The organism is Methylobrevis pamukkalensis (assembly GCF_001720135.1).
In the GTDB taxonomy this organism is placed as follows: Bacteria; Pseudomonadota; Alphaproteobacteria; order Rhizobiales; family Pleomorphomonadaceae; genus Methylobrevis; species Methylobrevis pamukkalensis.
On sequence record NZ_MCRJ01000021.1, the window covers coordinates 1 to 43,056 of the forward strand.

The 43,056-nt window shown below is 68.5% G+C and carries 31 protein-coding genes, 11 pseudogenes, 1 riboswitch and 1 other annotated feature; of the genes and pseudogenes, 36 read left to right on the forward strand and 6 right to left on the reverse strand.

Annotation, left to right across the window (positions count from 1 at the left end):
• Window positions 1–541 precede the first annotated feature (541 nt).
• The 12 genes and pseudogenes from zwf to A6302_RS05395 form a co-directional block, all read left to right on the forward strand.
• Complete coding sequence (gene zwf, locus A6302_RS05350; RefSeq protein ID WP_069306184.1) at window positions 542–2,032, forward strand: glucose-6-phosphate dehydrogenase; 1,491 nt, start codon at window positions 542–544, stop codon at window positions 2,030–2,032.
• Between the two features lie 13 nt (window positions 2,033–2,045).
• Window positions 2,046–2,746, forward strand: a pseudogene (gene pgl, locus A6302_RS21065) (6-phosphogluconolactonase).
• 82 nt (window positions 2,747–2,828) lie between these two features.
• Window positions 2,829–4,644, forward strand: a pseudogene (gene edd / locus A6302_RS05355) (phosphogluconate dehydratase).
• 264 nt (window positions 4,645–4,908) lie between these two features.
• Window positions 4,909–5,793, forward strand: coding sequence for a BUD32 family EKC/KEOPS complex subunit (locus A6302_RS05360; RefSeq protein ID WP_069306185.1), 885 nt, complete (start codon window positions 4,909–4,911; stop codon window positions 5,791–5,793).
• Between the two features lie 180 nt (window positions 5,794–5,973).
• On the forward strand, window positions 5,974–8,277 hold the full coding sequence (locus A6302_RS05365) for a xanthine dehydrogenase family protein molybdopterin-binding subunit (protein ID WP_069306186.1): 2,304 nt from the start codon (window positions 5,974–5,976) through the stop codon (window positions 8,275–8,277).
• A gap of 113 nt (window positions 8,278–8,390) precedes the next feature.
• Entirely contained in the window at window positions 8,391–9,155 is a 765-nt protein-coding gene (locus A6302_RS05370; RefSeq protein ID WP_342586220.1) for a DMT family transporter, read from the forward strand.
• Entirely contained in the window at window positions 9,143–9,310 is a 168-nt protein-coding gene (locus A6302_RS25650) for a hypothetical protein (protein WP_342586221.1), read from the forward strand. The genes A6302_RS05370 and A6302_RS25650 overlap by 13 nt, the downstream gene beginning before the upstream one ends.
• A gap of 235 nt (window positions 9,311–9,545) precedes the next feature.
• Window positions 9,546–11,225 carry a methyl-accepting chemotaxis protein gene (locus tag A6302_RS05375; RefSeq protein WP_069306187.1) on the forward strand — a complete coding sequence of 560 codons (1,680 nt, stop codon included), beginning with the start codon at window positions 9,546–9,548 and terminating at the stop codon, window positions 11,223–11,225.
• 83 nt (window positions 11,226–11,308) lie between these two features.
• Window positions 11,309–11,401: riboswitch (TPP riboswitch) on the forward strand.
• Window positions 11,402–11,438: 37 nt separating this feature from the next.
• On the forward strand, window positions 11,439–12,461 hold the full coding sequence (locus tag A6302_RS05380) for an FAD-dependent oxidoreductase (RefSeq protein ID WP_083255543.1): 1,023 nt from the start codon (window positions 11,439–11,441) through the stop codon (window positions 12,459–12,461).
• Complete coding sequence (gene thiS / locus A6302_RS05385; protein ID WP_069306188.1) at window positions 12,452–12,649, forward strand: sulfur carrier protein ThiS; 198 nt, start codon at window positions 12,452–12,454, stop codon at window positions 12,647–12,649. The genes A6302_RS05380 and thiS overlap by 10 nt, the downstream gene beginning before the upstream one ends.
• Window positions 12,650–12,651: 2 nt before the next feature.
• A pseudogene (locus A6302_RS05390) lies at window positions 12,652–13,451 on the forward strand (thiazole synthase).
• A gap of 124 nt (window positions 13,452–13,575) precedes the next feature.
• Window positions 13,576–14,184 (forward strand): annotated as a pseudogene (locus tag A6302_RS05395) (thiamine phosphate synthase); the annotation flags it as partial.
• Window position 14,185: 1 nt separating this feature from the next.
• On the opposite strand, the gene A6302_RS05400 reads toward A6302_RS05395, so the two are convergent.
• Window positions 14,186–14,422 carry an Lrp/AsnC ligand binding domain-containing protein gene (locus A6302_RS05400; protein ID WP_069306190.1) on the reverse strand — a complete coding sequence of 79 codons (237 nt, stop codon included), beginning with the start codon at window positions 14,420–14,422 and terminating at the stop codon, window positions 14,186–14,188.
• 132 nt (window positions 14,423–14,554) lie between these two features.
• Here A6302_RS05400 and thiD point away from each other — a divergent pair.
• The 14 genes and pseudogenes from thiD to A6302_RS25655 form a co-directional block, all read left to right on the forward strand.
• Window positions 14,555–15,366 (forward strand): annotated as a pseudogene (thiD, locus tag A6302_RS05405) (bifunctional hydroxymethylpyrimidine kinase/phosphomethylpyrimidine kinase).
• A 315-nt stretch (window positions 15,367–15,681) separates the two neighbouring features.
• Entirely contained in the window at window positions 15,682–16,944 is a 1,263-nt protein-coding gene (locus tag A6302_RS05410) for an OmpP1/FadL family transporter (RefSeq protein WP_069306211.1), read from the forward strand.
• A 101-nt stretch (window positions 16,945–17,045) separates the two neighbouring features.
• Window positions 17,046–17,101 (forward strand) — a sequence feature (sul1 is cis-regulatory element that is thought to sense ions involved in sulfur or methionine metabolism; They are found in Alphaproteobacteria).
• Between the two features lie 64 nt (window positions 17,102–17,165).
• Window positions 17,166–18,646 (forward strand): annotated as a pseudogene (locus A6302_RS05415) (SulP family inorganic anion transporter).
• A gap of 72 nt (window positions 18,647–18,718) precedes the next feature.
• The gene (locus tag A6302_RS05420) at window positions 18,719–19,579 is read left to right on the forward strand and encodes an AraC family transcriptional regulator (protein WP_069306191.1); all 861 of its coding nucleotides are present in this window, start codon (window positions 18,719–18,721) and stop codon (window positions 19,577–19,579) included.
• A 98-nt stretch (window positions 19,580–19,677) separates the two neighbouring features.
• Window positions 19,678–20,397 carry an AzlC family ABC transporter permease gene (locus A6302_RS05425; protein WP_069306192.1) on the forward strand — a complete coding sequence of 240 codons (720 nt, stop codon included), beginning with the start codon at window positions 19,678–19,680 and terminating at the stop codon, window positions 20,395–20,397.
• Window positions 20,394–20,693 (forward strand): AzlD family protein, encoded by a 300-nt coding sequence (locus tag A6302_RS05430; protein WP_069306193.1) that lies wholly within the window; start codon window positions 20,394–20,396, stop codon window positions 20,691–20,693. Before A6302_RS05425 ends, A6302_RS05430 begins: the two co-directional genes overlap by 4 nt.
• 230 nt (window positions 20,694–20,923) lie before the next feature.
• The gene (locus tag A6302_RS05435) at window positions 20,924–21,727 is read left to right on the forward strand and encodes a UDP-2,3-diacylglucosamine diphosphatase (RefSeq protein WP_069306212.1); all 804 of its coding nucleotides are present in this window, start codon (window positions 20,924–20,926) and stop codon (window positions 21,725–21,727) included.
• Complete coding sequence (locus A6302_RS05440; RefSeq protein ID WP_069306194.1) at window positions 21,724–22,758, forward strand: glycosyltransferase family 4 protein; 1,035 nt, start codon at window positions 21,724–21,726, stop codon at window positions 22,756–22,758. Before A6302_RS05435 ends, A6302_RS05440 begins: the two co-directional genes overlap by 4 nt.
• A 45-nt stretch (window positions 22,759–22,803) precedes the next feature.
• Window positions 22,804–23,769: a threonine ammonia-lyase gene (locus A6302_RS05445; RefSeq protein WP_069306195.1), complete on the forward strand. Its 966-nt coding sequence runs from the start codon at window positions 22,804–22,806 to the stop codon at window positions 23,767–23,769.
• A gap of 154 nt (window positions 23,770–23,923) precedes the next feature.
• Window positions 23,924–25,939, forward strand: coding sequence for a methyl-accepting chemotaxis protein (locus A6302_RS05450; protein ID WP_141703425.1), 2,016 nt, complete (start codon window positions 23,924–23,926; stop codon window positions 25,937–25,939).
• Between the two features lie 89 nt (window positions 25,940–26,028).
• A complete protein-coding gene (locus A6302_RS05455) occupies window positions 26,029–26,565 on the forward strand; it encodes a sigma-70 family RNA polymerase sigma factor (protein WP_069306197.1) in 537 nt (178 codons plus the stop codon).
• Complete coding sequence (locus tag A6302_RS05460) at window positions 26,555–27,316, forward strand: anti-sigma factor family protein (RefSeq protein WP_069306198.1); 762 nt, start codon at window positions 26,555–26,557, stop codon at window positions 27,314–27,316. The genes A6302_RS05455 and A6302_RS05460 overlap by 11 nt, the downstream gene beginning before the upstream one ends.
• 19 nt (window positions 27,317–27,335) lie before the next feature.
• Window positions 27,336–28,060, forward strand: a pseudogene (locus A6302_RS05465) (Bax inhibitor-1/YccA family protein).
• A 60-nt stretch (window positions 28,061–28,120) separates the two neighbouring features.
• A pseudogene (locus A6302_RS25655) lies at window positions 28,121–28,534 on the forward strand (DUF2076 domain-containing protein); the annotation flags it as partial.
• Window positions 28,535–28,779: 245 nt separating this feature from the next.
• Here the strand turns inward: A6302_RS25655 and A6302_RS05475 are convergent.
• From A6302_RS05475 to dgcN, 4 genes and pseudogenes are all read right to left on the reverse strand, one after another.
• The gene (locus A6302_RS05475; protein WP_069306200.1) at window positions 28,780–29,187 is read right to left on the reverse strand and encodes a hypothetical protein; all 408 of its coding nucleotides are present in this window, start codon (window positions 29,185–29,187) and stop codon (window positions 28,780–28,782) included.
• The gene (locus A6302_RS05480; protein WP_069306201.1) at window positions 29,130–30,095 is read right to left on the reverse strand and encodes a hypothetical protein; all 966 of its coding nucleotides are present in this window, start codon (window positions 30,093–30,095) and stop codon (window positions 29,130–29,132) included. The genes A6302_RS05475 and A6302_RS05480 overlap by 58 nt, the downstream gene beginning before the upstream one ends.
• 341 nt (window positions 30,096–30,436) lie before the next feature.
• A pseudogene (gene dgcA, locus A6302_RS05485) lies at window positions 30,437–31,416 on the reverse strand (N-acetyl-D-Glu racemase DgcA).
• Window positions 31,416–32,429 carry an N-acetyltransferase DgcN gene (gene dgcN / locus A6302_RS05490; RefSeq protein WP_069306202.1) on the reverse strand — a complete coding sequence of 338 codons (1,014 nt, stop codon included), beginning with the start codon at window positions 32,427–32,429 and terminating at the stop codon, window positions 31,416–31,418. Before dgcN ends, dgcA begins: the two are co-directional and overlap by 1 nt.
• Window positions 32,430–32,854: 425 nt before the next feature.
• Between dgcN and A6302_RS21980 the strand changes: the two genes are divergently transcribed.
• From A6302_RS21980 to A6302_RS05535, 10 genes and pseudogenes are all read left to right on the forward strand, one after another.
• On the forward strand, window positions 32,855–33,226 hold the full coding sequence (locus A6302_RS21980; protein WP_141703426.1) for a hypothetical protein: 372 nt from the start codon (window positions 32,855–32,857) through the stop codon (window positions 33,224–33,226).
• A gap of 136 nt (window positions 33,227–33,362) precedes the next feature.
• A complete protein-coding gene (locus A6302_RS05495) occupies window positions 33,363–33,578 on the forward strand; it encodes a hypothetical protein (protein WP_069306203.1) in 216 nt (71 codons plus the stop codon).
• Window positions 33,575–35,020, forward strand: coding sequence for a TolC family protein (locus tag A6302_RS05500; protein WP_069306204.1), 1,446 nt, complete (start codon window positions 33,575–33,577; stop codon window positions 35,018–35,020). The genes A6302_RS05495 and A6302_RS05500 overlap by 4 nt, the downstream gene beginning before the upstream one ends.
• 14 nt (window positions 35,021–35,034) lie before the next feature.
• A pseudogene (locus tag A6302_RS25185) lies at window positions 35,035–36,427 on the forward strand (multicopper oxidase family protein).
• Between the two features lie 63 nt (window positions 36,428–36,490).
• On the forward strand, window positions 36,491–36,961 hold the full coding sequence (locus A6302_RS05510; RefSeq protein ID WP_069306205.1) for a cupredoxin domain-containing protein: 471 nt from the start codon (window positions 36,491–36,493) through the stop codon (window positions 36,959–36,961).
• A gap of 35 nt (window positions 36,962–36,996) precedes the next feature.
• A complete protein-coding gene (locus A6302_RS05515) occupies window positions 36,997–37,272 on the forward strand; it encodes a copper-binding protein (protein ID WP_069306206.1) in 276 nt (91 codons plus the stop codon).
• A gap of 310 nt (window positions 37,273–37,582) precedes the next feature.
• Complete coding sequence (locus A6302_RS05520) at window positions 37,583–38,737, forward strand: ABC transporter permease (protein WP_069306207.1); 1,155 nt, start codon at window positions 37,583–37,585, stop codon at window positions 38,735–38,737.
• A gap of 5 nt (window positions 38,738–38,742) precedes the next feature.
• Complete coding sequence (locus tag A6302_RS05525) at window positions 38,743–39,603, forward strand: ABC transporter ATP-binding protein (protein WP_083255547.1); 861 nt, start codon at window positions 38,743–38,745, stop codon at window positions 39,601–39,603.
• Window positions 39,603–41,264, forward strand: a complete 1,662-nt coding sequence (locus A6302_RS05530; RefSeq protein WP_069306208.1) for an MlaD family protein — start codon at window positions 39,603–39,605, stop codon at window positions 41,262–41,264. Before A6302_RS05525 ends, A6302_RS05530 begins: the two co-directional genes overlap by 1 nt.
• 113 nt (window positions 41,265–41,377) lie before the next feature.
• Window positions 41,378–42,085 (forward strand): ABC-type transport auxiliary lipoprotein family protein, encoded by a 708-nt coding sequence (locus tag A6302_RS05535; protein ID WP_083255548.1) that lies wholly within the window; start codon window positions 41,378–41,380, stop codon window positions 42,083–42,085.
• A 522-nt stretch (window positions 42,086–42,607) separates the two neighbouring features.
• Here the strand turns inward: A6302_RS05535 and A6302_RS24165 are convergent.
• Window positions 42,608–43,056: pseudogene (locus A6302_RS24165) on the reverse strand (hypothetical protein); the annotation flags it as partial.

Below are 43,056 nucleotides of genomic sequence, written 5' to 3' on the forward strand. Positions count from 1 at the left end.
GGCTCGGGTTGTTGATTGCATGGTTCGGCGAGAGGGCGACCGACGGTGGGACCGGCTTTTTTCTAATAGCGGCAACCCTGTCCGGCGGAATTCCGTTTGGACTTTATGGGCTGCTTCTGCGCGCGTATCTCGGGAATTATCCAGGCCGTTCAGCATGAAGACATTCCTGTCGTCGCATCCCCGGGGCGGTGCAGCGTTCGTCTGACGCCGCTTCAGGCGGTCGTATCGAACTTCGCGTGTTCTTGACTGAGACACGGACTGTCGGTTGGGGGCCGTGGAGCGTGAGAGGCCGTCTGCCGGGACACGCGGGCGTCCTGCACATTTGATCGCGTCGCGAAAATATGTTCACCCGGTGCAGAGGATGGTGTATGTCCTCGATCGGAGGACAGGCTTCGTGCCGCCGAGGGGATCTCCGGACGGATATCCGCTGTGGGCGGTGTGTGGCATTGTCGTTGCTTGAAGGATGTTGCAACCGGCGCGCTCGTTGCCGGTTCGCGGCGCCGGATGCACAGAACAACATCGCCCGATCTCAAGGAGCGTCATGACCAGCCGCATCATCGTCGTCGATCCCTTCGACTATGTCGTGTTCGGTGCCACCGGCGATCTTGCCCGCCGCAAGTTGCTCCCCGCCCTCTATCACCGCGATCTCGACGGCCAGATTCCCGAGGAAGCGCGGATCATCGGCGTTTCGCGGCGGCCGCAGTCCGACAAGGCCTATCGCGAGATGGTCAAGGAGGCGCTGGAGGCGTATCTGAAGCCCGAGGAACTCGACCGCAAGGTGGTGGCGAAGTTCCTCGCGCGCATCCGCTATGTGGGCGCCGACGCGACCACGGATGCCGGCTGGGCCGATCTGGCGACCACGCTGGAGGAGGGCAAGGAGCGCATCCGTGCCTTCTATCTCGCCACCAGCCCGGACCTGTTCGGCCCGATCTGCGAGCAGATCGGCAAGCACAACCTCATCACCGAGAAGACGCGGGTCGTCGTCGAGAAGCCGCTCGGCAAGAACCTGAAGTCGGCGCGCGCCACCAACGACGCGGTCGGCCGGATCTTTGCCGAGGAGCAGATCTACCGCATCGACCATTATCTCGGGAAGGAGACGGTGCAGAACCTGATGGCGCTGCGCTTTGCCAACGCCCTGTTCGAGCCGCTGTGGAACAGCGCGCATATCGAGCATGTGCAGATCACCGTGGCGGAATCGCTCGGCGTCGAGGGGCGCGGCGACTACTACGACACCTCCGGCGCGCTGCGCGACATGGTGCAGAACCACATCCTGCAGCTGCTCTGCCTCGTCGCCATGGAGCCGCCGTCGTCGATGGACGCCGACGCGGTGCGCGACGAGAAGCTGAAGGTCCTCAAATCGCTCAAACCCATCGACACGCGGGAGGTCAACAACTGCACCGTCCGCGGCCAGTACAAGTCCGGCGTCGACCGGGCCGGCGTCGTTCCGGCCTATCTCGACGAGGTGTCGAACAAGCAGAGCCGCACCGAGACCTTCGTCGCCATCAAGGCCGAGGTGAACAACTGGCGCTGGGCCGGCGTGCCCTTCTACCTGCGCACCGGCAAGCGCCTCGCCACCCGCGTTTCGGAGATCATCGTCTCGTTCAAGGCGATCCCGCATTCGATCTTCGACGGCGAGGAGGGCGTGCCGGCCAACGAACTCGTCATCCGCCTGCAGCCCGACGAGGGCGTGAAGCTGTGGCTGATGATCAAGGACCCGGGCCCGGGCGGCATGCGCCTCAAGCGCGTCGCGCTCGACATGAGCTTTGCCGCCGCCTTCAAGGTGCGCAACCCGGACGCCTACGAGCGGCTGCTGCTGGACGTGATCCGCGGCAATGCCACCCTGTTCATGCGCCGCGACGAGGTGGAGCAGGCCTGGACGTGGATCGACCCGATCCTCGACGCCTGGGCGGCCAGCGACAAGCCGCCGAAGCCCTACATGGCCGGCTCCTGGGGGCCGGACGAGGCGCGCGACCTGATCCGCATCGGCAATCCGGCGCGCGAGTGGCACGAGAAGTCGCTGACGATGGAATGAGGCGGGCGAGGGGATGAACGCCGACATGGAACTCCTGACCTACGCCTCTCCCGACCTGCTCGCCGACGCCCTTGCCGACTTCGTCGCCGAGGGCGCGGCGGCGGACATCGCCGCGCGCGGCGCCGCTTCGCTGGCGCTGTCGGGCGGGCGCACGCCGAAGCGCTTCTTCGCCGCGCTGGCGGGCAAGAGCCTCGACTGGTCGAAGGTGACGGTCACCCTCGTCGACGAACGCTGGGTGCCCGAGACCTCCGACCGCTCCAACGCGGCCACCCTGCGGGCCGGCCTGCTCACCGGCCCGGCCGCGGCGGCCACCTTCGTGCCGCTCTTCACCGGCGCGCCGACGCCCGAGGCGGGGCTTGCCGCCGTCACGGCGGCGGCCGGTGCGCTGGCGATTCCGTTTTCGGCGGTGGTGCTGGGCATGGGCGACGACGGCCACACGGCCTCCTTCTTTCCCGGCGGCGACCGGCTGGAGGCCTGCCTCGACCCGAAGGGCCAAGCGCTGCTGTCACCGATGAACGCGCCGGGCGCCGGCGAGCCGCGCATCACCTTTACCCTGCCGCCGCTGGCTGGTGCGCGCCGATCGCGCTCCATATCGAGGGGGAGGGCAAGCGGCGCGTGCTCGACAGCGCGATCGCCGCGACCGATGCCCACGAGATGCCGGTGCGGGCCGTGTTCGCCGCCGTTCCGGACCTGCCGGTGTTCTGGTGCCGGTAACCGACTGTTTCGCGGCCGCCGGCCGCATGTGACGCAAGGCGCGCGACCTCGCCGCAAGGCGCCCAACTCAAGGATGACCGCCATGACCCTCAACGCCCGGATCGGGGAAGTCACCGAACGCATCGCGAAACGCTCGCATGACGGCCGGATGCGCTATCTGGAGCGCACGCAGGCGCAGGCGCTGAAGGGGCCGCGGCGCTCGCGCCTTGCCTGCGGAAACCTCGCCCACGGCTTTGCCGCCTGCGGCACGTCGGACAAGGCCGCGCTGCAGGGCGACGTGGTGCCGAACCTTGCCATCATCACCTCCTACAACGACATGCTGTCGGCGCATCAGCTTCGAGGGCTACCCGGAGCTGATCCGCGCGGCGGCGCGCGAGATGGGCGCGGTGGCGCAGGTGGCCGGCGGCGTGCCGGCGATGTGCGACGGCGTCACCCAGGGCCAGACCGGCATGGAACTGTCGCTGTTCTCGCGCGACATCATCGCCATGTCGGCGGCGGTCGGGCTCAGCCACGACATGTTCGACGCGGCCGTGTTCCTCGGGGTCTGCGACAAGATCGTGCCGGGCCTGCTGATCGCGGCGCTGTCCTTCGGCCATCTGCCGACGGTGTTCATCCCGGCCGGGCCGATGACCAGCGGCATCACCAACGACGAGAAGGCCAAGACCCGCCAGCTCTACGCCGAAGGCAAGGTCGGCCGCGCCGAACTGCTCGCCTCCGAGAGCGCCTCCTATCACGGGCCGGGCACCTGCACCTTCTACGGCACGGCCAACTCCAACCAGATGCTGATGGAGATCATGGGCCTGCATCTGCCGGGCTCGTCCTTCGTCAACCCGAACACGCCGCTGCGCGACGCGCTGACCCGCGAGGCCGCCCGGCGCGCCCTGTCGCTGACCGCGACCGGCAACCAGTATACCCCGATCGCCGAGGTGATCGACGAGAAGGCGGTGGTCAACGGCGTCGTCGGCCTCAATGCCACCGGCGGGTCGACCAACCACACCATGCATCTGATCGCCATGGCCAAGGCGGCGGGCATCACGCTGACCTGGGACGATTTTTCCGATCTCTCGGACATCACCCCGCTGGTCGCCCGCGTCTATCCGAACGGCATGGCCGACGTGAACCACTTCCACGCCGCCGGCGGCATGGGCTTCCTGATCTCGACGCTGCTGGACGAGGGCCTCGTCCACAAGGACGTCAAGACCGTGTGGGGCACCGGCCTCGACGGCTACAAGGTCGAGCCGAAGCTCGATCCCGACGGCTCGGTGAAGTGGCAGCCGATCGACGGCGTCAGCGGCGACGAGTCCGTGCTGCGGCCGGCCTCCGCGCCGTTCCAGGCCTCCGGCGGGCTCAAGCTGCTCGACGGCAACATCGGCCGCTCGGTGATCAAGATCTCGGCGGTGAAGCCCGATCGCCACGTGATCGAGGCCCCGGCGGTCGTCTTCCACAGCCAGGAGGAGATGCAGGACGCGTTCAAGGCCGGCAAGCTCGACCGCGACTTCGTCGCCGTGATCCGCTTCCAGGGCCCGAAGGCCAACGGCATGCCGGAACTGCACAAGCTCACCCCGGCGCTCGGCGTGCTGCAGGACCGCGGCCGCCGCGTGGCGCTCGTCACCGACGGGCGCATGTCGGGCGCCTCCGGCAAGGTGCCGGCGGCGATCCACGTCACGCCCGAGGCGGCCCACGGCGGGCCGATCGCCAAGGTCATGGACGGCGACATGATCCGTCTCGACGCCACCGCCGGCACGCTGGAAGTGCTGGTGGATGCCGCCGAGTGGGACGCGCGCGTGCCGGCGGTCGCCGACCTGTCGGACAACGAATGGGGCATCGGCCGCGACCTGTTCGCCTCCTTCCGCCGCGTCGTCGGCCGGGCGGAGGATGGCGCCAGCGTGTTCGGGTGATCCTTGCCGCAAGGCCGGAGGTCCAGGCGTATGCCCGGCTGCGCCTCCGGCCTGCAATGGGCACCCATCACGTCCGCATCCCGTCCGGCACGGTCATTTGACTCGAGGTGGGGACACATCGCAGCGCAAGGAAACGGCCCGGCAGTGGCCGGTGTTGAATATTGAAACCTTTGAGTTTTATTGAGATTTTCGCTTAGGCAACTTTTACGGGATCATCTGCCGGCAAAGGATCGATATCTTCCGCATCGGCGTTATGATCGCACGATGGAAGATCGCTCTTTTTCATTTCACGCGACCGGACCCGTTCCTGCAAACACCGATCTTCTGATCGGTACCCAAGACAGCGCCGATCCGGAGATCGTCCGGCGCGCGGACGCGGCCGGCCCTCGGGTCGAGCGGATCGATCATGCCGGTCAAACGCTGTGGATCAAGCGCGCCAACAAGGCGGGCCGTCCGGTCTGGCTTGCCCTGCAGCGGCTGCTGGCCCTGCTGGTGCCGCTCGATTTCCTGCGTCCGGTGCCGCCGACGCGCGGGGCAGCGGCGGTTGCCCGCGAGATCGGCATGATCGTCGTGCTGCGCGAGGCCGGCTTCCGCGTGCCGGAGATCGTCTATGCGTCCTCGCGCGCGCTGGTGCTCTCCGATCTCGGCCCGACGCTGGCTCGTCAGGTGGTGCGCGATCCCGGCCCCGCGCGCGACGAGTTCCACCGCGGGCTTTGCGCGGCCGCCGCGACGCTGGCCCGGCTGCATGCGGTCGGCCTCGTCCATGGCCGCCCGAGCCTGCGCGACTTCACCTGGAACGGCGAAGAGATCGGCTTCCTCGATTTCGAGGAGGCGCCGACGACCGTGATGGCCTTTTCGCCCGCGGCGGCGCGCGATGTCTGGCTGCTGGCCCTGCAGGTTCACGACGGCACGCGCGACGAAGCGGCCACGGGCGCAGTGATGGACCACTACGCTGCCGCCATCCGGCCCGACGTGCGCGAGGCGCTGCGGAAGGTTCTGCGGATCCTGCTGCCGCTCGCCCGGCTGCTGCGCCGGCCGTGCGAACGCTGGGGCAAGCGCGAGGTGCGCCGCGCCGTCGGCGGCACGCTGGCTCTTGCCGACTGCCTTGACCGCGTCCCCGCGACCGACACCTCCGCACCATCCCTCTGAACCGTCCCTCGCGAGACGGCGGTGTGACGGCACGGCCGCCGCTGCGGAATGGCCGCCATCTCCTGACGCTCTTGCCCGGCGGCGCCAGCGGCGATAGGTCTGGTCACCTGTCCAGTTGTTCCCCGGCGCCCCGCCCGGACAGTTCCGGCCGCACCGGCCCCTTCCCGGAAAGGATCGATCATGAGCGCGAAGAAGCCCGCCAAATACGGTATCGGCGCGCCCGTGCGGCGGCGCGAGGATCCGGCGCTGATCACCGGCACCGGCCGCTACACCGACGACATCACCCCGGACGGCACGCTGCACGGCTTCGTGCTGCGCTCGCAGATGGCCCATGCGGACATCACGGTCGAGGGGATCGACGAGGTCCGGGCGATGCCCGGAGTGAAGCTGGTGTGGACGGCGGCCGACATCGCCGACCTCGGCGGCCTGCCGTGCCAGGCGAACATGGAGCTTGCCGACGGCAGCCGGCTGACGGCGCCGCCCCATCCGGTGCTGGCCGATGGCCGCGTACGGCATGTGGGCGATCCGATCGCCTTCGTCGTCGCCGAGACGGCCAGCGCGGCGCGGGATGCGGCCGAAGCCCTGATGATCGACTACGATCCGCTGGACGTGGTGGTGGATACCGCCGCGGCGCTCGATCCGGATGCGCCGGTGATCTGGCCGGAGAAGGGCTCCAACCTTGCCTTCGAGTATCACGGGGGCGACGCGGCCGAGACGGAGCGGGTGTTCGCGGGGGCGGCCCGGGTGGTGGAACTGTCGCTGGTCAACCAGCGGGTCGTTGCCAACTACATGGAAACGCGCGGGGCCATCGGCGAATATGACGCCGCCACCGGCCGCTACACGCTGACGACCGGCACCCAGGGCGGTCACAGCATGCGCAAGATCCTCGCCGACGACATCCTCAAGGTCGACGAGAGTCTCATTCGCGTGGTGACGCCGGATGTGGGCGGCGGCTTCGGCACCAAGAATTTCGTCTACAGCGAGCATCCGCTGGTGCTGCATGCGGCCAAGACCCTCGGCGCGCCGGTGAAATGGACCGGCGACCGCGGCGATCATTTCGTCATCGATTCGCACGGCCGCGACAATGTCACCACCGGCCGGATCGCGCTCGACGCCGAGGGCCGCATCCTCGCGCTGCAGGTGGATCTCGTCGCGGCGATGGGCGCCTATCTCCATCAGTTCGGCCCGTTCATTCCCGAGGGCGCGCTGATGATGGCGACGGGGCTCTACGACATTCCCGTCTGGTTCATGAAGGTGCGCGGCGTCTTCACCAACACCACGCCGACCGACGCCTACCGCGGCGCCGGCCGCCCGGAGGCCGCCTATCTGATCGAGCGGCTGATCGATCTTGCCGGCCGCGAGACCGGCCTCGGCCAGGTCGAGATCCGCCGGCGCAACTTCATCCCGCCGCAGAAGATGCCCTACACCACCGTCACCGGTCAGTATTACGACAGCGGCGAGTTCGACGCCCATCTGGCGCTCGCGCTCGAGCAGGCCGACTTCGACGGCTTTGCGGCGCGGCGGGCGAAAAGCCGGGCCAAGGGTCGGCTGCGCGGCATCGGCCTTGCCACCTATGTGGAAATCTGCGCCTTCCCGGGCTCCGAAGAAGCCAATGTCGTGCTCAACGACGACGGCAGCGCCACGCTCTACATCGGCACCCAGTCGAACGGCCAGGGCCACGCCACCGCCTATGGACAGCTGATCGCCAAATATCTCGGCCTCGACCTCGACAAGGTGGAGACGGTGCAGGGCGACACCGACCGGGTGCGCACCGGCGAGGGCACCGGTGGCTCTCGCTCGATCCCGCTCGGCCTTGCCTCCGTCGACATCGCCTCGAAGGTGCTCGTCGAGCAGATCCGCCAGCTCGCGGCCGAGCGGCTGGAAACCTCGGCCGCCGACCTGGAACTCGTCGACGGCACGGTGCGGATCGTCGGCACCGACCGTTCGGTGAGCCTTGCCGAGCTTGCCGCCTCCACGCCCGGCAAGGCGAAGCTGAAGGCCCACGGCAATTTCCAGCAGGACGGCGCGACCTATCCGAACGGCACCCATGTCTGCGAGGTGGAGATCGACCCGGAGACGGGCGCGACCACCATCGTCGGCTACACGGTCGTCGACGACTTCGGCGTCACCGTGAATCCGCTGCTGCTCGAAGGGCAGGTGCACGGCGGCATCGCCCAGTCGATCGGCCAGGCGCTGCACGAGGCGGCGATCTACGACGAGAGCGGCCAGCTCGTCACCGCCTCCTTCCTCGACTATGCGATGCCGCGCGCCGACGACATGCCGTCGATCCGCTTCGAGACCCGCAACGTGCCATCGATCACCAACATGCTGGGGATCAAGGGCGCGGGCGAGGCCGGCACCATCGGCGCCACGCCGGCGGTGATGAATGCCGTGGTCGATGCGCTGGATGCCGCCAGGGGCATCCGCCACATCGACATGCCGGCAACGCCGTCGCGGGTCTGGCATGCGCTCAACGCCGCTTGATGCCAGTGGAGGGGAGGGGTCATAAGGTCCCCTTGCCGCGTTGCGCATCGCCGTCGGCCTGACGATCCGGTCGGACCGGCAGGCGCATGCTCCTCCGCAGACGGATGCTTCCCGTGCCCAATCCCCTGATCGGTATCCTGATGAAGGTCGCCTCCACGGCCTTCTTCGCCGTGACGATGGCGCTGGTGAAGCTCGTCTCGGAGCGGCTGCCGCTCGGCGAGGTGGTGTTCGCGCGCTCGCTGCTCGGCATCGTGCCGCTGCTGGTCTGGCTGGCGTTGCGGCGCGAACTGCCGGTCGCCCTGAAGACGAAGGCGCCGTTCAGCCATGTCCTGCGCGCCTTTGCCGGCACCGTCAGCATGTTCTTCTGGTTCGGCTCGCTCGCCCGGCTGCCCTTGCCGGACGTGACCGCGATCAACTATGCCGCGCCGCTGATGACCACCGCGCTTGCCGCGCTGCTGCTCGGCGAGCAGGTGCGCGCCTACCGCTGGACGGCGGTGATCGTCGGTTTTCTCGGCGTGCTTCTGGTGCTCGGGCAGCACATGTCCGATCTCAGCCACCTCTCCGGCGACGGCGAATCGATCGGCGCGCTGATGGCCTTCTTCTCGGCGGTGTTCGCGGCGCTGGCGATGATCTCCATCCGCCGCATGTCCGGCACCGAGCACACCGGGGCGATCGTGTTCTACTTCATGATCTCGGCCTCGGGCATCGCGCTGCTGACGGCGCCCTTCGGCTGGGTGATGCCGACACCGCACGAATGGGGTCTGCTTGCCGCGATCGGCCTGTTCGGCGGCCTGGGACAGGTACTGCTCACCCAGAGCTACCGCTACGCGGAAGCCTCGGTGATCGCGCCCTTCACTACGTCAACATGCTGTGGGTGATCCTGCTCGGCTTCTTCGTCTTCGGCGACGTGCCGACGCTGGCGGTGCTGGCCGGATCGGCGATCGTGATCGGCGCCGGCGTCTTCGTCATCTGGCGCGAGCACCAGCTCGGCATCCGGCGCGAGAAGGCCCGCAAGGCCAACACGCCGCTGTGAGTCCGGCCGGGCTCAGCCCGCTGCTGTTGCAGTCCTGGCCTCCACGTGTCGTTGTGGATGCGGCTTACTTTGCAACGTGCCTCAGTCATCAAGACGTCGGATGAACGCTCTGATCGTATTATGAATATGCGGTATCCGGAAAACTACGTTTTCAGCGACATTGTTCTTGGAATTATACGAAGTTTAACATTGAGGGCCATACTTGTGCCCGAAACCAGCAACCTGGAGCGCGCGCATGCGGGCCTCTGTCAGAACCACACTCATTTTCCTCACACTGTCCCTGATCGTCGCGACGCTTGGCCTGTCGTGGATCGCCTTCCGCGGCGCCGCGACGCTCAATCACGACACGCAGTTGATTGCCGACAACTTGCTGCCGAGCGTGGACACGCTCAATCGGCTCAACACGGCGGTGTCCGACTACCGGATCGCCGAGGGCGCCCATGTACTGTCGCCGGATGCCGAGGCGATGGCGAGGGCCGAGGCCGACATCGATGCGATGGGCAAGGCGATCGCCGCCCTGCGCCAGCGCTACGAGCCGTTGATCTCGTCCGCGGAGGAGCGCAGCGGCTATGCCCGCTTCAGCGAGGCCTGGACGGCCTATGCCGGCCGGCACCGCGAGCTGCTCGCCCTGTCGTCGGCCGGCAAGAAGACCGAAGCCGCCGCCTTCTACATGAACGGCATGCGCGACCGGTTCAACGAGGCGTCGGCCGATCTCGTGGCGCTCATCGATCTCAACGACGCCGGGGCCAAGGCGGCCAATGCCGAGAGCGAGGCCACCTACGAGACGGTGACGACCGAAACGATCATCGCCGCCGGCCTTTCGACGGTCACCGGTGCGCTCTGCCTGGCCTATGTCGTCTTCGGCGTCACGGGGCCGCTGGTGCGGATCACGGCCGCGATGCGCAGCATCGCCGGGGGCGCGCTCACCACGTCGATCCCGTTCATCGGACGGCGCGACGAACTCGGCGCGCTTGCGGCCGCATTGGGCACCTTCCGCGACAGCCTCGTCGAGACCGAGCGGCTGCGGGCCGAGCAGATCGAGGCCGACAAGCGCAGCGCCGCCAAGATCGTCGCCGAGCGCCATGCGATCGCCGCGCAGTTCGAGGCGAAGATGGGCGCGCTGGCGCGATCCTTCGGCGCCTCGTCCGCGGAAGTGGCGGATGCTGCCCGCAATCTCTCGGCGACTGCCGAGGAGACGGCCCGCCAGTCGCAGGCCGTGGCCGGGGCCGCCGAGGAAGCCTCGGTCAACGTCCAGACCGTCGCGGCCGGGGCGGAGGAACTGACTGCCTCGATCCATGAGATCGGCGAGCAGGTGGTCAACTCGTCACGCATCGCCCGGGAGGCCGCGAGCGAGGCGGAGACGAGCAGCCGCAACGTGCAGCAGCTCTCGTCGGCGGCCCAGCAGATCGGCGAGGTCGTCGAACTCATCAGCAACATTGCAGCCCAGACCAATCTCCTCGCGCTCAACGCGACGATCGAGGCGGCCCGCGCCGGCGAGGCCGGCCGGGGCTTTGCCGTGGTGGCGGCCGAGGTGAAGGATCTGGCGACACAGACGGCCAAGGCCACCGGCGACATCTCCGCCAAGATCGCGGAAATCCAGTCGGCGACCAACACGTCGGTCGTCTCCATCGGCCGTATCGTCGAGACGATCGGCACGATCCAGTCTGCGACGCAGTCGATTTCGGCGGCCGTGGAAGAGCAGGGCGCTGCCACCAACGAGATCGCCGTCAACACCCACCGTGCGGCAAGCGGCGCCGCAGAGGTGACCCGCAACATCGCCGGCGTCGGCACGGCGGCCGAGATGACGGGCGCCGCCTCCACCCAGCTGATGGGCCTGTCGGGCGCGCTCAACCAGCAGTCCGACGTGCTCCAGCGCGAGGTCGTCGACTTCGTGGCCATGCTCCGCGCCGGCTGACGACCCCGATCGTGCACATGGCAGCGAGCCGGGACAAACCCGGCCCGCCGCCTTGACATTGTGCCAGTGCCAACTCACATTCCGATCGTGACGAGGGGCGCCCGGATACGGGCTGAGATGCACCCTTAGAACCTGATCTGGGTCATTCCAGCGTAGGGACGTCGATCGGAAAACCTTCGCGTTTCCGCAGTCGTCCCTCGCGAGCGAGGCGACGTGAGCACTTCCCCTTCCGCCACAGGCACAGCTGCCGACCTTGCCGTCGTCGGCGCGGGTGCGGCCGGTCTCGTGACCGCGCTGATGGCGATGCGCGCGGGCCTTACCGTCGCGCTCTACGAGCAGGGCGGCCGCGATCTCTCCAGTTCCGCCGCCTGGCGCGCCGGCGGCATGCTGGCCCCCTATTGCGAGGCCGAGGGTGCCGAGGACGATGTCGTCCGCCTCGGCCTGCGCTCGATGCGGATCTGGCCGTCGTTGCACCGCAACGTGGGCACCGAGGGCACGCTGGTGGTCGCTCCGCCGCGCGATCTGGCCGGCCTGCAGCGGTTTGCCCGGCTGACCGAAGGTCACGAGGCGGTGGATGCGGCCGAGATCAAGCTGCTGGAACCGGACCTTGCCGGCCGCTACCGCACCGGCCTGTTCTATCCGGGCGAGGGCCATCTCAACCCGCGCGAGGTGATGCCGGCGATGCTCGGCGAACTGGAGCGCGGCGGGACGCGGACCCATTTCGGCTGGACCGGCGACATCGGGATGCTGCGCGAAGGCCGCATCGCCGACTGCCGTGGCCTTGGCGCCCGCGACCGCTTCGCCGACCTGCGCGGCGTCAAGGGCGAGATGGCGGTGATCCGGGCGCCGGATGTGGCGCTCAACCGCCCGGTGCGGCTGCTTCACCATCGCCATCCGCTCTATGTCGTGCCGCGCGGTGACGGCATCCACATGATCGGCGCGACAACGGTCGAATCGGACGCCGGCGAGGCGGTGACCGTGCGCTCGGCGGGCGAGTTGCTGACTCAGGCCTATGCGGTGCATCCGGCCTTCGGCGACGCCGAGATCATCGAATTCAACGTCGGCCTCCGGCCGGCCTTTCCCGGCAACGAGCCGCGGATCGTCGACACTGGCCGCGTGATCGCGGTCAACGGTCTCTACCGCCACGGCTGGCTGATCGCGCCGGCGATGGCCGAGATCGTCGTCGGCCGGATCACCGGGACCGTTCAGGAACATGAGGTGCTGACATGCGCATAGAGCTCAACGGCGAGGCGACTGAGACGGAGGCGACGACGCTCGCCGCCTTCGTCGTGGCCGCCGAGTTCGATCCGGAGATCGTCGCGACCGCGCTCAACGGCGAGTTCGTGCCCCGCGGCGAACGCGTCGACACGCCGATCGCCGAGGGCGACCGGATCGAGGTGTTCAGCCCGCGACAGGGAGGATGATGATGACGACCGAAGACACCCTCGACCTCTACGGCACGAAGGTCAGAAGCCGCTTCCTGCTCGGCACCGCGCGCTATCCTTCGCCCGACCATCTGCGCCGCGCGGTGGAGCGCTCCGGCGCCGAGATCGTCACCGTGTCGCTGCGCCGGGAATCGACCGGCGGCGACAAGGCCGGCCATGCCTTCTGGCAGCTGGTGCGCGACCTCGGCGTGAAGGTGCTGCCCAACACCGCCGGCTGCCATGGCGCGCGCGAGGCGATCAAGACCGCGCTGATGGCCCGCGAGGTGTTCGGCACCCCGTGGATCAAGCTCGAGGTGATCGGCGACGACGCCACGCTGCAGCCCGATCCCTTCGGCCTCGTCGAGGCGGCGCGCGAGCTCTGCGCCCAGGGCTTCGAGGTGTTTCCCTACATGACCGACGACCTCGTGCTCGCCGACCGGCTGCTGGAGGCCGGCTGCAAGGTGCTGATGCCGTGGGGCTCGCCGATCGGCTCGGGCCGTGGCCTCAACAACCCCTATGCCCTCGGCCTGCTGCGCGCCCACGTGCCGGGCGTGCCGCTGATCGTCGCGCCGGCCTCGGCGCGCCGAGCCACGCGACGGCGGCGATGGAACTCGGCTACGACGGCATCCTGCTCAACACCGCGGTGGCGACGGCGGGCGATCCCCCGGCGATGGCCGATGCCTTCGGGCGGGCGATCGAGGCCGGCCGCCTCGGCTTCCTCGCCGGCATCATGGAGCAGCACGACCTCGCCCATGCCTCGACGCCGGTGTTCGGCGCGCCGTTCTCGCCCTTCGCAGGGTGAGGCCGGCGGGCCGCGCGTGGTGACGTCCTCCTCTCCCGCGAGGGGAGGGGCAAGGAAACAGGGCGGACCCGAATCCGCCCGATCAGAGGATCAGGAAACCCGACCCGTGACAGATCTCGACCGCTTCTATCTCATCGTCGACCGTACCGACTGGCTGCCCCGCTTCCTGCCGCTCGGGCTGAAGTTCGTGCAGATGCGCCTCAAGGACCGGCCCGAGGAGGCCGTGCGCGCCGAGATCGCCGAGGCGGTGGCGCTGTGCCGGGCGGCCGGCTGCACGCTGGTGGTGAACGATCACTGGCAGGCGGCGATCGACCTCGGCGCGCCGTGGGTGCATCTCGGCCAGGAGGATCTGGTCGAGGCCGACGTCGCGGCGATCCGGAAGTATGGCCTCAAGCTCGGCATCTCCACCCATTCCGACGAGGAACTGGAGACCGCGCTGTCGGTGCAGCCCGACTATGTCGCCCTCGGCCCGGTCTACGAGACGACGCTCAAGGTGATGCCGTGGAAGCCGCAGGGGCTGGACCGCGTGGCGCGCTGGAAGGCGAAGATCGACATTCCGCTGGTCGGCATCGGCGGCATCACGCTGGAACGGGCGCCGGGCGTGTTCGCCGCGGGCGCCGACAGCGTGGCGGTCGTCTCCGACGTGCTCGCCGCCGCCTCGCCGGAGGCAAGGCTCACCCAGTGGCTCGGCGCCCGCGGCACCTGGACGCGCGATCAGGCACGAGCGTCCTGAATCAGAACGCCTTGAAGGTCGGAATGGTGCGCGTGTCGGCGATGCCGGGAATCACGTGGAGCTTCTCGTTGACGAAATGGCCGATGTCGGCGTCGTCCTCGACATAGAACTTCGCGAGAAGATCGTAGTCGCCGGCCGTCGAATAGACCTCCGAGGCGATCTCGGCGTCGGCGATCGCCGCGGCCACCTGGTAGGACTTGCCGAGCTGGCATTTGACGAGAACGAAGAACGGCTTCATCGGCCGGAGCCTCCCGTGGGAACGAGACGTGGGCATGGTTCGGATCGGCGGCAGTCGATCACGACCGCCCGCCCCGTGCAAGGGAGCGCCGTCCGGCCGAGGGACGCCCGCAGAATAAAGAGGACGACGAGGATGACCGCCATCGCCGTGACCATCGCCGGCTCCGATTCGGGGGGAGGGGCCGGCATCCAGGCCGATCTCAAGACCTTCTCCGCGCTCGGCGTCTATGGCGCCAGCGTGCTGACCGCGCTCACCGCCCAGAACACCCGCGGCGTGACCGGCATCCACGCCGTGCCGCCGGCCTTCGTGCGCGCGCAGATCGACGCGGTGTTCTCCGATCTGGCAGTCGATGCCGTGAAGATCGGCATGCTCGCCGATCCGGACGTGATCCGCGCGGTCGCGCCGGCCTCGATGCCTTCGGCGAGCGGCGGGTAGTGCTCGACCCGGTGATGATCGCCGCGAGCGGGGATCCGCTGCTGCGCGACGACGCGGTCGCGACCCTGCGCGAGCTGCTGCTGCCGCGCGCAATGCTGCTGACGCCGAACCTTCCCGAAGCCGCGCGGCTGCTGGACGAACCGCAGGCCGTGACCCGCGCCGACATGGAGCGTCAGGCCCATGCGTTGCGGGCGCTCGGCGCCGGCGCAGTTCTGGTCAAGGGCGGGCACGGAACGGAGGCGGACAGCGCGGACGTGCTGGTCACCGCGGCGGGCACCGAGTGGTTCACGGCGCCGCGCCATGCCACGCAGAACACCCACGGCACCGGCTGCACCCTGTCCTCGGCGATTGCCGCAGGCCTTGCGAAGGGCCTCGCCCTGCCGCAGGCGGTGGCGGAAGCCAAGGTCTGGCTGACGGCGGCGATCGTGGCCGCCGACGGGCTGGCCATCGGCGGTGGCCACGGCCCGGTGCATCATTTTCACGCGCTCTGGCCGGCGGCGGACGACTGAGAGCTCAAGGCAAGGCCTGTCCGTCAAGGCCGGGCAAACCGGCATGTCCGAGACAGGCCCAGCCTCCCGCACATCGAGATCGGCAAACCGCGTCGTCGAAATCTCGTTGATCTGCAAAATCATTAAATCATTAACAATTTATTACTTAGGCAATCATAAAAATTATCGAATTTCGCTACGTATAATATCTAATTTTATGCGGTTTCTGCATTTAAGTCTTGGTATCGGAGTATGCGTCAATCATAGTTGTCGTCAGAAAAGGCCGTGGCAGCTCCTGAAGGACCGTGCCGCAGGACATCCGATGTGGACGCGACGATGACATCCAAGGCCCTGTTCCTGTCTACGACCGCGCTGGTGCTGCCCTTCATTGCCACCGAGGCAGTGGCCGGCGCCTTTGCCCTGCGCGAGCAGTCGGCCGAATCTCAAGGGGTGAGCTTTGCCGGGGCCGCGGCGCCCGGTCACGGGCCGTCCGCCATGTTCTGGAACCCGGCGACGATCACGGCGCACAAGGGCCTCGTCGCCGAGAACGGCCTGTCGCTGATCGCGCCCCATGCGACCTTCGAGACCGATCCGGCGCAGAGCCCGCTGGCGGCCTCCGGCTTCGGCAACGGCGGAGATGTCGGCATCGCGGCGTGGCTGCCGTCCTTCTACGCGGCCTTCGAGGCGCAGGACGGGCTGCATCTCGGCCTGTCGGTCAACGCGCCCTTCGGTCTCGGCACCAAGGCGGACACGCCGTGGGTGGGCCAGACCGATCATCTGGAAGCCGGCATGCAGGCGATCGCCGTCACGCCGGTGGCCGCCTGGAAGATCAACGACATGGTGAGCATCGGCGCCGGCGTCACGCTCCAGCATGCCTCGGTCGAGCTGTCGCGCATGCCAATGATCGGGCCGTCGACCTTCGGCGTCGGCAAGATCGAGGGCAGCGACCTCGACATCGGCGCCGTGGCCGGGATCACGCTGACGCCCTGGGAGGGCACCGAGATCGGCCTCGGCTATCGCTCGCCGATCAGCCACGCGCTGGACGGAACGCAGACGCTGCGCACCACCTCCGGCGCCGTGCTGTCGCGGCAGGACATCACCGCCGAGGTGACCGTGCCCGAAACGGTGACGCTCGGCCTGCGCCAGAAGATCTCCGACCGCTTCACCCTCCTTGGCGGGGCGGAGTGGGCCAACTGGGACCGCATCGGCACCGTGCCGGTGGTGGCCGACGACGGCCGCACCACCTCGCTGCTCGACTTCCAGTATGCCGACGGCTGGTTCCTGTCGGTCGGCGGCGAATATGCCGCCACCGATCGGCTGACCCTGCGCAGCGGCGTCGCCTACGAATGGTCGCCGGTGCAGGATGCCCACCGCTCGATGCGGTTGCCGGACGACGACCGGTTCTGGCTGTCGGTCGGCGCCAGCTACGAGGCAACCGACGCGCTGTCGATCGACGTCGCCTACACCCGGATCCTCGTGTCCGACAGCGGCATCGCGATGCCCGGCAATCCGGCCACGGGCATGGTCGGCTACGGCGGCGACCTCGAGGCCTCGGTGGACATTCTCACCGCCGCGGTGCGCTACCGCTTCGGCGGCTAGCGCGGGCGCCATTGCGGGTCATGTGCCGGACGCATGGCCAGCCGCCATGCGGGATTGCCTGTTGCGCTGCGGCAAGTGCTTCGTCTATGTAACCCACATCACATGGACCCGGTGAAATTCCGGGTGGCTCTTCCGGCCGCCGAACCGCCGGACAACCCGATCATGCCCCGTTTCTCATCCGCCTTCGCGCGGACGGCATCCATCGTGGAAAAATCCTTCTCATGACAGCATTGTCCTCCTATCGCCGGGAGTGGTTCGGCAACATTCGCGGTGACATCCTCTCCGGCATCGTCGTCGCGCTTGCGCTCATTCCCGAGGCGATCGGCTTTTCGGTCATCGCCGGCGTCGACCCCAAGGTCGGCCTCTACGCCTCCTTCGCCATCGCCTGCGTCACCGCCGTCGTCGGCGGCCGGCCGGGCATGATCTCGGCCGCCACGGCCGCGACCGCCGTGCTGATGGTCGGCCTGATCCGCGACCACGGCCTCGACTATCTGTTCGCCGCCACCATCCTGATGGGCCTGATCCAGATCGTCGCCGGCTGGATCAAGCTCGGCCGGCTGATGCGCTTCGTCTCGCGTTCGGTGATCACCGGCTTCGTCAACGCGCTGGCGATCCTGATCTTCATGGCGCAGGTGCCCGAGCTCGTCGGCGTGCCGGTGGCGACCTACGTGATGATCGCGGCCGCCTCGGCATCATCTACCTCTTTCCCTATCTGACCCGGGCGATTCCCTCGCCGCTGGTGGCCATCGCCGCGCTGACGGCGGTCGCCTGGTGGTTCGGCATGGACCTGCGCACGGTGGGCGATCTCGGCGAACTGCCGTCGGCGCTGCCGGTGTTCGCCCTGCCGCAGGTGCCGCTCACGCTGGAAACGCTGCAGATCATCCTGCCCTATTCGCTGGCGCTTGCCGCCGTCGGCCTGCTGGAATCGCTGCTGACCGCGCAGATCGTCGACGACATGACCGACACGCCGAGCAACAAGAGCCGCGAATGCGTCGGCCAGGGCGCCGGCAACATCGCCTCGGCGATGATCGGCGGCATGGGCGGCTGCGCCATGATCGGCCAGTCGGTGATCAACGTCTCGTCCGGCGGGCGCGGACGCCTGTCGTCCTTCGTCGCCGGCGCCTTCCTCTTGTTCCTGATCCTCGTTCTCGACGATCTGGTGCGGATCATCCCCATGGCCGCGCTGGTCGCGGTGATGATCATGGTGTCGATCGGCACCTTCTCCTGGCGCTCGATCACGGACCTGCGCCGCAATCCGCGCGCCTCGTCGGTGGTCATGCTGGCAACCGTCGTCACCGTCGTCGCCACCCATGATCTTGCCAAGGGCGTGCTGGTCGGCGTGCTGCTGTCCGGCGTGTTCTTCGCCGGCAAGGTGGCGCGGCTGGTGGCCGTGGAGAAGCGCGAGGCCGACGAGGGCAGGGCGGTCACCTATCTCGTGCGCGGCCAGATCTTCTTTGCCTCCACCGAGAGCTTCCTTGCCGCCTTCGACTTCGACGCCCGGCCGCAGCAGGTGACCATCGATCTGCGCGACGCGCATTTCTGGGACATCTCCGCGATCGGCGCGCTCGACAAGGCGGTGATGAAGCTGCGCGGCAGGGGCGCGGCCGTCACGGTCATCGGCCTCAACGAGGCCAGCGCGAGCATGGTCGACCGCTTCGCCAGCCACGACAAGGAGGGCGCCCCGGCGCCCGGCCTTCACTGATCGCCTTGCTCTGACACGCCTGGCCGGCGGTGGACGGATGCCGTTCGCCGCCGGTTCGGCTATGCTGCGCGCATGGACACGATCGAACAATCGGCCGCGCTCGATCCCGCACTGATCGGTGGCCGCGACCGGGCGAAATTCTTCCGGGCCGAGCGCCACGACCGGCTGGAAGGCCTGACGGCTGCCTTCCGCCGCCATCGCTACGAGCCGCACACCCACGACACCTACGTGGTCGGCATCATTCTCGCCGGCTGCGAGACCTGGCGGCTGAACGGCGTGCGCCACTATGCCGGGCCGGGCTCGCTCTGCTTCGTCAACCCGGGTGAGGTCCACGACGGGGAGCCGGCCGGGGAGGGCTATGCCTACCGGATGACCTATCCCTCGATCGACCTGCTGCGCAGCGTCGCCGCCGAGGTCACGGATCGGGACGACGCGGCCGCGCCGTATTTTGCCGCCTGCGTCGTGCCCGACCCGCAGGCGGCGCGGATGTTTCTGGACGCGCACCTGAAGCTGGAAGCCGACCCCGACGGTCTTGCCGGCGAGGAAGCCCTGGTGGAGGTCTACGCGCATCTGCTGCGCCGCCATGCCCGCCTCGACCGTCCCGCCGGCCGGCTTTCGGCCCACGGTCCCGCCATGCGCCGCGTGCGCGAGTTTCTCGACGCCTCGCTCGCGACCGATCCGGATCTCGGCCGTCTCGCCGAGCTTGCCGGCCTGTCGCGCGACCATCTGATCCGCCTGTTCAAGCGCGAGACCGGGCTGACGCCGCATGCCTATCTGATGGACGCCCGGGTGCGCGAGGCGCGGCGGCTGCTGGCGCGCGGCGAGGCGCCGGCCGACGTCGCGCTCGCCTGCGGCTTCTTCGACCAGAGCCATCTCAACCGCTGCTTCAAGCCGCGGGTCGGCACCGCACCGGGGGCTTACCGGCGCGGGTGAGGTGAGGCGCGGGGCCTGGCCGCACGATCGATATCGTCCAAGAACGACAGGGGCGGCGGGCGTAGAAGGGCATCGACCCAACGACCCGGATCCCGCCGATGACCGAGACTGCCCTGCCTGCCCGCCACATCGGCGACTTTCGTGCCGGGGTGATCGCGATCCTGCCGCTCGTCGTCGCCGTCATTCCCTTCGCGCTGATCCTCGGGGCCAACGGCGTGGCGCGCGGCCTGTCCGTGTCCGAGGTGGTGCTGATGAGCGCGCTGGTGTTTGCCGGCAGTTCGCAGTTCCTCGCCATCGACCTCTGGACCCATCCGGCGCCGGCCCTGTCGCTGGGCGCGACCGCGCTGCTGATCAACCTGCGCCATGTGCTGATGGGGGCCTCGCTGTCAGGCAAGCTGGACCGGTTTTCATCCGGTGGCAGGCTGCTGGCCGTGTTCTTCATGGCCGACGAGATCTGGGCGCTGGCCGAGCGTCGTGCGCTCGACCGGCCGCTGACGCCCGCCTTCTATGCCGGGCTCGCCGTGCCGCTCTATCTCAACTGGGTGCTGCTGACGGGGCTTGGCGCCGCGCTTGGCGGTCTTGTCGACGATCCGGCCGCCTTCGGCTTCGACTTTGCCTTCACCGCCGTCTTCATCGGCCTTGTCGCCGGCTTCTGGAAGGGGCGGCAGAGCCTTGCCGTCGCGGCCGCCAGCGCGGCGGGGGCCATTGCGGTGCATGCGCTGGTGGAGGGCGCGTGGTTCGTGATCGCCGGCGCGCTGGCCGGTGTCACGGTCGCCGCCCTCACCGCCGGTCCCGACAAGGTGGAGGCACGGCCATGACCTTCGATCCCGCGACGCTCTCCGCCATCCTCGCCATGGCGCTTGCCACGTACCTCACGCGCGTCGGTGGCCTCTGGCTCGCCGGCCGCATTCCCTCGTCCGGCCGTGTCCGCGCCGCGCTCGATGCCCTGCCGATCGCGGTCCTTGTCGCGGTGATCGCCCCCAGCGCCACCGCCGGCCCGGCCGAGATCGTTGCGGCGCTGGTTGCGATCCTCGCGGTCCGGCGGCTGCCGCTGCTCGCCGTCGTCGTCCTCGCGGTCGCGTGCGTGGTGGCGCTGCGGGCGCTGGGCGGCTGATCCCGGCGCAGCCAATGCGCCGTGACAAATCAAGGACAAGGCCTGTCATAAATCTGAGACTGGAATCGCATTACATGCCCTCATCTTGATCGACCCTCGGTTCCGCAGTCGTCGACCGGACAAGGCGTGAAGAGGCGCATCGATCGCAAGCATCGCGTGGTCATGTCGTCCTCCGGATGTCTTGTCCTGCGGTCGCGAACGGGAAGCCGACGGCTCCGATGGAAAGCGGCATGACGACGTCTCAGGAAGCGCGGCACTACCGGGCAATCTTTCTGTCCGACATCCACCTCGGCACCCGGGGCTGCCAGGCGGATCTTCTCCTCGACTTCATGCGCCTGCATGACGCCGAGACGATCTATCTCGTCGGCGACATCATCGACGGCTGGCGGCTGAAGCGCGCCTGGTACTGGAGCCAGGCCCACAACGACGTGGTGCAGAAGCTGCTGCGCAAGGGCCGCAAGGGCGCGCGCATCATCTACCTGCCGGGCAATCACGACGAGTTCCTGCGCGACTATGTCGGCACCCATTTCGGCGGCGTGGAGGTCGTCGACACGGCGATCCACGAGACCGCCGACGGCCGCCGCCTGCTGATCATCCACGGCGACCAGTTCGACGTCGTGGTGCGCCACGCCAAGTGGCTCGCCTTCCTCGGCGACTGGGCCTATGTCAGCGCGCTCAATCTCAACACGGTGCTGAACACCATCCGCCGCAAGCTGGGCTTTCCCTACTGGTCGCTGTCGGCCTGGGCCAAGCTCAAGGTGAAGAACGCGGTCAACTTCATCGGCGCCTTCGAGCAGGCGCTGTCGGGCGAGGCGCGGCGGCTGGGGGCCGACGGCGTGGTCTGCGGCCACATCCACCACGCCGCCATCCGCGACATCGACGGCATCCAGTATCTCAACACCGGCGACTGGGTAGAAAGCTGCACGGCGCTGGTCGAGCATCACGACGGCCGGCTGGAGATCATCCGCTGGACGCGGATCACCGAGACCGTGCCGCTGCTGGCGGCGCCAGCTTCGGCGCAGGCGGCCGCATGACACGGATCACGATCGTCACCGATGCCTGGCACCCGCAGGTCAACGGCGTGGTGAGATCGATCGAGCGCACCAATGCCGAACTTGAGCGCATGGGCGTCACCGTGACCATGCTGACGCCACTGGCCTTCAGGACCATCCCGTGTCCGACCTACCCGGAAATCCGGCTGTCGCTGACGCTGCCGGGGCGCTTTGCCCGGGAGATCGCCAAGGGCCAGCCGTCCTACGTCCACATCGCCACCGAGGGGCCGCTCGGCATCTATGCCTGCCGCTGGTGCCGCAAGACCGGCACTCCCTACACGACGAGCTACCACACCCGCTTTCCCGAATATGTCTCGGCGCGGCTGCCGATCCCGCAAAGCTGGCTCTATGCCCTGATGCGGCGGTTTCACAACAGCAGCGAAGGCTGCATGGTGGCGACCGACAGCCTCGCCCGCGATCTCAGGGCGCGGGGCTTCCGCAACCTGATGCGCTGGTCGCGCGGGATCGACGCCGAGCTGTTCCGCCCGCGGCCCGACAGCATCCTCGACCTGCCGCGCCCGATCTTCATGAATGTCGGCCGCGTCTCGGTGGAAAAGAATCTGGCCGCCTTTCTCGACCTCGACCTGCCCGGCACCAAGGTGGTCGTCGGCGACGGGCCGATGCTGGAGGCGATGCGGCGCCGCTATCCGGACGTCGTGTTCACCGGCGCGAAATTCGGCGAGGAACTCGCCCGCCACTATGCGGCCGCCGACGTCTTCGTCTTCCCGAGCCGCACCGACACCTTCGGCAACGTGCTGCTCGAAGCGCTCGCCTCCGGCCTGCCGGTCGCGGCCTTTCCGGTGATGGGGCCGGCCGACATCATCGGCGACCATCCGGTCGGCGTCCTCGACGAGGACCTGCGCAAGGCCGCGCTCGGCGCCCTCGGCGTGTCCCGCGAAGCCTGCCGCCGCCATGCGCTGACCTATTCCTGGGCGGCGAGCGCCCGGCAGTTCCTGACCAACATCCGCCTTGCCAACGGCGAGGACGTCGGGCAACCCTTGGCCGCCATCTGACCGGCGGGGCGGCGCCCGCTGCCCGACCGTTGCGGAGTGCCTGCCTTGGATCTGCCCGTCTTTGCCGACATCGAGGCCGCCGCCCGCCGCATCGCCGCCGAGGCGGTCGTGACCCCGCTGCTGCGTGTGTTCGACCGGACCGACGGGCGGCTGTTCGTCAAGGCCGAGTGCCTGCAGCGCACCGGCTCGTTCAAGTTCCGCGGCGCCTTCAACCGCCTGTCGATGATCCCGCAGGACCGGCGCGCGGCCGGCGTCGTCGCCTGTTCGTCGGGCAACCACGCCCAGGGCGTTGCGGCGGCGGCGAAGATCCTCGGCATGCCCGCGGTGATCGTGATGCCGTCCGACGCCCCGGCGGTGAAGGTCGCCAACACCCGCGGCTATGGCGCGGAGGTGGTGCTCTACGACCGCCTGACCGACGACCGCGAGGCGATCGCCCGGGCGATCGAGACCGAACGCGGGTCCACCTTCGTCCACCCCTTCGACGATCCGGGCGTGATGGCCGGCCAGGGCACGGCAGGGCTGGAACTCTGCCGCCAGCTTGCCGAGATCGGCCTCGTGCCGGATGCGGTGGTGGTCAACGCCAGCGGCGGCGGTCTCACCGCCGGCATCGCCACGGCGCTCGAGACGCTGGCCCCTGACTGCGCACTCCACACCGCCGAGCCGGCCGGCTTCGACGACCACGCCCGCTCGATCGCGGCCGGCGAACGGGTCGGCAACACCGCGCGCGGCGGCTCGATCTGCGACGCGCTGCTGGCCGACCGCCCCGGCATCGGCACCTTCGCGATCAACAGCCGGCGCGTTCACTCCGGCGTCAGCGTGTCGGACGAGGAGGCGCTGGACGCCGTCGCCTTTGCCGCGCGGCGGCTGAAGCTTGTCGCCGAGCCGGGCGGGGCGGTGGCGCTCGCCGCCGTGCTCACCGGCAAGATCGACCTTGCCGGACGGACCGTGGTGGTGCTGCTCACCGGCGGGAATGTCGACGACGCGATGCTGACCGCCGCGCTCGCCCGCTGACGCCCGCATGGGGGCTCGGCCGGCTTCAGATTTATTTAATCGATTTGACGAAGAGTTTTCCGCAGAGAAGCCCGCCGCGCGCCTCCGTGGGGAGGTGAGCGCCTTCGACGCCGGCTGGCCGTCGGACCCCCTGCCGGGCCTCGCCAGGAGTGACATGACCTCTTTCATCGCGAACCGCCCCATCGGCACCAAGATCATCGCCGGCTTTGCCGTCGTCCTCCTGCTGATGGTGGCTGGCGCGGGCGCAACGCGACTGGCCTTCGACGGTTTTGCCGCGGCCTTCGAGGCACAGCGGCAGCGGGCGGCCGAGATGGATGCCGCCCGTGAGGTCGGGCTCTACTTCCAGGACCTGAGGGGCCGGATCACCAGCTACATCCAGACCGGCGACGCCGAGATGAAGTCGGAGACCGACAGCCTGCTGTGGAGTGCGCAGGACGTGCTCGACCGCAGTCTGGAGGCCGTGCGCGACGACGGACGCCGCGCGCTGATCGCCGGCATCGCCGAGAATTTCATGAGCTACAGCGGCGAGTGGATGAGCGTCGCCGCGCTGAAGGAAGACCAGGTCGAACTTGCCGCCGCGCTCGGCCCCGCCGGAACCAAGCTGCGGATGGACGTGCAGTTTCTCGCCAGCACGCTGGAGAAGTCGGGCCGGCCGGAGCTGCTGCCGATCGCGGCCAAGGCGATGGAGCAGGCGACCAATGCGCAGCTTGCCGCGATGCGGCTCGGGGGTGCCGACGATGCGGCGGCGCTCGCCGAGGCCGATGCCGGGGTGAACGGCCTCGCGATGCGGCTGAAGCTCGTCACCAAGGCGCTGCCGGGTGGCCAGGAGGCCGGGCAGGTCGACAAGATCCTCGCCGCCGCGGGCCGCTATCAGGAGAGCTATCGGCGTGCCGCCGAACTGTCCGCCGAACTCGACCAGCGGGTTGCCGGGGCCCTTGCGGAGCGCGGCACGACCATCGCCAGCCTTGTCGACCGGATCCGCGAGTCGGCGGCGGCGGATGTCGCCACGGCCGCCGAGGAAACCCGGGTGATGATCACGCGCACCAACGAGGGTCTGATCGGCGGCGCCGTGCTGGCGCTGCTGCTCGGCACCGGCCTTGCCCTGCTGATCGGCCGCTCGATCTCCCGTCCGGTGGTGGCCCTGTCGCAGGCGATGCAGCAGATCGCCGACGGCGATCTCGAGACGCAGGTGCCGGGCGAGGGCCGGCGCGACGAGGTCGGCCGCATGGCCGGCACGCTGCGCACCTTCAAGGACGGCCTGGCCGAGAGCGCCGCGATGCGCCGCCGCCAGGAGGAAACCGCGCATGCCGCCGAAGAGGATCGCCGCCGCGAGATGGCCCGCCTTGCCGCCACCTTCGAGGACACTGTCGGCGGCATCGCCCACATGCTCGCCGCGTCCGCCACCCAGCTCCAGTCCTCGGCCTCGGTGATGTCGGCCTCGTCGGAAGAGGTGACGGCGCAGTCGTCGGCGGTGGCAGAGGCGTCCGGCACCGCCTCGGCCAACGTCGGCACCGTGGCCGCCGCCGCCGAGGAACTCTCGTCGTCGATCTCGGAGATCGCCCGGCAGGTGGCCGAGCAGTCGAGCGTGGCGGTCGAGGCCGTGCAGCAGGCCGAGCGGACGGCCGCCAAGGTGCGCGATCTCGCGGACGCAGCGCAGAAGATCGGCATGGTGGTCGAGCTCATCAACACGATCGCCGCCCAGACCAACCTGCTCGCCCTCAACGCCACGATCGAGGCGGCCCGGGCCGGCGAGGCGGGCAAGGGCTTTGCGGTGGTGGCGGCCGAGGTCAAGCAGCTCGCCGAGCAGACCGCGCGGGCGACCTCGGAAATCGCCACGCAGGTGGCCGGCATCCAGACCTCGACCGAGGAATCGACCGCCGCCATTGCGGCCATCACCGCGGTCATCGGCCGGATGAATTCGGTGTCGGAGGCCATCTCGGATGCGGTCGACCAGCAGGGTCAGGCGACGCAGGAAATCGCCAGCAGCGTCGACCAGGCCGCGATGGGGACGTCGGCGGTCTCGGCCAACATCGACCTCGTCAACGTGGCGGCGGTGAAGTCCGCCGATGCGGCGGCCCAGGTGCTGACGGCCTCCAACGCCCTTGCCGACCAGTCGCGGCGGCTGCAGAGCGAACTCGACGGCTTCCTCGACACGATCCGGGCGGCCTGAGGCCGGCTCCGGGACAGGGATTTTTCGGCGGCAGCATTTTTTCTCGCGGGCCGAGGGATTACATCACCTCCGACACGCGTATACGGGACATGAAGCTGCCGAAGCCGGTCGATCTGACACTCCACACCGAAGCGATGCTGCGCTATGCGCGGACGCTTGCGCGCGGCGATCATGCCGCCGCGGAGGACATGGTCGGCGATGCGCTGGTGCGGGCGCTGGAGGCCGAAGCGACCTTCCGCCAGGGCGGAAACCTGCGCGGCTGGCTGCTGTCCATCCTCCACAACACCTTCGTCTCGGCCCGGCGCCGCGCGGCGTCCGAGCAGCGCCGCCGCGAGGGCCTTGCTGCCGTCGGCGAGGCCAGCATGCCGCCGCCGCAGGAAGGACGCGTGCGCCTGTCGCAGCTCGCCGAGGCCTTCGAGCGCCTGCCGGACGAGCAGCGCCAGGTGCTGCATCTCGTCGCCGTGGAGGGGCTCGCCTATCAGGACGCCGCCGACATCCTCGGCATTCCGGTCGGCACGCTGATGTCCCGGCTTGGCCGGGCCCGCGCGGCGCTGCGTCGCTGGGAAGAGGGCGGAGGGGCCGTCCGGCCGTCACTCAGGATCGTGGGAGGAACCGATGGAGGATAGACGCCCCGTCACCGACGACGATCTCCATGCCTATGTCGACGACCAGCTCGATCCCGCCCGCCGGCTGGACGTGGAGGAATATCTCGCCTCCCGTCCGGAGAAGGCCGCCGAGGTGATGGCCGATCTGGCCCGCCGCGACGGGTTGCGCGAGATGTTCGGCGGTCCGGTCGAGGTTCCCCCGGCGCTCCGGTCGAAGGCCGCCGCCGTCGAGGCGGGGATCGTCAGCCGCTCCACGCGCCGCCGCTTCGGGCGGGTCGCGGCTGCCGCCGTGCTCGTCGCGTCCGGCTGGCTCGCCCATGCGGCCGTCTGGGCACCGTCGACGAGCATCGCCGCGGCGCCGCCGCCGTCCTTCGTGGAGGATGCGACCCACGCCTACCGCACCGCGCTCCTGCGCTCGCAGCTGAAGTCGCAGCCCGATGTCTCGGACTTCGACCGGCAGGAGCTGGTGCTCGGCACCGGGATCGAACTGCCGGCCTTTCCCGACGACTGGAAAGTCCGCGACATCCAGGTGTTTCCGGCCCGGGAGGGCCATTCGATCGAGGTCGCGCTCGACACGCCCGACCATGGGCCCCTGTTCCTGTTCGCCGCCTCCGTCGCCCGCTTCGATGTTGCCGCGCCGTCCGCCACCCCCACCGAGGCGGGCAATTCCGTCTACTGGCAGGTCGGCAACAGCGCCTATGTTCTGTCCGGCACCCTGCCGGAACAGGTGATCGCGCGGGAAGCCGTGCTTCTCGCGACCAGCTTCAACTGACCACGGTCAAGGAGAGATCATGATCGATCGCAATTCTGCCTATTCCCCACGTTCAGGGTTCGGCCGTGCCGTCGGCGCCGAATTCGACGAGGGCCTGCGCCGCCACATGCTGCGCGTCTACAACTACATGGGCCTCGGCCTTGCCATCACCGGCATCGTGGCGATGATCGTCGCCTCGCAGCCGGCGATCTACGTGCCGATCTTCTCCACCCCGCTGAAGTGGGTGGTGATGCTGGCCCGCTCGCCTTCGTGTTCTTCTTCTCGTTCCGCTTCGAGCAGATGTCGACCTCGACGGCCATGACCATGTTCTGGCTGTTCAGCGCGATCATGGGTCTGTCGATGGCGTCGGTGTTCCTGGTGTTCACCGGGGCGTCGATCGCGCGCACCTTCTTCATCACCGCCTCGATGTTCGGCGCCGTCAGCCTCTACGGCTACACGACCAAGGCCGACCTCTCGAAGATGGGCTCGTTCCTGATGATGGGCCTGATCGGCCTGATCATCGCCAGCGTCGTGAACATTTTCCTCGGTTCGAGCGCTCTCCAGTTTGCGATCTCGGCGATCGGCGTGCTGGTGTTCACCGGCCTCACCGCCTGGGACACCCAGCGCATCAAGGAGACCTATGCGGAGCACTACGGCGAGGACGCCAACCAGAAGATCGCGGTCTTCAGCGCCCTGTCGCTCTACCTGAACTTCATCAACCTCTTCCAGATGCTGCTCTACTTCACCGGGCAGCGCGAGGAGTGAGACTTCGACGCCGGCGGGTGGCCTGCGCCGTCCGCGGCCGGCTTTCCAGGGAGACACTGAATGAACACCGAGGAACAGACCGTCATCCGCGAGCTGTTCGGCAAGCTGGAGCAGGTCGAGCGCAACGCGCCGCCCCGCGATCCGGAAGCCGAGCGTTTCATCCGCGAGCAGATCGGGGCCAATCCGGGCGCGCCCTACTACATGGCCCAGACCATCGTGGTGCAGGAACAGGCGCTCGAGCAGGCCCAGCAGCGCATCCGCGAGCTCGAGGAGAGCGTGGCGCAGCGTGAGGAAAGCCGGGGCGGCCTGTTCGGCGGCCTCTTCGGCGGCGGTTCGCGTTCATCCGTGCCGCAGGCCGGCGCCGCGCGGCGTGCGGGCAGCGTTCCGATGGCGGGCGCGCGCGGCGGCATGGGCGGTGGCGGCTTCCTCGCCGGTGCCGCGCAGACGGCCATGGGCGTCGCCGGCGGCGTGATCCTCGGCAACATGCTGATGGGTGCCTTCGGCGGTGACGAGGCCAATGCGGCCGAACCGGCCGCCGAGGATGCCGGTGCCGAGGCCGACGCGGGCGCATGGACGACGGCGGCTTCGATTTCGAGATGTGAAAGCCCGTCCACGCGATGGGCGGCTGCGACACCGGACCGGCATGGGCAACCATGCCGGTCTTTTTCGTCACGCAACCGGCATGACGAGGCGCAGCGGATTGGCGGCGAGTCCCGCGCTCAGGCGAACAGGGCGAAACGCTCGTTCATGGAGAGGGCCGAAAGGGCATCGCCCTCGTCGGCCGCTGCGGGATCCGGCCGATCGTGCCGGGTGTCCTCGATGAAGGCGGCCAGATCCGGATCCTCGGCGTCGCTCTCGGCGTCCGCCGGCGCGGCGGCGACGGCGACCTCGACGGCGTCGGCCGCGAAGGTGTCCGTCTCGTCGGGCTCGGCGTCGAACGCGTCCGGCCCGTCCGCTTCGGAGGAGACCCCCAGCTTGTCCGCCTGGACTTCGCCGGTCACGACCTCGGTGAATTCGGCCTCGGAAGGGGCGGCGGCGACGATCTTCTCGTCGGCGCCTTCCACGTCCGTCATCTCGATGGCGGGGATCCCGATCTCGTCCGGCTCGATGGCGTCGAAGTCGAGCATTTCGGCAAGAACGGCAGCATCGGCCGTGGCGGGCTCGAAGACCTCTCGTCCTCGTCGGTTTCCGGTGCGATCGCGTCGAAGTCGAGGCTGTCGGCCAGCGCGGCGCCGTCGTCCTCGGTGTCGATCGCGTCGAAGGTCATGTCGTCGGCGGCGCTTGCAGCGTCGTTGGCGCCGTAGAGCGAAAGGTCGTCGCTGGCCAGCATGCCGTCGATATCGCTCTGGTCGATGCCGAGACCGTCAAGCTGCGGCCCGTTGAGCAGATGCGCGTCCGGCCGCGTGTCCATGGGATTGGCGGTCGAGGCGCCGCGCGACGGGCGCGTCTCGCCTTCCTCCATGCCCCAGATGTCGATCATCGCGTCGATGCGGCTTTCCAGGTAGCGCAGCACGTGCACGACCTTGTGGGTGCGCTGGCCGGTGAGATCCTGGAAGGAGCAGGCGGTGTAGATCGTGGTGGTGAGCGTCTCGACCGCCTCGCAGATTTCCTCGTCGATCTTGGCCTCGCGCATGGTCCAGGCGATTTCCTGGATCTTCTCGGCGGCCTCGAGGATATCGGAGGTGGCGCGCTCGGTCTGCGAGACGATGGCATCGAGTTCGTCGGAGGCCTGGTTGAAGCGGCTGCCGTTCGCATCCTCGAACTTGATCTCGGCGATTTCGGCCTTGGTCCGCTCGATCGCGTCCTTCATCTCGCCGATGTCGAGGCGGATGCGGTCGATGTCCGGACGACGCTCGCGGTGGAGCATCCGCTCCAGCTTGCCGATAGCGCCGAGCACCTCGATCGTGTCGGCGGCGCGGTGGCGGCGGGCATATTCAGCCAGAAACCAGCGTCCCCGCTCGGTTTCCATCACCGCGTTCTCGATGGCCTCGAAATCCTGTTCGCGGAGGGGCGAGGGAAGCTGCGTCTGGGTCATGGTTGCCGGCAAGGCCCCGTGGTGTGCGTCTCGTGTTCCTGATCGGCACGGCAGCCGGCGGTCACCCGCCGCCCGCCCTCACCAAGACCGCCCGTCCTGACGGGCCACTGCCTCGATCCCGACTGTCGAACCGGCCGACAACATAGCGACTGATTCCTTTCGGACAGTTTATGGACCGGCAGGAATCGTGGCAACTCGCATATCCGGTTGTCCCGGATTGTCGCGCGCGGCCATCTTCTTCGCGCCCGGCCGCCTTCGCAGGCGCAATACTGGACGGGTACTTCCGGTTGGTCATGGTGGGCGGAGGATTCGATGCCGCGGCGAACCGGGCTCTACTCGGCTCACGCCCAGATGCGCGGATCCGGCGGCAGGATCGTCGAGCCCTCGAAGACGAGGCCGGGGGTGCGGTCGCGCGCCAGCAGCAGCGGACCGTCGAGATCGACATGGGCGGCCTCGCCCGCGATCAGCAGGGCGGGGGCCATCGCCAGCGACGTGGCGAGCATGCAGCCGACCATGATGTCGAGGCCGGCGGCGCGGGCGGCGCTTGCCATCTCCAGCGCCTCGGTGAGGCCGCCGGTCTTGTCGAGCTTGATGTTGACCGCGTCGTAGAGCCGGGCAAGGCGGGGAATGTCGGCTGCGGTGTGGGCGCTCTCGTCGGCGCAGACCGGCACGGAGCGCGGCAGGTCGATCAGCATGTCGTCGCTCGCCTGCGGCAGGGGCTGCTCGATCAGGGAGACCCGGTGGCGCGCGCAGGCGGCCATGCGGTCGGCAAAGCTCGCCGGCGTCCAGCCTTCGTTGGCATCGACGATCAGCCGGGCGTTCGGCGCACCGGCGCGCACGGCGCCAAGCCGTTCGTCATCCCCGTCGCCGCCAAGCTTGATCTTGAGCAGGGGCCTCGCCGCGTTGGCGGCGGCGGCCGCGTGCATCTTCTCCGGCGTGTCGAGGCTGAGCGTATAGGCGGTCACCACCGGGCCCGGCTCCGGCAGGCCGGCCAGCGTCGCGGCCGAAACACCGGCAAGGCGGGCCTCCAGCGCGAACAGTGCGCAGTCGAGCGCGTTGCGCGCGGCGCCGGCCGGCATGGCGGCGCGCAGCGCGGTCCGGTCGAGGCCGGCGCCACGGCCGGGGCCATGGCGGCAAGGTCGGCCGCGACCCGTTCCACCGTCTCGCCATAGCGCGCATAGGGCACGCATTCACCGCGCCCCTCCACGGTGCCCTCGGTGACGGTGGCGACCACCACCACCGCCTCGGTCTTGGAGCCGCGGGCGATGGTGAAGGTGCCGGCAATCGGCCAGCGTTCGACCGCGACGGACAGCGTACGCATCAGACCGGGAACTCCGTCTGGAGCCGATCGACGATCGGACCGACGCCGAAGCGCACCGGGTCGCTCGCCGGCAGGCCGAAGTCTTCCTCGGTTTCGGCAAGCAGCGTCCGGGCCTCGTCCTCGCTGATCATCGCGGCGGTGTTGATGGCGATGCCGACGCAGCGGATGTTCGGGTTGGTCAGCCGTCCGAGGGCGCGGGTCATGTCGATCACCTCGCCGATGGTCGGCAGCGGATGACCGACCCCGCGCATGGTGGTGCGGGTCGGCTCGTGGCAGACGACGAAGGCGTCGGGCTGGGCGCCGTGCAGCAGACCGAGGGTGACGCCGGCAAACGACGGGTGGAACAGCGAGCCCTGGCCCTCGACCACGTCCCAGTGGTCGGCCTGGTTGTCGGGCGTCAGCCACTCCACAGCGCCGGAGATGAAGTCCGACACGACGGCGTCGATGGCGACGCCGCGCCCGGAAATGAACACGCCGGTCTGGCCGGTGGCACGGAACTCGGCGTTGAAGCCGCGCAGCCGCATCTCGGCCTCAAGCGCGAGCGCGGTGTATTTCTTGCCGACCGAACAATCCGTGCCGACCGTCAGCAGCCGTCGGCCGGTGCGGCGGGTGCCCTTGCCGGTGGCGAAGCGTTCGGTGCTGTGTCGCACGTCGTGGAGGCGGACCCCGCGGCGTTCGGCGGCGTCCCTGATCGCCGGCACGTCGGCAAGGCGCATGTGCAGGCCACTCGCCACGTCGAGCCCGGCCTCGATCGCGGCAACGATGCTGGCGACCCAATGATCGGGCAACACGCCGCCGGCGTTGACGACGCCGACGACGAAGGTCTTCGCGCCCGCCGCGACGGCCTCCTCGATCGTCATCTCCGGCAGTTTCGCGTCGGCGCCGCAGCCCGGCAGCCGCATCTGGCCGACGCACCAGTCGCGGCGCCAGTCGACAATACCAAGGCCGGTCTTGGCAGCGAGGGCATCCGGCACGTCGCCGAGAAACAGCAGATAGGGTCGGGCGATATCCATGGAAACGGCGGCCTCGCAGGCTGCGGCGGCGCCGGTCGCCGCCTCGTGCGGCGGCAGTATTGGCGGCAATGGCGGGGCGGCGCAAGGCCGCACGCGAGACCCGCCATGGCTCTGAAACCGGGTTCATGAACGTGTCCCGAAAATTTGTGGCGTGCAGCTTGATTTCAGGCGGCTTGGTTCTTCGGAACTTGAAACTTCGTATGTCTTCGATGGCTTTCAGGACGTTGAAGTGCCGGACTGTGGCCGTATTGGCTGGGACGTGCCCTTATCCGGATCGTACGCGATCCTTGCCGGGCGTGATGCCGAGGAGCCAGCGGAGACTGTGAACCGGCGTCACGTTGTGACCGCCGAAGCCCACGTCAACCGGCGTTCAGAGCCGCGACGGCCGTTGCATCTCCCGTGCTTCTTTGGCATAAGCTTCGTACATGTACAAACTCGTCCGCCTCTATACGACTTTGCTCGTCGCCGCGTTCTTCGCGGTGTCGTCGGTTGCATGGGCGGCTTCCGGCTCCTCGATGCAGGCACCAATTGCCTTTGCGTCTGCGGACCACGATGACCACCATTCTTCGGATGCGGAAACCGTTTGTGTCGACGCCGTCGTCTGCTCTGACATGGCGGACCATGGTCACGACGCGGACTCCACGTGCTGCGCCTTCGCTTGCCAGGTCGTCGCGGTCCTCGCCTGTAGCGCGGCCTTGAACTCGGGAACTCAGCCTCGGCTGCACGATGTGGTCGATCCCACAGTTCTCCTTGGTGCGGTGCCGGTCGGCCCCGAGCGTCCGCCAAGAACGGCCTGACGCCTCCCGTCGGCGGAGCTCTGCCGATACCATCACCAACTGACCGCGTCCGCCGATCGCGTGCGATGCCTTCGGGCCTGCGTGCTGGTCGCCGCCCTTCGCGGTGTGACAAATCCCTCCTCCCCACGAGGATTTCATGAAGTTTCCAATCGTGGTGGCAGCCGCCGCCATGCTGTCCGCCTGCGCGGCCGAGCCGCCGGGTGACGCGGCGCTCGCCGTCGCCAATCCGCTCACCCCCGTTCCGCCCGTCGGCGCCGTTGCGGTGATGGCGGGGACCGTCGATCACCGGCCCGTTGACCCGCGTCCGTGGGCTGACGTCAACGAGCGCGTGGCGCCGGGAGGGGACGAATGATCCCCGGCCCGGCATCCCGCAGGATCCTCCCGAGCCTGGCGGCGACGCTGTTGCTCGGCGCCTGCGTCGCCTTCACGCCTGACGGGAGCATGGCCCCGGTGGCAAGCCGCGTGTCGCTCGAACTGGGGAAAGACACCGTCAAGATCACGTCTGCCGCCGACGAGATCGGCGTCGGCCATCGCGTCCAGGCCCTTCTCGCCAAGCCGCTGACGGCGGACGCGGCCGTCCAAGTCGCTCTCCTCAACAACCGCGGTCTGCAAGCCGAGTACAACGCGCTCGGCATCTCCGAAGCGGACTATGTCGCCGCCACGCTGCCACCGATCAACCCGGCCCTTTCGGTGGAGCGGGCGCTGACGGAGTGGGAGTTCGGCATCGAGCGGAGCCTTGCCGTAGAGCTCGTCCAACTCGCCTACTGGCCAAAGCGCAAGGCGATTGCGGCCACGAGCTTCGAGGCCGCGCAATACCGTGCGATCGAGGCGACCTTCCGGACAGCGGCCGATACGCGGCGGGCCTTCTACGAGGCGGTCGGCGCTCGGCAGCGGGTGGGCTTCCTGGGGAGGGCGCGCCAGACGGCGTCGCTCGCTGCCGAACTCACCATCAAGCTTGGAGAGACCGGGGCTGCGACCCGTGGCGCCCAGGCCCGTGCGAGCGCCTTCTACGCCGAAGTCTCGGCCGAGCTCGCCCAGGCCCGCCTCGACGCCGACCGGGCGCGGGAGGCGCTGACGCGTCGGATGGGCCTGTGGGGAACCGCGGCGGCAGACTTCAAGCTACCGTCCAGCCTGCCGAAGCTGCCGAAGCTCCGCACCGTCGCCGAGGTCGAGGCCGATGCGGTCCGCAGGCGCGTTGACCTGATCGCGGCCCGGCTGGAACTGGACGCCACCGCCAAGGAACTCGGCCTCACCAACGCCACCCGCTTCGTCTCGGTGCTGGATCTCACCGGGACGGGCACGACCGATTGGGTGCGGCATGACGGCAAGACCGAGCGGGAGGAGGCGGGTTCGCTCGAACTGCATCTCGAAATCCCGGTTTGGGATTTCGGCGAGACCGGACGCCGTCGTGCGGTGGAGACCTACATGCAATCGGCCAACCGTTTCGTCGAACTGGCGGTCAACGTCCGCTCCGAGGCGCGCGAGGCCTACCGCACCTATCGGGCCACCCACGACATCACCCGGCAGTACCAGAACCGGGTGATCCCGCTGCGCAACCTGATCGAGGAGGAGTCTCTCCTCGAATACAACGGCATGCTGATCGACGTCCTCGACCTTCTCGACACCGAGCGGGAGACCATCGACAGCAACGTCGCGGCCATAGAGGCCAAGCGCAACTTCTTCATCGCTGAGGTTGACTTCCAGGCCGCGCTGATCGGCGGCGGTGGAAGCGGCGGCGGCGCCGGGGCGGAGACCGGCGGCGCGGCCGCCGTCGCCGAGGCCGGCGGACACTGAAAGGAGACGAGACCATGACCGTATCCCGCAGATCCTTCATCGGAGCCTCAGGCGCGGCCGCCCTCGTCGGCGCGGGCGCGTTTCCGGGCGCGTCCAGGCCGCCTCGATCCCCGAGGCCCCCACCATGGCCGAGCCCACCATGCAGCCGCCGCTCGTGCCGACCACCGGGCCGGATTACAACCCCGTGGTGACGCTCAACGGCTGGACGCTGCCCTGGCGCATGAATGGCGACTGGAAGGAATTCCACCTCGTCGCCGAGCCCGTCGTCCGCGAAATGGCTCCGGGCATGGTCGCCCATCTCTGGGGCTACAACGGCCAGTCACCGGGGCCGACCATCGAGGCGGTGGAAGGCGACAAGGTCCGCATTTTCGTCACCAACAAGCTGCCGGAGCACACAACCATCCACTGGCACGGTCAGTTGTTGCCATCCGGTATGGATGGCGTCGGCGGCCTCACACAGCCGCATATCAAGCCTGGAAAAACCTTCGTTTACGAGTTCGTTCTGCAGAAGAGCGGGACCTTCATGTACCACCCGCATGCGGACGAGATGGTCCAGATGGCCATGGGTATGATGGGCTTCTTCGTCGTGCACCCGAAGGATCCGGCCTTCCGCCGGGTCGACCGCGACTTCGTGTTCCTGATGAGCGCCTACGATATCGAGCCCGGCGCCTACGTACCGCGGGTCGCGGAAATGACCGACTTCAACCTCTGGACATGGAACAGCCGCGTCTTCCCCGGGATAGATCATCTCTCTGCGCCAAGGGTGACAAGGTCCGGATCCGCTTCGGCAACCTGACCATGACCAACCACCCGATCCACATGCACGGCTATGACTTCAAGGTGTCGTGTACGGATGGCGGCTGGGTGCCGGAGGCGGCGGCCTGGCCGGAGGTGACCGTCGATTGCGCAGTCGGCCAGATGCGTGCTTTCGACTTCGTCGCTGACAAGCCGGGCGACTGGGCGATCCACTGTCACAAATCGCACCACACCATGAACGCCATGGGGCACGAACTCTCCAACTACATCGGCGTGGACAAGCGCGAGATTGCCAAGCGCATTCAAGCGCTCGTGCCCGACTACATGGCCATGGGCACGGCGGGGATGGCCGACATGGGCGAGATGGAGATGCCGCTCCCCGACAACACGCTGCCGATGATGACGGGCTTCGCCCAGTTCGGCCCCGTCGAGATGGGCGGCATGTTTTCGGTGGTGAAGGTCCGCGAGGGTCTTGCCGCCGGCGACTACAAGGACCCCGGCTGGTACGAACACCCGCCCGGGACCGTGTCCTACGAATGGACGGGCGAGAGCCAGAATGCGGTGCTCGCCCCCTCCGACCCGGTGAAGTCGACGGACGCGGAGGTGCGGGTCGTCAAACCCGGGGCCTCGGCTCACGACGGCCACCACTGATCGCCTCCCCATCGACTTTTGAGGGCTGAAAAGCTCCTTGATCATCAACAGGATAGGATTCTCATGAGACTGACTGTTGCCTTTGCCGCCTTCGCCCTTGCCGCGTCGGCCGCTTTCGCGGCCGGAACGGGCCATACCCACGACGACGAGTTCGCCTTCGGTCAGCCTGGCGACCCGGCCAAGGCGAAGCGCACCATCGAGATCGCCATGGGCGAGACGGCCGATGGCGCCATGATCTTCGAGCCGCGCGACATCACCGTGAAGCGCGGCGAGACCGTCCGGCTGAAGCTCGTCAACAAGGGCGAGATGGACCACGAGTTGGTGCTCGCCACCCGCGAAGAGAACGACAAGCACGCCCTCGAGATGATGAAGAACCCCGACATGGAGCATGACGACCCGAACGGCCGGCGGCTCGCGCCCGGAGCCCGCGACGAGATCGTCTGGCACTTCGACAAGGCCGGCACCTTCGACTTCGCCTGCCTGATCCCCGGCCACCGTGACGCCGGAATGCACGGCTCGGTCGTCGTCGACTGAGCCTTCCCGACACGCTCCCAGAAAGGACAAATCCCATGAAGACGCTGATCCTGGCCCTTGCTCTCGCCGCCTTGTCGGCCACCTCGGCCTTCGCCGAACCCGTGTCCGGCGAGATCAAGAAGATCAATGAATCCGCCGGCAAGATCACCATCAAGCACGCGCCGATCCCGAACCTGGACATGGACGCCATGACAATGGTGTTCCGTGTCGCTGACCCGGCCTTCCTCAAGCAGGTGAAGGTCGGGGACAAGGTCAAGTTCGAGGCGGACCGGGTAAACGGCGCGATCACGGTGACCTCGATCACGAAGTAACGACATCGTATGGATCAGGAACGGCGGGCTGCCAGAGGGCGACCCGCCGCCGGGACGGTTGTGGGAGAGACGGCAGGAAACGCCGCAGGAAGGGCAGACTGTCCTCGCTTCGTTCGACGATTTCGGCGAAATCGGCGCAGGCCCCGATCGTGCCACACCAGAAACATCACCCCCCAATGCCGGATGGCAGTATTGCCCGCAGCGCACGCGCTTTTGACCCGACGATGCAAAAATGCAGCATTCGGGGCGGGACCGCTCGTGTATAGGATCACGATGGTAACCACTTGATCACGGAGCATGTGAATCGCGGATGGCGGACGAGACGGCCGAGAGGACAAGCACCGGCGAGGCTGACGTCGTCTCCGACGAGCGCCGCGGACTGCTGCGCCTGACCGGCGAGTGGACGATCGCGACTGCCGAGCGCCTCGAGCAACGTCTTGTCCAGGCGCTGCCGTCCGGGGCGGTCGGCGAATGCGTGATCGACGGCGAGGGGATCACCCGGCTCGACACCGCCGGCGCGTGGCTGATCGAGGCGACCCGGCGGCGCTATGTGGCCGGCGACACCCGTGTCGTCCTGCAGGGGTTCGATTCCCAGGCCGAAACGCTGCTGAAGACGGTCTCCAATCTCCTGAAGGAGCCGCTGCCGCGCGTGCGCGCCGAGCCGGTGCTCAAGCGCTTCATCGTCGCGGTCGGCCGGCAGGCCGTCGATCTCGGCCGCGATCTCGTCGCCATCACCAGCCTGTTCGGCGAATTCTGCGCGACGCTGGTGCAGATCGTCCTCCGCCGCCAGTCGATGCGCTGGCCGGCCCTGTTCACGCAGATCGACCGCGTCGGCCTCAAGGCGATCCCGATCATCGCGCTGATGAGCTTCCTGATCGGCATGATCATCGCCCAGCAGGGCGGCTTCTACCTGCGCACCTTCGGCGCCGAGGTCTATGTGATCGCCCTCGTGGGCGTGCTCGTCTGCCGCGAGATCGGCGTCCTGCTGACCTCGATCATGGTCGCCGGCCGGTCCGGCAGCGCCATGACCGCCGAGATCGGCTCGATGAAGATGCGCGAGGAGATCGACGCACTCACCGTGCTCGGCGTCTCGCCGACCGGCGTGCTGGTGGTGCCGCGCCTTGCGGCGCTGATCCTGACCCTGCCGCTGCTGACGCTGGTCTCCGACCTTGCGGCGCTGGCGGGCGCCTGGGTGGTGGTGGTCACCTACATCGGCCTGCCCTCCGACACCTTCTTCCAGCTCCTGCGGGAAGCCGTGACGATCGACTACGTGCTGATCGGCCTGTGCAAGGCGCCGGTGATGGCGGCCACCATCGGCCTTGTCGCCTGCGCGGAGGGCATGAAGGTGGCCGGCTCGGCCGAGTCGCTCGGCCTTCACACCACCATCTCGGTGGTGAAGGGGATCTTCGCGGTGATCGTCATGGACGGCATCTTTGCCATCGTGCTCGCGTCGCTGGAGATCTGACCCGCATGGCGTCGCCCACCGACACGGCCGAAGGCGCCCCGCGCGGACAGGAGAGGCCTGTTGCCGAGGAACATCGCCGCGGGGATGAGACTCGCGAGGCCGTGATCCGCGGCCGCGGGCTCACCGTCGGCTTCGGCGGCCCCCCGGTGCTGGAAAATCTCGACATCGACGTCTGGCGCGGCGAGATCCTCGGCGTCGTCGGCGGCTCGGGCACCGGCAAGTCCGTGCTGCTGCGCACGATCATTGGCCTCAACCGCCGCCAGGCAGGACGGGTGGAGATCTTCGACCAGGATCTCGACACGCTGACGCCGGCCGCGCGGCGGCGCATCGGCCAGCGCTGGGGCGTGCTGTTCCAGCAGGGCGCGCTGTTCTCCTCGCTGACCGTGCTGCAGAACGTGGCGGTGCCGATCCGCGAGCATCTGCGGCTCTCGGACACGCTGTCGGACGATCTCGCCCGCCTGAAGATCGAACTCGTCGGCCTGCCGGCCGAGGCGGCGACGAAATATCCCTCCGAACTGTCCGGCGGCATGATCAAGCGCGCGGCGCTCGCCCGGGCGCTGGCGCTCGACCCGGACATCGTGTTTCTCGACGAGCCCACCGCCGGCCTCGATCCGATCGGGGCGGCCAATTTCGACCTGCTGATCCGGCAGCTGCGCGATACGCTCGGGCTCACCGTGTTCATGGTGACCCACGACCTTGACAGCCTCGTCACCATGACCGACCGGATCGTGGTGCTCGGCAACAGGAAGGTGCTGGTCGACGGCACGTTCCGCGAACTGCGCGACGTGGACCATCCGTGGATCCAGGAGTATTTCAACGGCATCCGCGCGAGCCACTACGATCTCGACAAGATGGAGACCGCCTGATGGAGTCACGTGCCAACTATGCCGCGATCGGCGGGTCCGTGCTCGCCCTGGTCCTGATCGGCGTCCTGTTCATGCTGTGGCTGACCAATGCCGGCGAGCAGGCTCGCCGGGTCGACATGCGGGTGATCTTCAGCGGCGCGGTGACGGGGCTCGCCAACGGCTCGGCGGTGCTGTTCAACGGCATCCGCATCGGCGAGGTGCGCGACCTGTCGCTGGACGAGAACGACCCGAGCACGGTGATCGCGATCGTCAGCGTGGACCGCACCAAGCCGATCCGCACCGACACCAAGGCGGTACTGAGCTATCAGGGCTTCACCGGCATCGCCAATCTCGCGCTCGAGGGCGGGTCGCGCAACGCGCCGCTGCTGATCGACAGCGTCGGTCCGAACGACGGCCTGCCGACGATCCAGGCCGACATCTCGCCCTTCCAGGACATCGTCGAGAGCGCCCGCAACGTGCTCTTGCGCGCCGACAGCGCCATGGCGGCGATCGACGACTTCATCTCCGACAACGGCCCGGCCTTCGGCCGCACGGTGGACAATATCGAGACCTTCTCCAAGGCGCTGTCCGACAATTCCGAAGGCATCGGCGGCCTGCTCGCCAACGTGTCGGAGATGTCGAAGGCGATCGGCGAGGTATCGGTCAACCTGCGCGGCTCGGCCGTGCGCCTCGAAGAGATCCTGAACGCGATCGACCCGGCCGAAGTGACCTCGATCCTCGCCAATCTCGATTCGACCACCGAACGGCTCGACAGCGTGATGGCGCAGGCGACCAGCATCGCCGAGGGCATCAACCCCAAGGACATCACCGACGCCGTCAGCGGCGTGACCGCGGCGGCCAAGCGGCTCGACAGCCTGCTGGCCAGTGCCGACACGGTGGTGAAGGCGGTCAACCCCGAGGAGGTGGCGGCGCTTCTGGAAAGCGTGCGCTCGTCCAGCGACCGGATCGGCACGCTGAGCGCCGACACCTCGCGGCTGATCGCGGCGGTCGATCCGGGCAAGGTCGGCAGCATCGTCGATCAGATCGACACGGCGACCCGCGCGCTGGCCGACGCCTCCGTCGGCGTCGGGCCGATCGTCGCCACCGCCAAGGACGCGATGGAGCAGTTCGGCGCGGTGGCGAGCGCGGTGGAGCCCGACCGGGTGCGCCGCTCGATGGCCGACGTCAACGCCTTCACGGCCAAGCTCGCCGGCAGCGGCGACGAGATCGACGCGATCCTTGCCGACGTGAAATCGGCCTCCACCAGCCTGCGCGAGCTTGGCAACACCGTCGACCGCCGCCAGGGCGACGTCGACGCCGTGATCACCAATGCGCGCCAGCTGTCCGAACAGCTCAACGGCCTTGCCACCCGCGCCGACGGCATCCTCGTGAAGGTCAACGGCTATGTGGAAGGCGACGGGCAGGGGCTGGTCGCCGAGGCGACGGCGGCGGCCGCCTCGATCCGGCAGGTGGCCGACACGCTGAACCGGCAGATCGGCCCGATCACCAGCAATGTCGCGAAATTCTCCGACCGCGGCCTCGGCAGTCTGACCCAGCTGGCGATAGACGGCCAGAATGCGCTGGCGCGGCTCAACCGGGTGCTCGGCAGTGTCGAACGCGATCCGCAGCAGTTCATCTTCGGCTCCGACGGCGTGCCGGAATATGCGCCGAAGCGCCGCTGAGCGCCCGCGCGCGAAAAGCGGCGACTGTGGCCTTCGCGCGATGGTCACGGCCGCGGCGCACGGTTAACATGCCGCAAGACTTCGCGGATTTCTGACAGAACAGGTGGTTGTCGATGGGTGAACGCAGAGCGGGCAGGCGGATCGCGCCGGCCGGCAGGGCCGGGTCCGGCGAGGTTCGTTGCGGCCATGCCCGTTTCGCCGGGGCCCGTTTCGACGGGGGCCTGCGGCGGCTGGGTTCGGTCATGGCGCTGAGCCTGCTCGTGGCCGGCTGTTCCACGGTGATCGGCGGCTCGTCCAAGGCGCCGGCGATCTACGATCTCGGCACCCGCATCGACTTTGCCGGCCTGCCGCCGGGCAAGCGCACGGCCGCGCAGCTGCTGATCCCGAAGCCGGCGGCGATCCAGGCGATCGACACCCAGCGCATCGTCGTCAACCCGACCGCCACCGAGATTTCCTATTTCCCGGACGTGCAGTGGAGCGACGAGCTGCCCGAGCTGCTGCAGGTCAAGCTGGTGCGCGCCTTCGAGGACAGCGGCCGGGCGAAGGCGGTGGGCAGGCCGGGCGAGAGTCTCGCCATCGACTATCAGGTGGTGGTCGACATTCGCGATTTTGCCTTCGAGGTCGAGCCGTCGCCGGCGGCCAGCGTCATCCTCGGCGTCAAGCTGCTCGACGACACGTCGGGCAAGGTGGTGGCCACGAGGGTGTTCACCGTCCGCGCCCCCGCCGCCAACGACGCCGCCGCCTCGGTCGTCACCGCCTTCGACAGCGCCGCCTCGCAGGCGATCCGCGAAGTGGTGGTCTGGACCGTCGGGGTGATCTGAGGGGGAGGGGTGGCGCGGTGTTGTTGCAACCGCGTCAGTCCCGGCCTTGCCGCGGGGAAGCTTCCCAAAAGCCCGTTGGCGAGATCCATCGATGATTTCTGGAGCGGATCCCTCCGGACTGCGGATCATCCGCGACCTCTGCCTCTCTACCGTCTTCTGCCCCTCCACCGTCTTCGCCGGGCTTGACCCGGCGACCCAATGGCAGCACGTCATCCCCCGCCCTCTGATGGACGTACCCGTCGCATCAACCGGATGGCACTCCCCGCGGAGAGGCCATTGGGTTGCCGGGTCAAGGCCCGGCAATGACGGTGGAGGGGCTTTGCCCCGATCGTGCGTTCTGCTGTTCGAGGCGCGTTCCTTTGACGTCCGAGGCGTCTGACATCCTGTGGACCCTGCTCCCATGCAAAAGGCCGCGACATCCATCGATGCCGCGGCCTTTTGCATATCGTCCGTTGCCACCCGAAGTGTCGGCCGCCAAGGGGAAGAGCGAGGCCGGGGTTCACCGGCCTCTCTCGCCCGTCCTCACCCGAGCTTGCCGCTGGCGTGGGCGAGCATGGTGTAGACCTTGCCCGTGTCGGAGTTGAGGTAGGTCTGGACCGCCGCGCCCTCGTCATCCTCGCGCCGGCATCGTCCAGCAGCGACTTGAAGTAGGCGATGTAGCGGTCGACCGCGGTGCGGAACTCCGGATCGCGCTGATACTTGCGGCGGATCTCGTCGAAGGTCTGCTGGCCCTGCAGGGTGTAGAGCCGGCGGGTGAACACGCTGGTCTCGCCCTTGCGGTAGCGGTGCCAGAGGTCGGTGAAGGTGGCGTTGTCGATCGCCCGGGCGATGTCCACCGACAGCGAGTTCAGCGATTCCACCATATGCGCCGGGCTGCGCTGGGCATCCGACGTCTCCCGCGCGGGGGCGGGCGCGTCGTCGTCGGCGCCGGAGGCGCGGCGGAGCAGGTCGGCGATCCAGCCGCGCTCGCC

What these genes read in the sequence shown, in the direction of transcription:
- zwf (WP_069306184.1), top strand. Translation starts at nt 542, where the DNA reads ATGACCAGCCGCATCATCGTCGTCGATCCCTTCGACTATGTCGTGTTC.
- A6302_RS05360 (WP_069306185.1), top strand. Translation starts at nt 4,909, where the DNA reads ATGGAAGATCGCTCTTTTTCATTTCACGCGACCGGACCCGTTCCTGCA.
- A6302_RS05365 (WP_069306186.1), top strand. Translation starts at nt 5,974, where the DNA reads ATGAGCGCGAAGAAGCCCGCCAAATACGGTATCGGCGCGCCCGTGCGG.
- A6302_RS25650 (WP_342586221.1), top strand. Translation starts at nt 9,143, where the DNA reads ATGCTGTGGGTGATCCTGCTCGGCTTCTTCGTCTTCGGCGACGTGCCG.
- A6302_RS05375 (WP_069306187.1), top strand. Translation starts at nt 9,546, where the DNA reads ATGCGGGCCTCTGTCAGAACCACACTCATTTTCCTCACACTGTCCCTG.
- thiS (WP_069306188.1), top strand. Translation starts at nt 12,452, where the DNA reads ATGCGCATAGAGCTCAACGGCGAGGCGACTGAGACGGAGGCGACGACG.
- A6302_RS05400 (WP_069306190.1), bottom strand. Translation starts at nt 14,422, where the DNA reads ATGAAGCCGTTCTTCGTTCTCGTCAAATGCCAGCTCGGCAAGTCCTAC.
- A6302_RS05410 (WP_069306211.1), top strand. Translation starts at nt 15,682, where the DNA reads ATGACATCCAAGGCCCTGTTCCTGTCTACGACCGCGCTGGTGCTGCCC.
- A6302_RS05420 (WP_069306191.1), top strand. Translation starts at nt 18,719, where the DNA reads ATGGACACGATCGAACAATCGGCCGCGCTCGATCCCGCACTGATCGGT.
- A6302_RS05425 (WP_069306192.1), top strand. Translation starts at nt 19,678, where the DNA reads ATGACCGAGACTGCCCTGCCTGCCCGCCACATCGGCGACTTTCGTGCC.
- A6302_RS05430 (WP_069306193.1), top strand. Translation starts at nt 20,394, where the DNA reads ATGACCTTCGATCCCGCGACGCTCTCCGCCATCCTCGCCATGGCGCTT.
- A6302_RS05435 (WP_069306212.1), top strand. Translation starts at nt 20,924, where the DNA reads ATGACGACGTCTCAGGAAGCGCGGCACTACCGGGCAATCTTTCTGTCC.
- A6302_RS05440 (WP_069306194.1), top strand. Translation starts at nt 21,724, where the DNA reads ATGACACGGATCACGATCGTCACCGATGCCTGGCACCCGCAGGTCAAC.
- A6302_RS05450 (WP_141703425.1), top strand. Translation starts at nt 23,924, where the DNA reads ATGACCTCTTTCATCGCGAACCGCCCCATCGGCACCAAGATCATCGCC.
- A6302_RS05455 (WP_069306197.1), top strand. Translation starts at nt 26,029, where the DNA reads ATGAAGCTGCCGAAGCCGGTCGATCTGACACTCCACACCGAAGCGATG.
- A6302_RS05460 (WP_069306198.1), top strand. Translation starts at nt 26,555, where the DNA reads ATGGAGGATAGACGCCCCGTCACCGACGACGATCTCCATGCCTATGTC.
- A6302_RS05475 (WP_069306200.1), bottom strand. Translation starts at nt 29,187, where the DNA reads ATGCTCGACTTCGACGCCATCGAGCCGGACGAGATCGGGATCCCCGCC.
- A6302_RS05480 (WP_069306201.1), bottom strand. Translation starts at nt 30,095, where the DNA reads ATGACCCAGACGCAGCTTCCCTCGCCCCTCCGCGAACAGGATTTCGAG.
- dgcN (WP_069306202.1), bottom strand. Translation starts at nt 32,429, where the DNA reads ATGGATATCGCCCGACCCTATCTGCTGTTTCTCGGCGACGTGCCGGAT.
- A6302_RS21980 (WP_141703426.1), top strand. Translation starts at nt 32,855, where the DNA reads ATGTACAAACTCGTCCGCCTCTATACGACTTTGCTCGTCGCCGCGTTC.
- A6302_RS05495 (WP_069306203.1), top strand. Translation starts at nt 33,363, where the DNA reads ATGAAGTTTCCAATCGTGGTGGCAGCCGCCGCCATGCTGTCCGCCTGC.
- A6302_RS05500 (WP_069306204.1), top strand. Translation starts at nt 33,575, where the DNA reads ATGATCCCCGGCCCGGCATCCCGCAGGATCCTCCCGAGCCTGGCGGCG.
- A6302_RS05510 (WP_069306205.1), top strand. Translation starts at nt 36,491, where the DNA reads ATGAGACTGACTGTTGCCTTTGCCGCCTTCGCCCTTGCCGCGTCGGCC.
- A6302_RS05515 (WP_069306206.1), top strand. Translation starts at nt 36,997, where the DNA reads ATGAAGACGCTGATCCTGGCCCTTGCTCTCGCCGCCTTGTCGGCCACC.
- A6302_RS05520 (WP_069306207.1), top strand. Translation starts at nt 37,583, where the DNA reads ATGGCGGACGAGACGGCCGAGAGGACAAGCACCGGCGAGGCTGACGTC.
- A6302_RS05525 (WP_083255547.1), top strand. Translation starts at nt 38,743, where the DNA reads ATGGCGTCGCCCACCGACACGGCCGAAGGCGCCCCGCGCGGACAGGAG.
- A6302_RS05530 (WP_069306208.1), top strand. Translation starts at nt 39,603, where the DNA reads ATGGAGTCACGTGCCAACTATGCCGCGATCGGCGGGTCCGTGCTCGCC.
- A6302_RS05535 (WP_083255548.1), top strand. Translation starts at nt 41,378, where the DNA reads ATGGGTGAACGCAGAGCGGGCAGGCGGATCGCGCCGGCCGGCAGGGCC.